Source organism: Sphingomonas sp. (assembly GCF_019746665.1).
GTDB lineage: Bacteria > Pseudomonadota > Alphaproteobacteria > Sphingomonadales > Sphingomonadaceae > Sphingomonas.
Genome location: NZ_JAIERS010000013.1, coordinates 1 through 56490, shown reverse-complemented (window position 1 = coordinate 56490; position 56490 = coordinate 1). Strand labels below are relative to the sequence as shown.

Here is a 56490-nt window from a genome sequence, read left to right as displayed (position 1 = left end):
TCGCTGGGCCTGAATGTGGAGCTGAAGGCCGATGAACCGGGCTTCGACTCGGACGGCGTGCAGATCGCGGCGGAGTAACCTTCTTCCTCCCTCTCCCCTTCAGGGGAGAGGGTCGGGGAGAGGGGACGGTGTGGCAGCCTGGCGCGCGGCATCCCCCTCTCCCAACCCTCTCCCCTGAAGGGGAGAGGGCCTAGCGGAGCCAAGACATGAACGAACTGACCAATTTCGCGAACCCGATGGCGAAGCCCGAAACCTTCGACCAGATCCAGATCGGCATCGCCTCGCCCGACCGCATCCGCAGCTGGTCGTTCGGCGAGATCAAGAAGCCCGAGACGATCAACTATCGCACCTTCAAGCCCGAGCGTGACGGCTTGTTCTGCGCGCGCATCTTCGGTCCGATCAAGGACTATGAGTGCTTGTGCGGCAAGTATAAGCGCATGAAGTATAAGGGCATCGTCTGCGAAAAGTGCGGCGTCGAGGTCACCGTGTCGAAGGTGCGCCGCGAGCGGATGGGCCATATCGAGCTCGCCGCGCCGGTCGCGCATATCTGGTTCCTGAAGTCGCTCCCCAGCCGCATCGGCCTGCTGCTCGACATGCAGCTCAAGCAGCTCGAGCGCGTGCTGTACTTCGAAAATTACATCGTCATCGAGCCGGGCCTGACCCCGCTCGACAAGTATCAGCTGCTCACCGAGGACGAGCTGCTCGATGCGCAGGACCAATATGGCGAGGACGCCTTCTCCGCCGGCATCGGCGCGGAAGCGGTGCGCATCATGCTCGAAAGCCTCGATCTCGAGGGCGAAAAGCGCGCGCTGCTCGAAGAGCTCGCCACCACCAAGTCGGAACTGAAGCCCAAGAAGATCATCAAGCGGCTGAAAGTTGTCGAGAGCTTCCTGGAATCGGGCAACCGGCCGGAATGGATGATCCTGGAAGTCGTGCCGGTGATCCCGCCCGAGCTGCGCCCGCTGGTGCCGCTCGACGGTGGCCGCTTCGCGACCTCCGACCTCAACGACCTGTATCGTCGCGTCATCAACCGCAACAACCGCCTGAAGCGGCTGATGGAGCTGCGCGCGCCGGACATCATCGTGCGCAACGAAAAGCGCATGTTGCAGGAAGCGGTCGACGCGCTGTTCGATAACGGCCGCCGCGGCCGCACGATCACCGGCGCCAACAAGCGTCCGCTCAAGAGCCTGTCCGACATGCTCAAGGGCAAGCAGGGCCGTTTCCGTCAGAACCTGCTCGGCAAGCGCGTCGACTATTCGGGCCGTTCGGTGATCGTGACCGGCCCCGAGCTCAAGCTGCACCAGTGCGGCCTGCCCAAGAAAATGGCGCTCGAGCTGTTCAAGCCGTTCATCTACGCCCGGCTCGACGCCAAGGGTCTCTCGATGACCCTCAAGCAGGCCAAGAAGTGGGTCGAGAAGGAGCGCAAGGAAGTCTGGGACATCCTCGACGAGGTGATCCGCGAGCATCCGGTGATGCTCAACCGCGCGCCGACGCTCCACCGCCTTGGCATCCAGGCGTTCGAGCCGGTGCTGATCGAAGGCAAGGCGATCCAGCTGCACCCGCTCGTCTGCTCGGCGTTCAACGCCGACTTCGACGGCGACCAGATGGCCGTCCACGTGCCGCTTTCGCTGGAAGCCCAGCTCGAAGCGCGCGTGCTGATGATGTCGACCAACAACATCCTGTCGCCCGCGAACGGCAAGCCGATCATCGTGCCGTCGCAGGACATGGTGCTGGGCCTCTACTACATCTCGATGATGAAGGAGGGCGAGCCCGGCGAAAACATGCTGCTGGCCGACATGGCGGAGGTGCATCACGCGCTCGATTCGGGCGCGGTGACGCTTCACACCAAAGTGGTCAGCCGCGTTCCGCAGACCGACGAGCAGGGCAAGACCTATCTGAAGCGCTATGAGACCACCCCGGGCCGGATGCTGCTCGGCGAGTGCCTGCCGAAGAGCCACAAGGTGCCGTTCGACATCGTCAACCGCCTGCTGACCAAGAAGGACGTGGGCGACGTGATCGACGAGGTCTATCGCCACACCGGCCAGAAGGAGACGGTGCTGTTCGCCGATGCGATCATGTCGCTCGGCTTCCGCCATGCGTTCAAGGCCGGCATCTCGTTCGGCAAGGACGACATGATCATCGCGCCCGACAAGGAAAAGCTGGTCGACGAGACGCGCGAGCTGGTGAAGGATTACGAGCAGCAATATCAGGACGGCCTGATCACCCAGCAGGAAAAGTATAATAAGGTGATCGACGCCTGGAGCCGCTGCGGTGACCAGGTCGCCAACTCGATGATGAACGAGATCAAGGCGGTGCGGCGCTATGAAGACGGCCCGATGAAGGGCCGCGAAAAGCCGATCAACTCGATCTACATGATGGCCCACTCGGGCGCGCGTGGCTCGCAGGCGCAGATCAAGCAGCTCGCGGGGATGCGCGGCCTTATGGCCAAGCCGTCGGGCGAGATCATCGAAACGCCGATCATCTCGAACTTCAAGGAAGGCCTGACCGTCCTTGAATATTTCAACTCGACCCACGGCGCCCGCAAGGGTCTGGCCGACACCGCGCTCAAGACGGCGAACTCGGGCTATCTCACCCGCCGTCTGGTCGACGTGTCGCAGGACTGTGTCGTCACCGAGATCGATTGCGGCACCAGCCGCGCGTTGGAGATGAAGGCGATCGTCCAGGGCGGCTCGACCATCGCCTCGCTCGGCGAGCGTATCCTGGGCCGCACCACGGCCGAGGATCTGGTCGACAGCAAGACCGGCGAGATCGCGATCGCCGCCGGCACGCTGCTCGACGAGCCGATGGTCGCGCGGATCGAGAAGATGGGCATCCAGGCGGTGAAAATTCGCTCGCCGCTGATCTGCGAGACCAAGGTCGGGGTCTGCGCGAAATGCTATGGGCGTGACCTCGCGCGCGGCACGCCGGTGAACATCGGCGAGGCGGTGGGTGTGATCGCCGCGCAGTCGATCGGCGAGCCGGGCACGCAGCTGACGATGCGGACGTTCCACATCGGCGGCGCGGCGCAGCTCAACGAGCAGTCGAACCTGGAGGCGAACAGCGACGGCACGATCGAATATCGTGACCTGCGCATCATCCGCGACCAGCGCGGCCGCCGCGTGGTGCTCAGCCGCTCGGGCGAACTCGCGATCATCGACATCGAGGGCCGCGAGCGCGCGGTGCACCGTATCCCCTACGGCGCCTATGTCGCGTTCGATGACGGCGCGGTCGTCAACAAGGGCGATCGCCTCGCCGAGTGGGACCCCTTCACCATGCCGGTGATCACCGAAAACCCGGGGGTGGTGAAGTATCAGGACCTGATCGACGGCAAGACCATGGCCGAGCAGGCCGACGAAGCGACCGGCATCACCCAGCGCGTGGTGATCGAATATCGTGCCTCGTCCAAGTCGAAGGAGGATCTGCGTCCGCGCCTGACCCTGCTCGACGAAGCTTCGGGCGAGGCCGGCCGCTATATGCTCGCGCCGGGGGCGACGCTCTCGGTCGAGGATGGCGCGACGGTCGCGGCGGGTGACGTGCTCGCGCGTGTCAGCCGCGAAGCCGCCAAGACCCGCGACATCACCGGCGGTCTGCCGCGTGTCGCCGAGCTGTTCGAAGCGCGCAAGCCCAAGGAAAATGCGATCATCGCCAAGGTCAGCGGCCGGGTGGTGTTCGGCAAGGACTATAAGGCCAAGCGCAAGATCGGCATCCAGCCCGAGGACGGCGGCGAGGTGGTCGAGTATCTGATCCCCAAGTCGAAGGTGATCGACGTTCAGGAAGGCGACTATGTCAAGCGTGGCGACAATCTGATCGGCGGCTCGCCCGATCCGCATGACATTCTGGAAGTGCTCGGCATCGAGCCGCTGGCTGAATATCTCGTCAGCGAAATCCAGGAAGTTTACCGGTTGCAGGGCGTGAAGATCAACGACAAGCACATCGAGGTGATTGTTCGCCAGATGCTGCAAAAGGTCGAGATCACCGACGGCGGCGACACGACCTTGCTTGCCGGCGAGCAGGTCGATCGCGAGGAGATGGACGAGATCAACGCCAAGCTCGAACCGGGCCAGACCCCGGCGCAGGGCAAGCCAGTGCTGCTCGGCATCACCAAGGCCTCGCTGCAGACCCGCTCGTTCATCTCGGCGGCGTCGTTCCAGGAGACCACCCGCGTGCTCACCGAGGCCGCGGTGCAGGGCAAGAAGGACACGCTGATCGGCCTGAAGGAGAACGTCATCGTCGGCCGCCTGATCCCGGCGGGCACCGGCGCAGGGATGAACCGCATCCGCGTGGCGGCCTCGTCGCGTGACGCCGCTCTCCGGGTCGCGCAGCGGCGGATGAACGAGGCCGCGATCATCGCGCCCAACTCGGCCGCCGAGGAGCACGCCGCCGAACTGGCGCGCGGCCCCCGCGACGCGGTCGGCACCGGCGATGACGCGCTGGCGAAGGTCGCGCCCTCGGGCCACGGCACCGACGCCGACGCGGGCGATTATCTGAACGACTGAGCCACGCGTCGCTGACACGATAAGCGCCGCCCGGGAGCGATCCCGGGCGGCGTTTGTGTTTTCGTCATCATGCGCACTGTGTGCAACGCTCCCTCCGCTTGCCGCATTGAACCGCGCGACAACGCGGCCGCGGAGGAAGCCCAATGGGATCCCCTTATCTCAGCCTGTTGCACGATCTGTTCCCGCGCCGCCTGCAGCAATGGCTGGGGCCGATCGCCGCGGCGGCACTGCTCGGCATCGTGATCGCGCTGGCGGTGGTGTGGACGGGGCTGCTCAACCTCGCCGCCTCGGTGCCCCATCCAGCCGGCTGGTCGACCCTGCTGCACTACACTTTCAAGCGCTCGGCGGCGTTTCACGCCGGAGGCCTACAGCCGCCGCCCGACATTAACAGCGCGGCGCTGATCCAGAAGGGCGCGATCTATTATGATCGCGTCTGTTCGCACTGCCACAGCGTCCCCGGACGCGGCCAGAACGTCGTCGCGCTCGCGATGCGGCCGCAACCGCAATATCTGCCGAGCGTCGCGCAGGATTTCACCGTGCCCGAGCTGTTCTGGATCATCAAGCACGGGATCAAATATTCGGCGATGCCCGCCTGGCCGGTGCAGGATCGCGATGACGAAGTGTGGGCGCTCGCCGCCTTCGTGAAGCAAGTGCCGAAGATGCGCGGCGACGCCTACCGCCGGCTGATCGGCGCGGACCTGCCCGATGCGATGCCACCTTTCGCGCCCGGCACGGTGAAGCCAGTGCCCTATCAGCCCGGCATCCTTACCCCCGATGCCTCCGAACAGCGGATCGAGCGGCCGAGCTATGGCTTTGGCGATGCCGAGGTGAGCGACGCGGTCGGCGGCAGCTGCGTCGCCTGCCACGGGCGCGATGGCGCGGGGCGGCCGGGCGGCGCCTTCCCCAATATCGCGCTGCTGACCGACGAGCAGATCGCGACCGCGCTCAACCGCTATGCGAGTGGCGCGCGACCGAGTGGCTTCATGCAGACCGTGGCGCTCAACCTGACGCCGGAACAGATCGCCGGGCTGGCGCGCTATTATGCCGGCCAACCCAAGCGCCAGGCGGACCAGCTGCACCCCGATCCCGCGCTGCTCCAGCTCGGCGAGCGAATCGCGACGCATGGCGACCCCGCCCGAAGGGTCGGCGCCTGCGCCAGCTGCCATGATTACACCCGGGCGGTGGCCAAGGCCTATCCCAAGATCGATGGGCAGAATCGCTATTATCTGCGCGATCAGCTCAAGCTGTTCCGCACGGGCCTGCGCGGCGGCACCGGGCGGGGCAATCCCATGTACGCCGCAGCCCGCCACCTGTCCGACCGGGAGATTGACGGCGTGGCGCTCTATTATGCCGCGCGTTCGCCGGCGGCGCCACGGCCGCCCGTGGTCGGCGGCGCGGGCGGTTAGGCTTCCAGGTCGCGCATCAAGCGGCGCACCGCTTGGTCGATCTCACCGTCCTGCCCGCGCAGTTCCTCGATCCGGCGGACCGCATGGATCACGGTCGAATGGTCGCGCCCGCCGAACTTCCGCCCGATCTCGGGCAATGAGCGCGTCGTCAGCCGCTTGGCGAGATACATCGCGATCTGGCGCGGCCGCGCGACCACGCGCGCGCGGCGCGCGCTCACCAGATCGAGCGGCTTCAGATCGAAATAAGCGGAGACCGCGCGCTGAATCTCATCGATCGTCACCCGCTTCTGCGCGCCGCGCAACACCTCGCCCAGCGTCTCCAGCGCGAAATCCATGTCGATCCGCGCGTCCGTCAGCTGCGCATAGGCCACGAGGCGGTTAAGCGCCCCCTCCAGCTCGCGCACGCTGCTGCTGAGCCGCAGCGCGAGCAGATCGAGCACTTCGGCCGGCACCGCGACCGCCAGTTCGGCCAGGCGGGCGTCGAGGATCGCGCGGCGTAGCTCCGGCTCGGGCGGCTTGATATCGGCGACAAAGCCGCTCGCGAAGCGCGAGAGGATGCGCGCCTCGACGCCTTCCAGCCCCTGCGGCGCGCGATCGGCGGCGACCACCAGCCTTTTGCCGGCGGCCATCACCTCGTTGATCGTGTGAAAGAACTCTTCCTGAGTCGCGTCCTTGCCGGCGATGAACTGGAGATCGTCGATCATCAGCAGATCGGCGGAACGCAGCCGCGCCTTGAACGCGAAGGTGTCACGCGCGCGCATCGCCTGGACGAATTCGAACATGAACCGCTCGGCCGACATATAGATCACGCGCGCGCCGGGCTGGACCGCGAGGAAGGCCTGGCCGATCGCGTGCATCAAATGCGTCTTGCCAAGCCCGGTGCCGCCATGGAGGAACAGCGGGCTGAAGCGCGGTGCGCCCGGCTCCGCGAGCGCGCGCGCGGCGTTGAACGCGACCCGGTTGGATCCGCCCACCACGAACCGTTCGAAGGTCCAGCGCGGATCGAGTGCGGGGCGCGACGCCGGATCGGCGGCGGGAGCGGGCATGGGCTCGGCGGCGCGCGATTCGGCGCGCGCCTGGTCGATCGAGACGATCTCGGCGCTTACCACGGCGAGCGGCGCGGCCGCGCTCGCGGTTTCGATGACGACCGTGTGGACGCCGGGGACGAGCGCGCGAAACTCATGGGTCAGCCGTTCGCCGTAATTATTGCGCACCCAATTGGTCATGAACGCGGACGGCAGCGCCAGGCGAACGATGTCCTGCTCGCCGGTTTCCACCAAGGTCAGCGGCTTCAGCCATTGATCGAACAGCCGCCCGCCCGCCGATTCGCGCAAACCGCTGCGGATTCGGCCCCAGGCGCGGGCGATATCGCTCAACTTGGTCGCGTTCTGAGCCCTAGAACCTTGCACGCAATCGTCTCCCATCCGCGCAAATACGCCCCTGCGCGGCCCGTTTTACCAACGACAAAGCTCCCCCAAGGCGAACACCGTCCGCCCGACGTCCCCATGCTTTCATCAAAAACCGGACGTGACGATCGCACCGGCGAGTTCCAATTATGAAGAGCGGGATGAGTCGATCAAGACCCCAGTTGTAAACATTCTGAAATAATCAGGATTGACATGCGCAACCCCTAGGTTTTCCGAGGGCAGCCCTTTTAAGTATCTATGTTATAATGGCTTTTGTTGAAGGCAGGCCGCCTGCGGCGCGCGAATCGTGGGATAACCTACCGTCCCGTTTTGTGGCGCGTTTGTAAAAGCAAGTGGACGTCGATTCTGCTAGGCGCCGCCCCCGCCCAAACGCAAAAGCCCGCCGACTGGGGCCGGCGGGCTAATCTGTTCGGCACTTGAAACGGTTAGGCGAGCGCCGAGACCGCCTTGGTCAGGCGCGAGAACTTCCGCGCCGCCGTGTTACGATGCAGGACACCCTTGGCGACGCCGCGCGCCAATTCGGGCTGCACCTCGCGAAGCGCGAGTTGGGCGGCACCCTTGTCGCCGGAGGCCAGCGCCGACTCGACCTTCTTCACGAAGGTGCGGATGCGGCTGATTCGATTCTTGTTGACCACCGCACGGCGATCGTTCCGCCGGATCCGCTTTTTCGCTTGTGGCGTATTCGCCATGAAGAACCTCGAGCCTTTGCTTGGATGAAGGGAGCACGCGGCCAAAGCCGCTTGCGAAGGCGCGGCCCTTAACCCCTTCGGACCGCTTGGTCAATCCTTAGCGCTGGCAGCGCGCGCAGAAAAAGGTCGATCGCCCGCCATCGACGCGGCGACGGACCGGCGTGGCGCAGGCGGGGCACGCCTCTCCCTCGCGACCATAGACGCGCCAATCCTTGCTGAAATAGCCCAGCTCGCCATCGGGCCGGGCATAGTCGCGCAGCGACGATCCGCCGGCGGCGATCGCGGCGGTCAACACCGTCCGCACCGCCTCGACCAGCGGCGTCAGGCGCGGCGTCGCTACCCGGCCGGCGGCACGGTTTGGGGCGATGCCGGCGATGTGCAGCGCCTCGCACACATAGATGTTGCCGAGCCCCGCGACGATCCGCTGATCGAGCAGCAGCGCCTTCACCGGCGCGATCCGCCCGGCGAAGCGCGCGGCGAGATGCGCGGGCGTAAAGTCTGGCCCCAAGGGCTCCGGCCCCAGCGCCGCGAACGGCCCCCAGGCGGCGAGCGCCGCGCTTTCCACGAGATCAACCGAGCCGAAGCGGCGCGGATCGTTGAGTGCCACGCGCCGCCCGCTGTCGGTTTCGATCAGCAAATGGTCGTGCGGCAGCGCCTCGCTCGGATCGAGCCGCCAGCGCCCGGACATGCCCAGGTGGAACACCATCGTGTCGCCGCGGTCGGTTTCGACCAGCCCATATTTGGCGCGACGGCCGAGTGTCATCACCCGCGCGCCAGTCAGCCGCTGCGCCAGGTCCGGCGGAAAGGGCCGCCGCAGATCGGCGCGGTGGGTGACGACGCGGGTGAGCCGCGCGCCCTCCAATACCGGGGCCAGGCCGCGGACGGTCGTTTCAACCTCGGGAAGTTCGGGCAAGGTGGCGCCGCTTCTGGATCAGCGCCGCCCGTCGCGCGCATTGCGCCGCGCTTCGAGCTCGGCGACCTTGTTGCGCTGGGCCAGCTTGCGCGCTTTCTCACGATTCATCCTGCCGACCATTTCGATCGCGCCGAACAATGCGATCGGCATCGCGACAAGCAGCACGATCAGGCCGACTTCCCAACTATCGAGGTGACTGAACATCAAAACCTTCTGGTGTCCTTGCGTGCCCCACCGCAATGGCGGCGCGTTATAAGTATTTACCGAAATTGCAAGTTACGCTTGTGACCGCCCCTCAAAGCCGCCCCTCCCTTTGCCATTTGCTCCCGCCCCCCGGCTTGGCTAGAGCGAGCGGCATGAGCGAGACGGTATCCTTTGGCTATCAGCAAGTAAGCCCGGCGGAAAAGACCGCACGCGTTGGACAGGTCTTTCAAAGCGTTGCACGGCGCTATGACCTGATGAACGACGCGATGTCGGCCGGCATGCACCGACTGTGGAAGGATCGTTTCGTCCGCCGCGTGAAGCCGCGCCTGGGCGAATCGCTCCTCGATATGGCGGGCGGCACGGGTGATATCGCCTTCCGGCTCGCGGCGAGCGGTGCGAGCGTCACCGTGGCCGACATCAACCCGGCGATGCTTGAGGTCGGGATGCAGCGCGCCGCCCGGCGCGGGATCGACGGGCTGGTATGGACCGAGGCCAATGCCGAAACGCTGAGCTTTCCCGAGAAATTCTTCGATGCCTATACGATCGCCTTCGGCATCCGCAACGTGACCGACATCCCCGCCGCTTTGGCCGAGGCGCACCGCGTGTTGCGGCGCGGCGGCCGTTTCTTCTGCCTGGAATTCTCGCAGACCTTGTGGCCGGGCTTCGCCGAGCTTTATGACGCCTATTCGCATCATCTCGTCCCCCGCCTCGGCCGGGCGCTGGCGCGTGACGAGGACAGCTATCGCTATCTAATCGAATCGATCCGGCGGTTTCCGGATATGGAGCGGTTCGCGGGGATGATCCGCGAGGCGGGCTTCACCCAGGTTTCGGTCGAGCCGGTGCTCGGCGGGCTGGTCGCGATCCACAGCGGCTGGAAAATCTGATCATGGCCATGCTGGTGACGCGCGCGTGACGGCGCCTGCCATTCATCTGTGGCGGCTGCTCAAATGGGGCCGCACGCTCGCTCGCCACGGGGCGTTGCGCGGGATCGAGCGCGATCCCAACACCCCCGCGCCGGTGCGCCGGCTGTGTCGCATCGCCCGGCTCGGCGCGCGGGTGCCGGCGACGCCCGCTTATGCCGACGCGCTCGAGGCGATCGGGCCGCCCGCGATCAAGCTGGGGCAGACGCTGGCGACCCGCCCCGATCTGATCGGCGAGGACGCCGCGCGCGATCTCGAGCGGCTGCAGGACGCGGTGCCGCCCCTGCCCTACGCCGTGATCGAAGCGGCGCTGCGTAACAGCTTCGGTCGCCCGCTCGACCAGATTTTCGCCGAGATCGATCCCAAGCCCGTTGGCGCCGCGTCGATCGCGCAGGTCCACCGCGCGATCACCACCGATGGCCGGCAGGTGGCGGTGAAAGTGCTCCGCCCGGGCGTCGAGGAAGAATTCGCCAAGGCGATCGACACCTATGAATGGGCTGCGGCGCATCTCGAGGCGTTTGGCGGCGAGCTGAGCCGGCTGCGCCTGCGGCTGGTGATCGAGACGTTCAAGCGCTGGACCGCGCGCGAACTCGATCTGCGACGCGAGGCCGCCTCGGCGAGTGAACTCGCCGAATCGATGATCGCCGAGCCCGATTTCGTCGTGCCCAAGATCGATTGGCAGCGAACCACGGGGCGCGTGCTCACGCTCGAATGGATCGAGGGGATCAAGCTTTCCAAGCGCGATCAGTTGCTTGCCGCCGGGCACAACCCGGCACGGCTTGCGCAGACGCTGGTGCAGGCGTTCCTGCGCCAGGCGATCGCGGAAGGGTTCTTCCATGCCGATCTTCATCAGGGCAATTTGTTCGCGCTGCCCGGGGACCGGCTGGCGGCGATCGATTTCGGCATCATGGGCCGCATCGACCGGCGCGCGCGCGTTTGGCTCGCCGAGATTCTCTATGGCCTGATAACCGGCAATTACCGGCGCGTGGCGGAAATCCATTTCGAGGCGGGCTATGTGCCGCCGCATCATAATGTCGGTGAGTTCGCGACGGCGCTCCGTGCGGTCGGCGAGCCGATGCGCGGCATGGCGGTGAAGGACATGTCGGTCGGCCAGATGCTCGACGGGCTGTTCAACATCACCCGCGACTTCGACATGCAGACCCAACCCCATCTGCTGCTGCTGCAGAAGACGATGGTGATGGTGGAGGGGGTCGCGACCGCGCTCGATCCCGAGATCAACATGTGGGAGACGGCCGCTCCCTTCGTGCGCGAATGGATTCGCACCGAATTGGGGCCGGAGACGGCGATCGCCGATCGGTTGATCGAGGATGTCCGCACCCTCGCCCGCCTGCCCGAGCTGGTGCGCAATATCGAGCGTCACTTCCCCAGCCCCGGCGGCGCGCCGCCTGCACCGCCGCTCAAACCCGTCGAGCTGGTACGCATCGGCGCTGGCTGGCGCTATGCCACGGTCGGGCTGCTGAGCGGGTTCACCGGCGCCTTGCTCGCCTGGCTGGTGCTCGGCTGATGAGCGCGCGGGCGTCGCTGTGGCTCGCCGCCCCAAGCGCCTATGCCGGGCTCGACGCTCCCCGCGCTCGCGCGATCGCGCTGATCTGGGCGGTGCTTCTGCTCGCCTGCCTCGCCGCGCTCTCGATCCCGCCGCCGCCCCAGGCGCAAGCCGTGCCCGGCGATCCGGCGAGCAACGTGACCGACATCATGCTGTATGAATCGATCGCGGCCGGGGTGCGGGGGGGCGGCAACTACTACACCGTCGCCGCCGACGCGCTGCGGCGGGGTGAGTTTCCGCTGAAACCCTTCGTCACCTTCCGCCTGCCGACGCTGGCGATGGTGCAGGCCTATCTGCCGCCGGCGCTGGTGATCGCGCTGCTCTATGCGCTCGCGGCGGGGGTGGGCTTTGCCTGGTATCGGGTGCTGCGCCCGGCCTTCGTGCGTCCGCTCGCGCTGGTGCTGGCGCTGGTGCTGCTCGGCGCGGCGATGATCGTGTTCGTCCAGCCGAGCCTGATCCCGCTCCACGAGGTATGGGCCGGGCCGCTGATCGCGCTGTCGCTTGCGCTGTGGCGGCCGGGGGCGGCGCGCGACGCGATCGGGGTGGCGCTGATCGCGATGCTGGTGCGCGAGACGGCGGCGCTCTACGCGCTGGTGATGCTGGGCCTCGCGCTGATCGAGCGGCGGCGGGGCGAGGCGTGGGGCTGGGTCGGCGCGCTGGGCGTGCTGGCGGTCGTCGTCACCTGCCACGCCTGGGCGGTTTCGCGGGTGGTGACGGTGGACGACGCGGTCTCGCCCGGCTGGCATGGGCTGTTGGGCTTTGGCTATTTCGTGAAGGTGATGACGCTGTCGACCGCGCTCGCCGAGCTGCCGCTGCTGATCGCGGCGCCGCTGGTGGGGGCGGCGCTGATCGGCTGGAGCGGCTGGGCCGATCCGCGCGCGCGGCGGGTGCTCGCGACGATCGCCGCTTACGGGGCACTGCTCGCGCTATTCGCGCGGGCGAACAATTTCTACTGGGGGCTGCTCGCCGCGCCTACCCTGTTGATCGGCCTTGCTTTTCTGCCCGATACCGTGCGCGATCTCTGGACCAGCGCCGCCGCCCGGCGCCGCATCACCGTGACGAGGCTGAAGCGATGAAGCGCGTGCTCCTGATCGTCGGTGGCGGGATCGCGGCCTACAAGGCGTGTACCCTGGTGCGGCTGCTGAAGAAAAGCGGCATCGCCGTGCGCTGCGTACTAACCGAGGCGGGCGCGCAGTTCGTGACGCCGATGACGCTCGCCGCCTTGTCTGAAAACCCGGTCCATACCAGCCTTTGGGACTTAAAGGACGAGACCGAAATCGGCCATATCCAGTTGAGCCGCGAGGCTGATCTAGTGGCCGTCGTACCGGCGAGCGCCGATTTACTTGCAAAGATGGCCGCTGGGATCGCGAATGACTTAGCCACCACTTTACTGCTCGCGACCGACAAGCCGGTGCTCGCCGCGCCCGCGATGAACGTACGGATGTGGCACCACCCCGCGACTCAGCGCAATCTCAATCAGTTACGCGCCGATGGTGTCACGCTGCTCGAACCCGATGAAGGGCCGATGGCGTGCGGCGAGTTCGGCCCCGGGCGCCTGCCCGAGCCCGACGCGATCCACGCCGCGATCCTGGCGATGCTGGAAAATGCGCGCCCGCTGCCCCTGCCGGGCACGCCCGCGCCGCTGCCGGGCACTGCCGCGCCCCTCCCGAGCAACGCAACGCCGCCGCCAGCCGCTGCCAAGCCGCTCTCGGGCAGTCACCTGATCGTTACCGCCGGACCGACGCACGAGCCGATCGATCCGGTGCGCTATCTCGCCAATCGATCATCCGGCAAACAGGGTTTCGCGATCGCCGGGGCGCTCGCCACGCTCGGCGCGCGGGTCACGTTGGTCGCGGGGCCGGTGACGCTCGCCACCCCCGCCGGGGTGACGCGGATCAATGTCGAGACCGCGCTCGAGATGGCGGCGGCGGTCGAGGCGGCGCTGCCGGCGGACGGCGCGGTGCTGGTCGCCGCGGTCGCCGACTGGCGGGTCGCGGCGGCGGCGCAGAAGCTGAAGAAGCAAGGCGGCACCCCAGCGCTCCAACTCGTCGAGAATCCCGACATCCTGGCGGGCCTCGCCCGGCACGAGCGCCGGCCCCGGCTGGTGGTGGGGTTCGCGGCGGAGACCGAGCGGGTGATCGAGCACGCCCAGGCCAAGCTCGCGCGCAAGGGGGCGGACTGGATCGTCGCCAACGACGTGTCGGGCACGGTGATGGGGGGCGAGGCGAACGCGGTGCATCTGGTCCGCGCCGACGGGGTGGAAAGCTGGCCCGAGGCTCCCAAGGCCGAGGTCGCGCGGCTGCTCGCGGCGCGGATCGCCGAGGCGCTGACGCACGGCTAGCGCTTAAGCCGCGACCAACTCCCGCGCCACCCTTGCGGCTTCGCGCGCGCCCCGCTTCGCCCCGCGCGGCGATCCCCACACCGCCACCAGCAGCATCAGCAGCGGCGTCATGAACGCGCGGTGGCGCTCGCCAAATTCGAACCAGACGCCGAACAGCAGCAGCTGCGCGAACCCGGCGGCGACCAGCAGCAGCGCGGTGCGCGCGGCGGCATCATCGCGCCAGCGCGCGGCGGCGAGGCTCGCCGCCCACAGCAGCAACTGCGCGCCCTGGAGCAGCGGCAGCCATAAGGCGGCGGCCGCCCCCGTGAGCGGCGGGCGCATCGCCGCCAGCCGCACCAGCGCGAAATCCCCCGCCCCGGTTGCGCGGAGCAATTTGGCGAGGTTCAGCCAGGCGAAGCCCAGCGGATGGGCGATGATCCACGCCTTGGCCTCCGCCGAGGCGCGCGCGCCATAGGCCAGCTCGGGCAGGCCGCGCCAGCCGGGCGGCTCGGGCTCCCACACCCCGCTCGCCCCGGCATGGTTGCCGATCCACAGACTCACCCCGCCCGCGCTGGTGAGCGGCACGAAAGCGCCGAACAGCGCCGCGTTGCGCAGCCACCAGGGCAGCATTACGAGCACGGCGACCGCCGCCGCGATCCCGCCGCACCGCACAAGCTGGGCCACCCCGAGCCGCCAGCCCAAAGCGAGCCCGAACAGCCCCGCGATCGGCGCCCAACCCGGCTGGGTGAGCGCGAGCAACCCCGCCGCCACCCCCAGCGCGACCACCGGCGGGCGCTCGGCGAGCCACAACCGCGCGATCGCCAGCACGAGCAGGATGGCGAGCGACTCCTTCTGGGCGAGCGGCGCGTCGAACCAAGCGGCGGGCCACAACAGCAGCAGCAACCCCGCGCGCCGCCCGGCGAGCGGCGCGCCGATCGCCCGGCCGATGCTGGCGACAAGCGCCACGCTCGCCAGATCGAGCGCGCCGGACAGCGCGAGCAGGCTCGCCGTGCCCGCGCCGAACGCCAGCGTCCACCCGGCGAGCAGCAGCGGATAGGCCGGCGGATAGAGCGCCCATACCCGCAGCCCCATGAACGGCTCGTCGATCCACAGTCCGGTTCCGGCGCGCAGATGCTCGGCGAGGAGCAGATAGCTGTGCGGATCGCCGGGCGAGACCCTGCCGTCGCTCAGCCACCCCGCCACGATCCGCCCGGCGAGCGCGAGCAGCAGCACTGCCGGCACCAGCGCGCGCCGCCCGGCCGCGATCCAGGCCAGCGCGCAAGCACCCAGCCACGCCACCATCAACAGCCCGCCCGCCGGCGCCGCGCCCCAGCGCATCGCCAGCGAAGGCGTCGCGAACAGGCCGTACGCCACGATCAGCGAGAGCAGCGCCCAGCTCGCGCGCGCCCACCAGGGCTGCGGGGAGAACAGGTTTGGCATCATGCGTGCCATAACCGCGCCGATCCTAGCGCGCGGTTAAACATTGCCGCCCACCCCCGCCCCCGGCTAGGCAGGCGCCATGAGCCTTACCCCGCGCATCGAACTCAAGATCCTCGACCCCCGGCTGCACGAATGGGGGCTGCCGCGCTACCAGACGGCGCTTTCGGCGGGGATTGATCTGCACGCCTGTATCGACGCGCCGCTGACGCTGGAGCCGCAGGCGCCCGCCGTGCTGATCCCCTCCGGCATCGCGGTGCTGATGAACGATCCGCATCTGGTCGCCTTCCTGCTCGCGCGCTCCGGGCTGGGGCATCGGCATGGGCTGGTGCTGGGGCAGGCGGTGGGGACGATAGACGCCGACTATACCAACCAGATTTTCATCAGCGCGTGGCTGCGCACCCCGCCGGGCTCGGCGCCGTTCACGATCCAGCCCGGGGACCGCATCGCGCAATTGGTGTTCCTGCCGATCGCGCGCCCCGAATTCGCGATCGTCGAGGATTTCAGCACCCAGACCAAACGCGGCGAAGCGGGCTTTGGATCGACCGGGGTTAACGTGCGTTGACCTCGGCCGGGGGGCCGATGGAGAAACGATGATCCTCGCCCTGTCCCTGCTGATCGACATGCCGCCGATGCCCGCCTGGGACATGATGCCACCGCTGCGCCTGCGCGAGGAACGGCACGTGTCAGCCGAATCGAGCCAGTTCGTCGCGGGGGAATATGCCCAGGGGCACTGCGCCCGGCCCGAGGCCATGCCGCATCTGTCGCTCGATGTCGCGCTACTGATCGACCACGACGGCACGGTGGCGGCGAGCGTGCCGCGCGCGATCGATTGCCCCACGGTCGAACAATTCGCCGCGGGGCTTGCAACCGGCTGGGCGCGGGGCAATCTCGCGCGGCGGGCACGCCGGATCGGCTGGTATCGCCTGCGGCTGGACTTTGATTGGACCGGATGAGCCTTACCGACGCGCAGCTCGATCGTTATGCCCGGCAGTTGATCCTGAAGGAAATCGGCGGCGCCGGCCAGGCGGCGCTGCTGGGCGCTCATGTCGCGCTGGTCGGCGCGGGCGGGATCGGGGCGCCGGCGATCCAATATCTGGCGGGCGCGGGCGTCGGCACGCTGACGCTGATCGACGATGATGTGGTGGCGCTCAGCAACCTTCAGCGCCAGACGCTCTATGGCATGGCCGATCTGGGCGAGCCGAAGGTGGCGGCGGCGGCGGCGGCGGTCGCGCGGCTGAACCCGGAGGTGCGGGTGATCGCCCAGCGGGCGCGGATCGACGGCGACAATGCGGCTGAACTGCTCGGCGCCGCGGACGTGGTGATCGACGGGTGCGACAATTTCGCGACCCGGCTGGCGGTCGCCGACGCCGCGCTCGCGTCACGCAAGCCGCTGGTCTCCGCCGCGGTCGGCCAGTTCGAGGGGCAGCTCGGCGTGTTCCGCGGCTGGGACGCGGACAAGCCCTGCTATCGCTGCTTCGTCGGCAACGATCCCGAGCGCGCGGGCACCAGTTGCGCCGAGGATGGCGTGCTCGGCGCGCTTACCGGGCTGCTCGGCAGCCTCGCAGCGCTCGAGGCGATCCGGCTGATCGCCGGCTTCGGGGCGGAGAGCGCCGGGCGACTGCTGCTGATCGACGCGCTCGACCTGCGCTTCCGCACCCTCGCGCTGCCCAAGGACCCGGGGTGCCCGGCATGTCGCTGACGGTGATGCTGATCGCGACCGACGCCACGCGCGCCCGCGCCGCGCTCAGCCTCGCGCTCGCCGCCGCCGCGTTGGGCGAGCCGGCGCGGGTGTACGCGCACGAAGGCGCGGTCGCGCTGCTCGCCGCCGCGCCGCGCGCGGATGACGGGGGCGAGGCGCTCGCCGCCGCCGGCTTGCCCGATCGGCTGGCGCTGCTGGCGATGGCGCATGAGGCGGGCGTGGCGCTGATCGCGTGCCAGACCGGGCTGGCGCTTGCCGGGCTCGGCCTGCCCGATCTGGTCGCCGGGGTCGAGGCCGGGGGGCTGGTGAGCCTGCTCCAGGCCGGCGGGCGGCTGGTGTGCGTTTGAGCCGCGCGCGACCCAAGGTTCCCCCCCGCCCCAAGCTCCGCTAAAGCCCCCGCATGACCGATCCCTTCGCCCTGTTCGATGCCTGGTTCGCCGAAGCGACCACCAGCGAGCCCAACGATCCCAACGCGATGGCGCTCGCCACCGCCGATGCGGACGGGCGGCTGGGGCTGCGCACGGTGCTGCTGAAGGGCCATGATGCGCGCGGCTTCGTGTTCTACACCAACCAGCAGAGCCGCAAGGGCGCCGATCTGGCGGCGCACGCGCGGGCCGCGCTGCTGTTCCACTGGAAATCGCTGCGCCGGCAGGTGCGGATCGAAGGCCCGGTGAGCCCGGTGAGCGATGCCGAGGCCGATGCCTATTTCGCCACCCGCCCGCGCGACTCGCAGCTCGGCGCCTGGGCGAGCGACCAGTCGCGCCCGCTCGCCAGCCGCGCGCTGTTCGAGGAACGCTTCGCCGAGGTGAAGGCGCGTTTCGAAGGCGGCGCCGTGCCGCGTCCCCCGCATTGGTCGGGCTACCGCGTTGCCCCCGAACGGATCGAATTCTGGCAGGACCGCGCTTTCCGCCTGCACGAACGCCGGCTGTTTACCCGCGCGGACGACGGCTGGGCCGAGGGATTGCTGTACCCATGACCGACAATCACCACCAGGCCGCGGCCGATCACCGCGCGTCGGTTGGCCGGCTCACCCAACGCGCCGCGATCGCGAGCGTGTGTACCGCCGCGCTGCTGATCGGGATCAAGGCCTATGCGGCGTGGCGCACGGGATCGGTCGCGATGCTGGCGTCGCTCGCCGATACCGGGCTCGATTTCGGCGCCTCGCTGATGACGTTGTTCGGCGTGCGGCTCGCCGCGCAGCCCGCCGATCACGATCACCGCTTCGGCCATGGCAAGGCGGAGGCACTGGTCGCGCTGTTCCAGGTCGCGCTGATCGCGGCCTCGGCGCTCGCCATTTTCGCGCGCGCGGTGCAGCGGCTGGTGGCGAGCGCGCCGACCACCGATGCCGAGTTCGGCATCATCGCCTCGCTGATCGCGGTCGGGCTCACGCTTGGCCTGCTCGCCTATCAGCGCCATGTGATCGCCAAGACGGGCTCGGTCGCGATCCGCGCCGATCATGTCCACTACCAGTCGGACCTCGCGCTCAACATCGCGGTGATCGTGGCGCTCGCGCTCGATCATTTCCTCGGCTGGGCGGGGGCGGACCCGGTGTTCGGCCTCGCCATCGCGCTATGGCTGCTGTGGGGCGCGTGGCGCTCGTCGAACGCGGCGATCGACCAGCTGATGGACAAGGAATGGCCCGAGGAACGCCGCCGCGCCTTCGTCGAGGTCGCCAGCCGCCACCCGGCGGTGCGCGGCCTGCACGATCTGCGCACCCGCACCAGCGGCTCACATGATTTCGTGCAGTTCCACGTCTGGGTCGATCCCCAAATGTCGGTGGCGGCGGCGCATGACGTGGTCGAGCGGATCGAGCGCGACCTGGGCGCCGAATTTCCGGGCACCGAGGTGTTCATCCACCTCGATCCCGAAGGCCATATCGATCACCCCGGCAATGATCTGGTCGAGGCCGATCTGGTCGCCAAATTGAAGGAGTTGAAACCGCTGTGACCCGCCTGCCCTTCGCCCAGATCGACGCTTTCGCCAGCCGCCCCTTCACCGGCAACCAGGCGGCGGTGGTGCCGCTCGAAGCGTGGCTCGACGACGCGGTGCTGCTCGCGATCGCGGCCGAGAACAACCTCAGCGAAACCGCCTTCTTCCTGCCCGACGCGAGCGGCGCGGCGGATTATGAGCTGCGCTGGTTCACCCCCGCCACCGAAGTGGTGCTGTGCGGCCATGCGACGCTCGCCAGCGGCCATTATCTGCTGAGCGCCGATCCTTCGCGCGACCGCGTCACGTTCCGCACCCGCCGCGCCGGGCAACTCGAAGTCGCGCGCGACGGCGATGCCTATCGCATGGCACTCCCCGCGTGGAAACCCGAACCCAAGCCGCTCCCCGCGATTCTCGCCGGCCTCGGCCTGAGCGCGGCGGTCGAGACCTTGTGGCACCCGCACCGCTACGGCGTGGTGGTGCTGGCGGAGGAGGACCAGATCCACGCGCTCGCCCCCAACTTCCGCGCGCTCGCCGCCGAGGGCGATGTGCTGACGATCGTCACCGCGCCGGGCCGCGACACCGATGTCGTAAGCCGCGTCTTCGCCGCCGGTGCAGGGATCGACGAAGACCCGGTGACCGGCTCGGCCCACGCGGTGCTGACGCCTTATTGGGCGCAGCGGCTGGGGCGGCCGAGCTTCACCGCCTTCCAGGCCTCCAAGCGCGGCGGGCATCTCGGCTGCACGCTGGAGGGCGACCGCGCGGTACTCAGCGGCAAGGCGGTGACGGTGATCGAGGGGACGCTGTTGCTTTGAGCGCCGCCAGCTCCTCCCCTGCAAGGGGAGGTGGCAGGCGCGCTAGCGCCTGACGGAGGGGTGTTCCCGGCAGTTCGATGGCGATACCCCTCCACCACGCTTCGCGCGGTCCCCCTCCCCTTGCAGGGGAGGAGCTGGAGCTACTCCGAACCCTACCCCGTCACCGCCTTCACCACTTTCCCCACCGCCACCTCGACCTCGTGCAGCCGGTCCTCGCGGCTGTTCCCCAGCCGCACCAGCACATAGCCATGCTCTTGCCCGTCACGGCCCTTGGCGCGGAAGGTGACGACATATTGCCCCAGATGCCCGTTCATCGAGGCGATCGGTGGCTGGCCCACCGCCTCGTCCGGGAAATGGTTGAGCCAGGTCTGGCCGCCATAGACCGCCTTCCTAGGCGAGGGCGTCTTCATGAAGGCGAGCCAGTCGGGCGCCACGACCTGCACGCCCCCCGCCCCACGCCCGTCGAGCAGCACCTGCCCCAGCGCCACAAAGTCGCTCAGGTGCAGATGGATCAGCGAGCCGCCGATCTGCGTCCCGGCGCCGTCGAACTCCAGGAACGCGCCGGTCGCGCCGGCGGGGCGATAGAGCCGCTCGAACGCGAAATCGCGATAGGCCGCGGCCCGCACGCGCGGATCGCGGCTGGGGGTGAGCGTGCGGGTGACGATCTCCGCCAGGATGATCGTCGTCAGCGAACTATATTCGAACTTCGCCCCCGGCGCCGCCTCCAGCGGCACGTTGATCGCGCGCGCCGCCATGCCCGCAGTCCCCGAGACGAACAGCACCTGATTGGTGTCTGACCTTTCCACCGGATCGCCGACTTCGCTATGCCGCAGCCCCGATGCCATGTTGAGCAACTGGCGCAGCGTGATTTTTGCGCGGGGATCACCGGGCCTGCGCCATTCGGCGACGGGCGCCGGCGCGTCGAGCTGGAGCTTGCCGTCGCTCACCAGTTCGCCGACCAGCATCGCCGTCATCGTCTTGGCGGTGGACCAGCTGATGAAGCGGTTGGCGTCCGAATAGCCCGGCGCATAGCGCTTGGCGATCACCCGCCCATCCTCGACCAATATCGCCGCGCGCGCGTCGCCCTGATCGGCGGCGAACAGGGGGCTGAGGATATCGGGCGTCTGGCTCGGCGCTGCGCTCCCCAGCGCGAGCGCGGCCAAGGGGGCGAGCAGGATCGGCTTGCGCGTCATCCCCCCGACGATAGAGTGGCCCCCGATGATGGCAAGACGGCTTGGCTTCGGCCTGATCCTGATCGTGATCGCAGCGCTCGTCGCCGGCTGGCTCTATATCGAGCAGCGCCGCGCGCAGCTGGAGCTGGGGGTCGGCTATGCCGCGCGCGTCGCCTGCGCGTGCCGCTATATCGGTAACCGCCCGATCGGCCAGTGCTACAAGGATTTCGAGCTGGGGATGGAAGTGATCCGCCTCGCCGACGATCCGGCGACCAAGAGCGTCACCGCCTCTGTGCCGCTGATCGCCAGCCGCCGCGCGACGTTCGACCCGCTGCTCGGCTGCCAGGCGGAGCCGTTCAAGGGCAAACCGCTCAAGGTGCATTGAGGGAATAAGCGGCGCACGACAACCTTCGCCCTTCCCCGGCGAAGGCCGGGGCCCAGTATCCCGCGGTGCCCAAGTGCGCCCCCCACCCCCCACGCACCGATGCTGGCCCCCGGCCTACGCCGGGGAAGACGGTGGGTTGAACGCCGCTTCCCCGCACAACCAACCAACGGACGGCGCCGCCGCGAGTCAATCGCGCATCGCCACCACATCGCCCGCGCCCGCTTGCCTGAACGATCTTGCCCGTCCCCGGCGAAGGCCGGGGTCCAGTGTCCCGTGGTGCCCATGTTGCGCGCAGCATCCCTCACGCACCGATGCTGGGCCCCGGCCTTCGCCGGGGAAGGAGGTCGGTTACGGGCAGCTCCCCGCCGATCTAGGTGCGACGCACACCAGCCGCTGGCGCCAGGCGGTTGTCGAACCGCCCGCGCGGCGGCTAAGAGCGTTGCCGGACCATGCAACCTTTTCCCTGGATCGATCTCGCGATCATCATCGCGCTGGTGCTGCTGAATGGCGTGTTCGCGGCGTCCGAACTGGCGATCGTCTCGGCGCGCCGGGCGCGGCTGGAGGCGATGGTGCGCGCCAAGCGGCGCGGTGCCGCCTCCGCGCTGCGCCTGGCCGGCGATCCGGGCAAGCTGCTGTCCACGGTGCAGATCGGCATCACCCTGATCGCGGTGATCTCCGGCGCCTATTCGGGGGCGAGCCTGGGCGGGCCGGTGACCGACCGGCTGCGCTGGCTCGGGATGAGCGCCGGCATCGCCGAGACGCTGGCGATCGTGCTGGTGATCGGGCTCACCACCTTCCTGTCGCTGGTGATCGGCGAGCTGGTGCCCAAGCGGCTCGCCTTGCGCCGGCCGGAGCCGATCGCGGTGGTGGTCGCCGCGCCGATGATCTGGCTGTCGCGCGCCGCCGCGCCGCTCGTCTGGCTGCTCGACGGGGCGAGCGGCGCGCTGTTCTGGCTGCTGCGCCTGCCCGGCCATGCCGAGGATCACGTCACCGCCGAGGAGCTGCAGCTGATCGTCGCCGAAGCCAGCAAATCGGGGGTGATCGAGGAGCATGAGCGCACGATCATCTCGGGCGTCGTCCGCCTCGCCGATCGCCCGGTGCGCGAGGTGATGACGCCGCGCACCGATGTCGAATGGCTCGACGCCGATCTCGACGAGGCGGGCGTGCGCCAGGCGCTGATGGCGAGCGGGCACAGCCGGCTGCCGGTGGCCGAGGGCTCGGTCGACGCGGTGATCGGCGTGGTGCAGGCGCGCGACGTGGCGCAGGCGCTGTTCCGGGGCGAAGCGCTCAACCTGCGCGCGCTGATGCGCCCGGCGCCGGTGGTGCTGGATCAGATCGACGCGATGGACGCGCTCGATACGATGCGCGCCGCCGAAGTGCCGATGGCGCTGATCCATGACGAGTATGGCCATTTCGAAGGCATCGTGACGCCGGCCAACCTGCTCGCCGCGATCGCCGGCGAGTTCGCCTCCGATGCCGACCCCGATGACGCGCCGGCGATCGTCGAGCGCGACGATGGCTCGCTGCTGGTCGCGGGGCAGACCGCCGCCGATCTGCTCGCCGAGCGGCTGGGGATCAATCTGCCCGAAAACCGCGACTATGCGACCGTCGCGGGGCTGGCGCTCGCGGTGTTCCGCCATCTGCCCGGCGAAGGCGAGAGCTTCACCCTCCAGGGCTGGCGGTTCGAGGTGGTCGATCTCGACGGGCGGCGGATCGACAAGCTGCTGGTGAGCGCGGCGTGACGGTCGGCGGGAGGGGGAGCGCGCGATGACCTATGACGAGGTGGTGCTGGGGCGGCGGAGCATCCGGGGGTTCCTGCCCAAGCCCGTGCCGCGCGGGCTGATCGAGGAGATCCTGGCGCTCGCGATGCGCGCCCCCTCCAGCATGAACACCCAGCCGTGGAACTTCACCATCGTCTCGGGCGCACCGCTCGAGGCGATCCGCGCGGGCAACAGCGCGCGGATGCTGGAAGGCGTGCCGCAATCGCGCGAGTTCCGCACCGGCCAGCCCTTCGCCGGAATCCACCGCGAGCGCCAGATCGCCGTCGCCAAGCAGCTGTTCGCCGCGATGGGCATCGCCCGCGATGATGCCGGGCGCCGCCAGGATTGGGTGATGCGCGGCTTTCGCCAGTTCGGCGCGCCGGTGTGCATCATCATCACTTATGATCGCACGCTCGCCGACAGCGACGACACCGCGTTCGATTGCGGCGCGGTGAGTAACGCCATCGTCAACGCCGCTTGGTCGCGCGGGCTGGGCGCGGTGATCAACAGCCAGGGCATCATGCAATCGCCGGTGGTGCGCGAGCACGCCCGCATTCCCGATCACCAGGTAATCCTGAAAGCGATCGCGCTCGGCTGGCCGGACGAGCAATTCCCGGCCAATGCGGTGGTCTCCGAGCGCAAGCCGGTGGCGGAGGCGGCGACCTTTCTGGGGTTTGCGGACTGACGCGATGCGCACTGCACCGGGCACGCCCGGTGTGGCGTGATTCCTGCCGTTCTCACCTTCCCCGGCGAAGGCAGGGGGTCCAGCGGCGCGCGGCTTGATGTGGCGCACTGACCTCGCGCGAGCGGGATACTAGGCCCCGGCCTGTGCCGGGGAAGAGGTTCATCGCAACCGGCAGTGGCAATCAGGGCTTACGCCAACGCCGCCGATTTGACGCGAGACGCGCCGAATCTGGCTGTGACCGATGCGAAATGCCTTCAGCCCTTACCGACCTCCCCGGCGCAGGCCGGGGCCCAGCGGCGCGCGGCTTCAGGGCGCGCGCTGACCTTGCTCGGACGGGATACTGGGCCCCGGCCTGCGCCGGGGAAGTGGTTCTCATCTCATGAGCGGAGCCCCGGTCGGCGCTTCCGCCTACGCTCCGGGTTGAGCGCGGGCAGCGCGGCGGCAGACCGCGGCCATCCCCTACCAGCCCGATGACAGGGCGGCGCTCCATCGCGCCGCCCCTTTGGCTTACTGGTTGTTCTGCCGGTGCAGGAAGCGCGGGATGTCGAGCCCGCCTTCGCGCTCACCCTCGTCGCGCTGGGTGCCGCGTGTCACGTTGCTCATCCGCTCGAACAGCGTGCCGCCCAGCTTGGGCTTGGGCGCCGGCGCCTCGGGTTCGGGCGCCGCGACCTCGGGCTCGGGCGCGGCGGCGGGGGCGCCGGCGGCGAGCCAGCGGCGACGGCTCGCCGGCGTCTCCTCGGCCGCGGGTTCCGGCGCGGCGGGCGTGAAGACGGGCGTGATCGGCACCGCATTCTCTTCGCCCAGCACCAGTTCGTCCTCGGCGGGCGCCGCGATCGGCGGCGGGGCGTCCTCGAACGTGCTCACCGGCGCGGGTGCGGCATCGGCGGACGCCACCGCTTCGGGCTCCTCCTCGGCGCGGCGCGGGGGCGCGAAGCTGAAGCCGCGCGCGGGCTCGGCCGCCATCGGCGCCGGCTCGGTACGCGCCTGCGCCTCGATCCCGGTCGCGACCACCGAGACGCGGATCTTGCCCTCAAGGCCCGGATTGAACGCCGAACCCCAGATGATGTTGGCTTCGGGATCGACCAGCTCGCGAATATGGTTCGCGGCCTCGTCCACCTCGAGCAGGCGCATGTCCTCGCCGCCGGTGATCGAGATGATCACGCCCTTGGCGCCCTGCATCGACACGCCATCGAGCAGCGGGTTGTTGATCGCCTGTTGCGCGGCGATCAGGGCGCGGTCGTCGCCTTCGGCTTCGCCCGTGCCCATCATCGCCTTGCCCATTTCCTGCATCACCGAACGCACGTCGGCGAAGTCCAGGTTGATGAGGCCGGGCATCACCATCAGATCGGTGATACCGCGCACGCCCTGCTGCAGCACCTCGTCGGCCATTTCGAAGGCCTGTTTGAAGGTGGTGTTGGCGTTCGCGATCAGGAACAGATTCTGGTTGGGGATCACGATCAGGGTATCGACGTACTTCTGCAGTTCCTCGATCCCGGCGTCCGCCGCCTTCGATCGGCGCGCGCCTTCGAACGCGAACGGTTTGGTGACGACGCCCACCGTCAGGATGCCCATGTCGCGCGCCGCCTTGGCGATCACCGGCGCCGCCCCCGTGCCGGTGCCGCCGCCCATGCCGGCGGCGATGAAGCACATATGCACCCCGTCGAGCAGCTGCGCGATCGAGTCGATCGTCTCCTCGGCCGCCGCGCGCCCGATCTCGGGCCGGGCGCCCGCGCCGAGCCCTTGCGTGATCTTGGCGCCCAGCTGCACGCGCTGGCTCGCCGCCGATTGCTTCAGCGCCTGCGCGTCGGTGTTGGCGACGAGGAAGTCGACCCCCTGCACGCCCGCGCGCATCATGTTGGCGATCGCGTTGCCGCCCGCGCCGCCCACGCCGATCACCGCGATCCGCGGCGTCAGTTCATCGACATCGGGTGGAAGAAAATCGATGCTCATTGCCCCTACTCCGTCTCGCCCCCGCAACCACCGGGTTGATGGAGGTTACCATGCACAAAGCCCCGGTCGTTAACTAGCGCAAATTCGCGGGGCTGCCACATTTGCTTAATAATTCGTCCGGAACGCGCGGATCATGCGCGCGAGCCATCCGCCCTGCGGCCGGTGGACCAATTGTCCGGCGGGTACGATCGCCCGCAAATCCACCGGGTTGGCGGCGGCATAATGGGTGAGCCCGGCGAGCGTCGCGAAGGCCGGGCCGCTATGCGCCTCGGGCAGCGCGGTCAGCCCGCGCGGGCGGCCGACGCGCACCGAGCGGCCAAGCGCGACCTGCGCGTAATCGGCGATCCCCTTCAGCTCCGCGCCGCCGCCGGTGAGCACCACCTGGCGCCCGACCGGCCCCTCGAACCCCAGTTCGGTCAGCGCCTTGCGGATCTCCGCCATCAGATGGTCGAGCCGCTGGCGGATCACCGCGATCAGTTGCGCCTTGGTAATGCGCGAGCCCTCGCCGCCTTCCTCCTCGGCGGAGATCGGCGCGACGTCGATCATGTCGTGATTGTCGCGCGGGCTGGCATTGGCGGAGCCGTGGAAGCACTTCATCCGCTCCGCCTGCGCCCGGCGCGTGCCGAAGCTGGAGGCGATGTCGTCGGTGATGTCCGCCGCGCCCATCGGGATCGAGGCGAGGCCGACCAGCATCCCGCCCGCGAACAGCGAGACGTTGGTGATGCCCGCGCCCAGCTCGACCAGCGCGACGCCCAGCTCGCGCTCCTCGTCGGACAGGCACGCCATGCCGGTCGCGATCGGTGCGCCGATGATCGATTTCACGTTCAGATGCGCCGAGCGCACGCACAGATCGAGATTGCGCACCGGCGAGCCATCGGCGGCGACGACATGGATATGCACGCCCAGCGTTTCGGCATGGAGCCCGAGCGGGTTCTTCACCTCGGTCCGGCGATCGAGCATGTAGAGCGTCGGCTGCGCGTGGAGCACCATCCGCCCCGCCGGATCGATCGACTCGCGCCCGGCCTGGAGCAGCGCGTCGATGTCGCCCTGCTCGACCCGGTGCCCGCCCAGCTCGACCTCGACCGAGGCGACATCGGACACCAGCCCGCCGGCGGAGAAGGCGACCCACACATTCTCGATGTTCATCCCGGCGATGCGCTCGGCCTGCTCCACCGCCTCGCGCACCGCCGCCTCGGTCGCGCCCATATCGGCGATATAGCCGCGCTTCACCCCCCGGCTCTCGCGCTGGCCGGTGCCGAGCACGATCAGCTCACCGCCATCGGCCTTTTGCGCGATCATCGCCGAGACTTTCGACGAGCCGATGTCGAGCGCGGTGATCAAGCCTTCCGGTGCTACTTTCGCCATATGCCCCTATCCCGTTTCGCCCGACCATGACGCGGTTTCGATCGCCGAGGTATCCGTCATCGCCCGAGGTGCCGCCTCGCTCGATTTGCGCGCGACGAACTTGTTGGGGTCGCGCAGGTCGAACCGCGCCCAACCCCGGCCGAGCAGCCGATCCTTGCCCTCGATCTCGGCGAATTTCACCAGCGCCTGCGCCGCGCCCTCCTCGGGCAGTTGCAGCGTCTCGCCGGTGTCGAACAGCAAGTCCCAGCGGCGATTGCCCACCCAGGTCGCGGCCTTGACGACGGGCTTCATCGCCGGCGCGCTATCGAGCAGGCGGCGATAGAGCGCGATCTGCTCGTTCGCGCCGGGGCCGATCAGCAGCGGCAAGGCCGGCGCCTTTTCCGGGGCGACCGCCTCCAGCGGCACGCCGTCCGCGTCGATCAGCATGACGCGCCCCTGATATTGCCACAGCGCCGCCTCGCGCCGTTCAATCAGGTTGATCACCAGCCGGTCGGGCAGCCGGCGCGAGACCTGCGCGTCGGCGATCCAGCCATAGCGCAGCAGCTTGGCGCGCACCGCGCCCAGATCGACCAGCGGCATCGCCCGCGATTTCTGATCGAGCACCGCGGCGTACACGGTCATCGCGTTCATCCGCGCCGCGCCCTTCACCTCGATCGAGCGGACGCGGAAGCCCGCATCGCCCAGCGCCTCGGCGGCCGCCAACCCCGCCGCCTGCGGCACGCCGAACAGCGTCGAGAGCGCGAACAGCCCGGCGAGCACCGCGCCGGTGAACATCAGCGTCACGCCGCGCTTCAGCGTCGCTTCGGAGACGGGCAGCATCAGCAGCGCGCGGTCGATCACCGATTGCTTGCGCACCACCGGCAGCTTGCGGTTGCCGCTGGCGACGACTTTACGGGGGGGCGTGCCCCGGCGGATCGTCTTGCTCATTTCAGCGCCTCATCGACGATGCGCTGGCACAGCTCGGGATAGCCGATGCCCCGGTGGCGCGCCTGTTCGGGCACCAGGCTCAAGGGCGTCATGCCGGGCTGGGTGTTCACCTCGAGCAGGAACAGCCCTTCCTCGCCCTGGCTGTCGTCCCAGCGGAAATCGGCGCGGCTGCAGCCCTTGCACCCCAGCAGCCGGTGCGCCTGCAGCGCGATCCGCTCGCACGCCTGGGCGATCGCGTCGGGCACCGGCGCGGGGTAGAGATGGTCGGTCAGGCCGTCGGTATATTTGGCGTCATAATCGTAGAAGCCGGACTTGGGGCGCAGTTCGGTGACGCCGAGGGCCTGATCGCCGAGCACCGCCGTCGTCAGCTCGCGCCCGCGGATGAAGGGTTCGGCGAGCAGTTCGTCGAACTCGGCCCACGGCCCGCGCGTGTCGCGGCCGATCGGCTGGCCGTAATTGCCCTCATTGGTCACGATCGCGACGCCGACCGAGGAGCCTTCGTTGATCGGCTTCACCACATAGGGGCGCGGCAGCGGATCGCGCTCGAACAATTCGGCCGATTTCACGATCCGCCCGCCCGGCATCGGCACGCCGTGCGGGATCAGCAGCAGCTTGGTGAGCTGCTTGTCGATCGCGATCACCGAGGCGACGCGGCCCGAATGGGTGTATTTGAGCCCCATCAGGTCGAGCATCCCCTGCACCGTGCCGTCCTCGCCCGGCGAGCCGTGGAGCGCGTTGAAGACGACATCCGGCGCGGCCTCGGCGAGGCGCGCGGCGACATCATGGTCCATGTCGATGCGGGTGACGCGGTGGCCGAGGCTTGCGAGCGCCTCGGCGACGCCCGCGCCCGATTTGAGCGACACCGCGCGCTCGGCCGACCAGCCGCCCATCAGAACGGCGATGTGGAGGGGGGCAGTCACCTAAAATCCTCCCCATTTCATGGGGAGGGGGACCATTTGCGCAGCAAATGGTGGAGGGGCGGCTGCTGGGCGCGACCGTTGGCGCTCGGCGCCGCCCCTCCACCGCCTGCGGCGGTCCCCCTCCCCAAGCAAGCTTGGGGAGGTTTTTTGCGGATAAGTCACGCCACCACCCCCACGCGCTTGATCTCCCATTCCAGCTCGATCCCCGTCGCCGCTTTCACCCGCGTCCGTACTTCCTCGCCCAATCCCTCGATCTCGGCGCTGGTCGCGGCGCCCAGGTTGAGCAGGAAGTTGCAATGTTTTTCGCTCACCTGCGCGTCGCCCAGCCGCAGGCCCCGGCAACCGGCGCGGTCGATCAGCGCCCAGGCCTTGTCGCCCGGCGGGTTCTTGAAGGTCGAGCCGCCGGTCTTGCTGCGCAGCGGCTGGCTCGCCTCGCGCGCGGCGGCGATGCGGTCCATCTCGGCCTGGATCGTGGCCGGGTCGCCCGGCGTGCCCGCGAACACCGCCTCGATCACCACCGCCCCTTCGGACAAAGCGGAGTGGCGATAGCTGTAGCCGAGCGCTTCCACCGGCAGCGTTTCGACCAGCCCGTCGCGCTGGACGATCGTGGCGGCGGCGAGGACGTCCGCCGTCTCGCGCCCATAAGCGCCGCCGTTCATCCGCACGAACCCGCCGACGGTCCCGGGGATCGAGCGCAGAAACTCAAGTCCCCCGAGCCCCGCGTCGCGCGCGGCGGAGGAGACCAGGATCCCGCTCGCCCCACCGCCGCAGACGAGCCTGTCGCCCTCGGCCCGCGCATAAGCGAAGGGCTTGCCCAGCCGCACCACCACTCCCGGCACCCCGCCATCGCGCACGATCAGGTTCGAGCCGAGCCCGAGCGCCATCACCGGTACCGCCGGGTCGAGCGCCGCCAGGAACGCGCACAGATCGTCGCGGTCGGCGGGCTCGAACAGCCACGCCGCCGCCCCGCCCGCCTTGAACCAGACGAGCGGCGCGAGCGGCGCGTTGGTGGTGAGCGAACCGCGCACCTTGGGGAGGGTGAGGGTAGCCACTACCCCCCTCCCCTCAAGGGGAGGGGCTTCATGTTACGCTTGAAGCTCACCGCCCGCCCCACAGCCTTGCCCAGCTCGCCATCGCGGCGACATTGGCCTCGGTCGCGCGGCGGCTGGCTTCCTGCCAGGCGACGGTCGCCTCGCCCGCCGAGAGGAAAGCGCGCTGCACGTCGAGCAGCTGGCGCTGCCAGGCGAGCGAAAGATCGAAAATGCTGGTCATAACGCCCCTATCCTTCCGCTACCCCCGCGCCGCCGTGATCGCGTCGGCCAGGCCCGCCGCCCATTTGGTGATGTCGCCCGCGCCCAGGCAGATGATCTGGTCGCCCGGCTGCACCGCCTCGGCGAGCGCGCGCGCCAGTTCCTCGGCGTCCGCCACCGCCTGCGCCGAACGGTGCCCGCGATGCTTGATGCCAGCGACGAGCGCCTCCGCCGAAACCCCCTCGATCGGCGCCTCGCCGGCGGCATAGACCGGGGTGACGAACACCATATCGGCATCGTTGAACGCCTGCTGGAACTCCTCCATCAGGCTCCCCAGCCGCGAATAGCGGTGCGGCTGGCACACCGCGAGCACCCGCCCCTGCGCCGCCTCGCGCGCGGCGGAGAGCACCGCGCGGATTTCGACCGGGTGGTGGCCATAATCGTCGATCACGGTCGCGCCCGCCACCTCGCCCACCTTGGTGAAGCGCCGCTTGACCCCGCCGAACGCCGCGAAGCCGCGCTGGATCGTCTCGTCCGGGATGCCGAGTTCGAGCGCGACCCCGATGGCCGCCAGCGCGTTCTGCACGTTATGCCGGCCCGGCATCGGCAGATCGATATGCTCGATCGAGCGATAGCTGCCGTCGCGGTGGCGCACGATCGCCTCGAACTTGTTGCCGCCGGGATACGGCGTCACGTTCACGCCGCGCACGTCCGCTTGCGCGGAAAAGCCATAGGTCACGATCCGCCGGTCGCGCACGCGCGGCAGGATGCCCTGCACTTCGGGGTGATCGAGGCAGAGCAAGGCGGCGCCGTAAAAGGGCACATTCTCGATGAACTGGACGAAGGCGTCCTTCACCCGATCGAACGCGCCATAATGATCGAGATGTTCGGGATCGATATTGGTGACGACCGCGATCGTGCCGTCGAGCCGCAGGAAGCTGCCGTCGCTCTCATCCGCCTCCACGACCATCCAGTCGCTCGCGCCCAGCCGCGCGTTCGAGCCATAGCTGTTGATGATGCCGCCGTTGATCACGGTCGGGTCCACCCCGCCCGCGTCGAGGATCGCGGCGACCATCGAGGTCGTCGTGGTCTTGCCGTGGGTGCCCGCCACCGCGACCGTCTGCTTCAGCCGCATAAGCTCGGCGAGCATTTCCGCGCGGCGGACGACCGGGATGCGGCGTTCATAAGCCGCCTCGACCTCGGGATTGCCGCGCTTGATCGCGGTGGAGGTGACGATCACCGCCGCCTCGCCCAGATTTTCCGCATCATGGCCGATGAACACCGGGATACCGCGGTCGCGCAGGCCCTGCACCACATAGCCCTCGGCCACGTCCGATCCCTGCACGCGGTAGCCGAGATTGTGCATCACCTCGGCGATGCCCGACATGCCGATGCCGCCGATCCCGATGAAATGGATGGTGCCGATGTCGCGCAGGCCCTTCATGCGAACGCCGCCTTGGGTTGCGCGGGGGCGACGCGGCCAACGGGCAGGCCGCTATAGGGCGCGTCGAGCATCTCGACCAGATCGGCGAGATCGCGCGCGGCATCGGGCCGGCCCAGCGTCCGCGCGCGGCCGGCGGCATTTTCCAGCGCTTGCGGGTCGAGGCCCAGCTTCTGCATTTGCTTGGCAAGCTCCACGGGGGTGAAGGCGCGCTGCGCGATGGTGCGCGCGCCGCCCACGTCGGTCATCTCGCGCGCGTTCGCGGTCTGGTGATCGTCGGTCGCGGCGGGCAGCGGCACCAGGATCGCCGGGCGCCCGGCGCAGGTAAGCTCCGCGATGGTCGAGGCGCCCGCGCGCGCGATCACCAGATGCGCCCAGGCGAGCTGTTCGGGCATATCGGGCAGATAGGTCGCGAGTTCGGCCGCGATCTGGAGGTCGGCATATTTGGCGCGCACCGCTTCAATGTCCTCGGGCCGCGCCTGGTGCGTCACCTGCATCCGCCGGCGGAAGCTTATGGGCAACAGCGCGAGGCCATCGGGCACCACCTGGCTCAGCACGCTCGCGCCCTGGCTGCCGCCCGTCACCAGGATGCGGAAGATGCCGTCCTCCTCCAGAAGCGGATAGGGCTGCTCGCGCAGCCGCGCGATCGCCTCGCGCACCGGATTGCCGACGAGCCGCGTCTTGCCCTCCAGCGCGCGGGAAAGACGCTCGACCCTGGCATAGCTGGTCGCGATCGCCGTCACCCGCGTCGCGACGAGGCGGTTGACGCGGCCGAGCACCGCGTTCTGCTCATGCACCGCCGTTGGCACCCGCAACGCGAACGCGCCGAGCAACGCCGGCAGCGCGGGATAGCCGCCAAAGCCCACCACCGCCGCCGGGCGCCGTTCCTTGAACAGCCGGATCGCCATGCGTCGCCCGGCGAGCATCGAGCGGCCCGCGCGCGCCCAGCCGAGCGGACCGCCCTTCAGCGGCGCCGCCGGGACGATATGCGTCTCGATCCCTTCGAACAGCCCGGGAAAGCGCACCCCGCGCGCGTCGCTCACCAGCGCGACCGAATGCCCCCGCCGGATCAGCTCGGCGGCGAGCGCGGCGGCGGGCACCATATGCCCGCCGGTGCCGCCCGCCGCCAAAACGAAATGTCGCGCCTCACTCATTGCTGCCACCGAACGATATAGGGGGACTGAACGAGGAACGGATTGCGCCGAGTGAAAGCGAGCAGCAAGCCCATTCCCGCCGACAGCGCGATCATCGATGACCCACCATAGGAAATGAAGGGCAAGGTCATCCCCTTCGACGGCGCGATGCCGGTGTTGACCGCCATCGAGACGAGCGCCTGCGCGCCGAACTGGGTCGCGAGGCCGGCGGCGGCGAGCAGGCGGAAAGCGTCGGTCTCGTCGAGCAGTTTCACCACCACCCGCACGACCAGCGCCAGGAACAGCAGCGCGATCACCGCGCAGGCGATGAGGCCAAATTCCTCGCCGATCACCGAGAAGATGTAATCGGTATGCGCCTCGGGCAGCTTGAACTTCATCGTGCCGCCGCCGGGGCCGGTGCCGAGCCAGCCGCCGCCGGTGATCGTCGCGTGCGCCATGTCGGTCTGATAATGGTCGATCGCCTTGTCCTCGTCGCCCCGGAACAGGAAAGCGTCGATACGGATGCGCGCGGTGTCGTAGAACAGATAAGCGGCGACGATCCCGGCGAGCCCCATCCCGCCGAGCATCCCCAGCACGCGCAGCGGCACGCCCGAGACCATCAGCAGCGTCACCCAGATCACGCTGAAGATCACCGTCTGCCCGAAATCGGGCTGCAGCATCAGCAGCGCGCCGATCAGCGCCATCAGCGCGAAGCTGATCGGCACCACCGGCAAATCGGGCTCCTTCTCGCGCAGCGACAGCAGCCAGGCGACGAGCACGACGAAACAGGGCTTCAGGAACTCGCTCGGCTGGAACTGCGCGATCCCCGCGCCGATCCAGCGCCGCGCGCCGTTCACCTCGACGCCGACGAACGGCACCAGCGCGAGGCAGGCGAGGAAGAACCCCGCGCCCAGCAGCGCGCCGCGCCGCGCGGTTTCGATCGGCAGCATCGAGACGACCAGCATCAGCGGCACCGACAAGGTGACCCACATCAGCTGGCGCCAGAAATAATAGAGCGGCGGAAAATGCACCTTGTCGCCCGAATAGCGCGCCGCCGAAGCCGGCGATCCCGCGGCGACCGCCAGCAGCCCGATCGCGATCAGCAACAAGGCGAGCAGCAGCAGCACCCGGTCGATATCGAAGAACCACATCGCCAGCGGGTGGCGCGAGCCGCGCCCGGTGCGCGGCTTCATCTTCGCCCACAGCTCGCGGCGGCGGGTGGCGCGGCTGTCGTTCATAGCGCCGTCACCAGCCGGCGGAATGTCTCTCCCCGATCCTCGAAATCGCGGAACTGATCGAACGAGGCGGCGGCGGGGGAGAGCAGCACGGTATCGCCCGGCTCGGCGTTGCCGACCGCCGCCCGGAGCGCCGCGTCGAGCGTGCCACTCACCGTCACCGGCACTTGCCCCGCGAGCGCGGCGGCGAACGTCTCGGCGGCGTCCCCGATCGTGTAAGCGTGGACGACATTGCCGAAATTCTTGGCGGCGGCCGCCAGCGAGGCGCTTTTCGCCTGCCCGCCCAGGATCCAGTGGATGCGATCGAACGCGGCGAGCGCGGGGGCGGCGCTCTCCGCATTCGTCGCCTTGCTGTCATTGACGAAGCGCACCCCGTTCCGCTCGCCGACCAGCTCCATCCGGTGCGGCAGGCCCGCGAAGCTCTCCAGCGCGCGGTCGATCGCCGGGTTGGGCACACCGAGCGCCTCCGCAACATTGATCGCGGCGAGCGCGTTCTGGGCGTTGTGCGGGCCTTGCAGGCGCGGCCAGCGCGATTGATCCATGCAGAAGCCCGGCGCGATCTTGATCAGCTGTTCGCCCTTGGCCGACAGCGCACGCGCGATGAGCGCGGACGGGGTATCGGCGATCGAAATGATCGCGCGGTGCTCGCGCGCCTGCATCGTGAACAGCCGCGCCTTGGCGGCGGCATAATCCTCGAAATCGCGGTAGCGATCGAGGTGATCGGGGGTGATGTTGAGCAGCACCGCGACATTGCAATCGAGGCTTTGCGTCAGGTCGATCTGGTAGCTGCTGAGCTCGAGCACATAGACGCCGCCCGCGGGCAGCGGATCGCGCGACAGGATCGGCAGGCCGATATTGCCCGCCATCAGGCTCGGCACGCCCGCCGTTTGCAGCATGTGGTGGACGAGCGCGGTGGTCGTCGACTTGCCGTTGGTGCCGGTGATGCCAACCACCTTGTGCGGCGGCAGCTCGGCGCGCGCCTGGGCGAAAAGTTCGATGTCGCCGATGACGGGCACGCCCGCCGCGCGCGCCTTGGCGGCGAGCGGGTGGCGGTTGAGCGGCACGCCAGGGGAGACGACAAGGGCGTCGAAGGTCGAGAGATCAAGCGTGTCGAGGTCGGCCACCACCAAATCCTCCCCATTCATGGGGAGGGGGACCGCCGGCCGCAGGCCGGTGGTGGAGGGGGTGGGCAGCGACGAGCCGGCGGCGGTTCCAGGCTCGCCACCCCCTCCACCAGCCTGCGGCTGGTCCCCCTCCCCGTGAACGGGGAGGATTTGGGTGCGCTTCGTGGCGTCGCTATCCCACGCCACGACCCGCGCCCCGCCCGCGAGCAGCGCGGCGACCGTCGCCGCGCCCGATCGCGCGAGGCCGAGCACGGCATAGCGCTTGCCCGCCCAGGCGCGGCTCGTGATCATCTGAGCTTCAGCGTCGACAGCCCGGCGAGCGCCAGCACCAGCGAAATGATCCAGAAGCGGATCACGACCGTGCTTTCGGCCCAGCCAAGCTGCTCGAAATGATGGTGAATCGGCGCCATGCGGAAAACGCGCTTGCCGAAACGCTTATAGCTGAACACCTGGATGATCACCGACAGCGCTTCCATCACGAACAGCCCGCCGATGATCCCGAGCACGATCTCGTGATGGGCTACCACCGCGATCGCCCCGAGCGCGCCGCCGAGCGCGAGGCTGCCGGTGTCCCCCATGAACACCGCCGCCGGCGGCGCGTTGAACCACAGGAACGCGAGTCCCGCGCCCACGATCGCGCCGCAGAAGATCGCCAAATCGCCCGCGCCGCGCACATGCGGAATGCCGAGATAACCCGCGAACTTCACATTGCCGGCCAGATAGACGATCAGCATGAACGCGACCGCGGCGATGATCACCGGCATCGTCGCCAGGCCATCGAGCCCGTCCGTCAAGTTCACGGCGTTGCCGAACGCGACGATCGTGAAGGCAGCGAACAGGATGTAGAAATAACCGAGGTCGATCGACACCTCGCTGAAGAACGGCAGGTACAGATGCGTACCGTTCTGCTGGGTGATCACCCAGCTGGCGAGCCCCGCGATCAGGAACTCGCCCGCCAGCCGCGCGCGGCTGCTGATCCCGGCGGTCTTCTGCTTGCGCACCTTGTCGTAATCATCGAGGAAACCGATCATCCCGAAGCCAAGCGTCACGAACAGGCACGCCCAGACATAAGGGTTGCTCAAGTCCATCCAGATCAGCACCGCGAGCACCAGCGCGGTCAGGATCATCAGCCCGCCCATCGTTGGCGTGCCGCGCTTGGCGAGGTGCGATTGCGGGCCGTCGGTGCGGATCGGCTGCCCCTTGCCCTGGCGCACGCGCAGCCAGCCGATGAAGCGCGGGCCGATCACCAGCCCGATCAGCAGCGCGGTCGCCACCGCCATGCCCGAGCGGAAGCTCAGATAGCGGATCAGGTTCAAAACGCCCGGAAAACCCAGTTGCTGGGCGATGAAATACAGCATTATGCCTGTTCCCCGAGCCGCGCGACCAAGCGCGACAGCCCCACGCCATTCGATCCCTTGACGAGCACGGCATCGCCAGCGGCGAGCACCGCGCGCAGCGCGCCTTCCGCCTCGCTCGCGCCCGGCACATGGACGAAATCGAGCCGTCCCTCAAGCGCGCGCGCGAGCGGGGCCATGCCCTCCCCCACCAGAATTGCGTGGATAACCCCGGCCTCGATCAGCGGCGCGGCGAGACCGGCGTGATAATCGGCGCTCGCCGCCCCCAATTCGCGCATCTCGCCCAGCACCGCGAGCTTGCGCGCGGCGCTTTCGGCGCCCAGCACCGCGAGCGTCGCGCGCATCGAGCTGGGGTTAGCGTTATAGCTCTCGTCGATCACCAGGGCCGTGCCGCCCCCCGGCAGCGCGACGTTCAGCCGCGCGCCGCGCCCCGGCAGCCCGCCCAGCTCGGCGAGCGCGAGGCCGGCGAGCGCGACATCGGCGCCCACCGCCTCGACCGCGGCCAGCACCGCGAGCGCGTTCGACACCCAATGCTCGCCCGGCTGGTTGATGGTGAAGCCCAGTTCCCGCTTTTGCAGCCGGGCGGTGACGAAAGTGCCGTTCGGGGTCCGCATCGTCTCCAGCGCACGGACATCGGCGCCCTCGCCCAGCCCGAAGCTGACGACGTTGGCGGTGTGCCGCGCCGCCGCCGTCGCCAGCCGCTCGCCATAGGGGCTGTCGAACGGCACGATCGCGGTGCCGCCGGGCTCGAGCCCTTCGAAAATCTCCGCCTTGGCGTCGGCGATCGCCTCCACGCTATCGAAGAACTGGGTGTGCGCCGGCGCGATCGCGGTGATGAGCGCGACATGCGGGCGCACCAGCCGGGTGAGCGCCGCGAGTTCGCCCGCGTGATTCATGCCCATCTCGAACACATTGTACCGCTGGCACGACGACATCCGCGCGAGGCTGAGCGGTACGCCGGTATGATTGTTATAGCTCTTCACCGAGCGATGGACATGGCCCGGCATCGAGCGCTCCAGCGCGGCGTAGAGCGCTTCCTTGGTGCCGGTCTTGCCGACCGAGCCGGTAACGCCGATCACTTTGCCCACCACCCGCTGCCGCGCCGCGACCGCGAGCGCCTGCAGCGCCGCCATCGTGTCCGCCACCAGCACGTGCGGCCCGTCGACCGGGTGCGACACCAGCACGCCCGACACGCCCTTGGCCAGCACTTCCGGCACATAGCGATGCCCGTCGGTGCTCGCGCCCTTCAGCGCGACGAACAGGTCGCCCGGCCCCGCCTCGCGCGAATCGAACGTCACCCCGGTCGCGACCCATTCGCCGATCGCGACGCCGCCGGTGGCGGTCGCGATCTCGGCGGCGGTCCACAGAATAACGCTCATCCCGCCACCTCGCGCGCGACCTGAACGTCGTCGAACGGCAGCACCAGATCGCCGACGATCTGGCCCTGCTCATGCCCCTTGCCGGCGATCAGGACGATATCGCTGGGGCCGGCTTCGGATATGGCGGCGGCGATCGCCTCGCGCCGGTCGGCGATCTCGCGCGCGCCCGGCGCGCCTTCGAGCACGGCGCGGCGGATGGTGGCGGGGTCTTCGCCGCGCGGATTGTCGTCGGTCACGATCACCAGCTCGGCGCCCCTCGCCGCGACCGCGCCCATCGGGCCGCGCTTGCCGGGATCGCGCTCCCCGCCCGCGCCGAGCACGACGATCAGGCGCCCTTCCGCATGGGGCTTGAGCGCGGCGATCGCGGCCTCGATCGCATCGGGGGTGTGCGCGTAATCGACATAGACCGGCGCTCCGGCGCGGGCGATCGCGGCGCGCTCCAGCCGCCCGCGCACCGGCTGCAGCCGCGCGAGCCGGGCGAGCACCGCGCTCGCCTCGCCGCCGGTCGCGATCGCCAGCGCGGCGGCGGTCAGCGCGTTCGCCGCCTGATAGGCGCCGATCAGCGGCAGGTTGACCTTGTGGCGCTTGCCGCCATGCTCGATCTCCAGCGCCTGGCCAAGCAGGGTCGGTGCGCGCGAGACGAGGCGCAGATCGGCGCCACCTTCGCCGATGGTCACGACCCGGAGCCCCCGCGCCCGCGCGATCGCGGCGGCCTGTTTGGCGCGCGGATCGTCGGCCCAGATCACCGCGCTGCCGCCATCCGCCACCACTTCGGCGAACAGGCGCATCTTGGCGGCGAAATAATCGTCCATGTCGCGGTGGTAATCGAGATGATCGCGGCTGAGATTGGTGAACGCCGCCGCCGCGACCGGCACGCCCTCGGTCCGGTGCTGCGACAGGCCGTGTGAGGAGGCCTCGAACGCCAGATGCGTCACCCCTTCGCGCGCGAGCCCGGCGACGTTCGACAGGAAGGTGACGACATCGGGGGTGGTGAGCCCGGTCGTCACCCGGTCATCGGCGGTCGTCACCCCCAACGTCCCGATCGAGGCGGCGTGGTGGCCGGCCATGCGCCACAATTGGCGCGTCATCTCGACGGTGGAGGTCTTGCCGTTGGTGCCCGTCACCGCGACGCAGGTCTCGGGGAACGGCGCGAAGAAGCGCGCGGCGAGCCGGGCGAAGGCGGCGCGCGGGTTGGTATCGGCGATGTGGACCGCGCCCTCGACACGCGCCTCGGGCCGCGCGACCACGGCGACCGCGCCGCTCGCGACCGCCTGGGGGATGAAATCCTCGCCGTTCACGCTCAGCCCCTGGAAGGCGCCGAACACGGTGCCGGGGGCAACCTTGCGATGATCAATGGCAAAGCCCGTCACCAGCGCCGGCTCGTCGCCGCCGGTGAGCGTGCCGAGCCTCATTCGGGAACCGCCTGATTCTCGCCCGGCGCGTGCCAGATCAGCGGGGTGATGTCCGACAGGTCGACGTCGCGCCGCGTGTCGGGCATCACACCCAGCAGTGGCGCGGTGCGCAGGATCACCCGGCTGACGACCGGCGCGACCGTCCAGGCGGCGGTGGTCTGGCCGGCGGAGCTGGCATTGGCGATCGGCGAATCGAGCATGGCAACCACCACATAGCGCGGTGCGTCCATCGGGAAAGCCGCCGCGAAGGTGCTGACGTTGCGCTTCTTGGAATAGCCCGTCTTCATCGCGACTTCGGCGGTGCCGGTCTTGCCGCCGACGCGGTAGCCCGGCGCCTCGCCCTTCTTGCCGGTGCCCTGCAGCACGACGAGGCGGAGCAATTGCCGCATCCGCGCGCTCGTCTCGGCGCTGATCACCCGCCGACCGGCGGCGGCCTGGCCGGGGGCGACCTTCAGCAGCGTCGCCGGCCGCCAGACGCCGCCATTCACCAGCGCCGCATAAGCGCTCGCCAGATGGAGCGGGGTGACGGCGATGCCGTGGCCGTACGCCGTCGTCATCGTCGTGACGCGCGCCCAATAGAGCGGCCAGATCGGGCGCTGACGCTCATGCAGCTCGACATCGGGGCGGGTGTCGAACCCCAGCTGCTTGAACATCGCCTGCAATCGCGCCGGCCCCATCGCGTCGGCGATGCGCGCGGTGGCGATGTTCGACGAGTGGATCAGCGTCTCCGCCGCGTTCAGATAACGGCGCTGAGGATGATCGTCACGAATGTGGAAGCGGCCGATCGCGAGCGGCTGGGTCGCGTCGAAGCGCTGCGCCATCGAGGTGACGACCCCGCCATCGATCGCCGCGGCGATGCTGATCGGCTTGAAGGTCGAGCCCAGCTCATAGACCGATTGCGTCACGTTGTTGCGCAGTTGCAGTGCCGCCGGATCATCGGGGTTGCGCGCATCCTGCACGCGCGGCACGCGGTTCGCGTCGAAATTGGGGAGCGAGGCCATCGACACGATCTCGCCGGTGTCCACGTCCAGGATCACCCCCGCCGCGCCCTTGGCCTGGAAGCTCGCCATCGCCTGGCCAAGCTCGGCCTCGAGCGCGCCCTGCACCCGCGCGTCGATCGAGAGCGCGACCGGCTTGGCGCGGGCGTTCTTGTCGCTCAGCGGCGTATCGAGCCAGCGCTCCATGCCGCGCATCCCGTGGCCGTCATAATTCAGGAAGCCGAGCGTGTGGGCCGCGAGCGCGCCTTGCGGATAGAGCCGTTCGGGCTCGCGCGCGAAGGCCATCGCCGGCTCGCCGAGCGCGTTCACCGCGCGCACCGTCTCGGGCATCGCGCGGCGCTGAAGATAAGTGAAGTTCGCGCCCGATCGCAGCACGCGCAGATACCAGGCCTCGTCATGGTCGGGGATCAGTTCGGCGAGCTTTGGCGCCAGTTCCTCGGGGGTGTTGACCAGCTTGTTGGGGTGAATGCCGATCGACCAGGCGTCGATCGTGCGGGCAAGCGGCGCGCCGTTGCGATCGACCAGATCACCGCGCAGCGGCACCAGGGCGGCGGCGGCGTCCGCCCCGGTCTGCGGCGCGGCGAACGCGCCGAGCCACACCAGCCGCAACAGCACAATGCCGACGCCGCCCGCGACCAGCAGCATCAGCATCACCAGCCGGACCGACGCGAGCTGGGCGATCGGATGGCGCGCGCCCGCCAGGCGCGGCCGCGGCGGGCGGGCGACGAGGACGGTCACCGCGTGCCCCGCGGCGCGTCGAGCAGCGCGCCGATGCTAGGATCGGCGAGCAGCTTGCGGCTGATCATCGCGACCGTTCGGTTGGGCGCCGGCGCGTTGGTAGCGGCGGCGAGCACCGGCGCGGCGGGCTTGGGCGCCGGCTGCGCCGCCGCCTGAGGCGCTGGGGTCGGCGCGGGGGTCGGGGCGGCCTGGGCGAAGGCGGGCGGCACCGCCGGCGCGTCGAGCTTCGCCAGCACCGGCTGCGGCGTGCCGAGCGTCGCCGGATCGAGCGCGGCGAGCACCGTCTCATCCGCCACGAACTGCTCGGCGCGCGGCGCGTCGAGCATCATGTCCTCGCGGTTCCAGCGTTCGAGCTGGGCGAGGCTGGCGCGGGTGTTGAACTCGGTTTCCAGCTGGCGGATGTCGCGCGTCGCCCGGGCGATGGCGCGATCCATGTCCGCCACCTTCTTGCGCTCCGCCGCGACCTGCAGCGACACGAGATAGCAGCCCAGCACAACCACCACGCAGCCGAGGAACCACCCCAACCCTCGGAACCGATACGATGCCGCCATCCTCTACGCTCCCTGGTGCCATGCGGGCGCCGCCGTGCGCCGCGCGGTTCTGAGTGTCGCCGAGCGCGCGCGCGGATTGCGCGCGATCTCGTCGTCCGAAGGACGCTGCCCCCGCCCGACCTGATCGAAGGTCGGCGCGGGCCCCTGCGGCGCCTGCGGTAAGTGGCGCGATCCGGCGGGCAGATTGCCCGATCGTTCGCGCAGGAAATTCTTGACCAGCCGGTCCTCGAGGCTGTGGAAGGTGACCACCGCGAGCCGCCCGCCGGGCTTCAACACCCGTTCCGCCGCGTCGAGCGCCGCGCGCAGCTCGTCCAGTTCCTGGTTCAGATGGATGCGGATCGCCTGGAAGCTCCGCGTCGCCGGGTCTTTCTTGTCGTGCGGCTTGTGACCGAGCGCGCGGCGGACGACCTCGGCGAGCTCGCCGGTGCGCCCGAGCGGCCGCGCCGCCACGATCGCGCGGGCGACGCGGCGGGCGCGCGGCTCCTCGCCATAGGTATGGAGCACGTCGGCGATCTCGGCCTCGTCGGCGCCGTTCAGCCATTCGGCGGCGGTGGTGCCGGCCTGCGCCATCCGCATGTCGAGCGGACCATCGCCCTGGAAGCTGAACCCGCGCTCGGCCTGGTCGAGCTGCATCGACGAAACGCCGATGTCCATCACCAGCCCATCCACGGGCACGAGGCCGCGCGCGGCGAGTTCGGCGGCGAGGGTGGAGAAGGGCGCCTCGATCAGCATCAGCCGTGGCCGCTCGGCGGCGAGCGCGCGGCCGAGCGCGGCGGCATCGGGATCGCGATCGAACGCGATCACCTCGCCCCCTGCGTCGAGCATCGCCCGGCTATAGCCACCCGCGCCGAAGGTCGCGTCGACATGGCGCTCGCCGGGGACAATGGCGAGCGCGTCGATCACTTCGGTGAGCAGCACCGGGATGTGGGGGGTGGCGGCGGTCACAACGCCTCTCCCCGCTCTTCCATGAAGAAGCGCGCGGCGTCCTTCATCCAGTCGGCGGCGGTGTCGCAGCCGATGAGCGTCGCCGGGTCCCAGATTTCAAAATGGTCGCCCATGCCGGCGAAGAAGGCGAACTTGCCGATCTTCATCCGCCGGCGCGGGAAGGGCGGCAGGATGAACCGGCCCGAAGCATCGAACGGCACCGGATCGGCGGCCATGCCGGCGCGCAGGATCTGGGCGCGCGGCGCGCCATTCTCGCCGGCATGGGCGCGGGCGCGCTCGGCGAGATCGGCGTGGAGGCGTTCGGCGTGGCCGGCGTCATAGCCGATCAGGCATGGATCGCTTTCATGCAGGCCGACGATGACGGTGGCGGCATCCTTGGGGTCGATGCCGGCGGGGTTGCGGGCGATCAGGGTCGCGCGCAGCGTCGAGGGGATCGCGACGCGACCCTTCTCGTCCACCTGCTGCAGAGCATAGCCCTGATAGATACCCCTGACTGACACGCACGCCCCTGCCCAGGCGGCACGCGACTCCCCTGCCCCGCAAAACGGCCTGCCCGCCGCCTAGCGAAGTACGCTGCGCTTTACGCAAGGGAGCCCGCCCCTGTTAACCAAAGCTATACATGGGGCCTGTTGGGGACACAACGGGTGAAATGGGGATTTACGGGGAAATGCTGGGTTCAAACGCCAAGCTGAGGGGATTGTAAAAAGCGGTTCCCGCTTCGTTCTTTACGGAAAAACCACAGTGCGCGGGCGGGTTGGTTAACAACGTCATCTGCCCGCGCGCGCCGGCGCTCGCGTGTCGATTAGGCGGCCACGACGAAACGTTGGTTTTTGAAGGAGATATGCCGCAGACACTCTCGTCCGCGCGGCGTCGGGCCGGCCATCGGAGCCCGGCCGGCTATTGACGCGGCTTGGCGGCGGGCGGCGGGGTATCCGGGTTCGGGGTGCTGGTGCTGGGGGCGACCCCCAGTTCGGCGAGCGGCTCTTTCTGCGCGCTGGCCAGCGGATCGGTGATGTTGGCGTTGGTGAGATTGGCGACGACATCGGGCTTGGCCGCGCCGATCGCCGCCACCGGCCGCTCGCGGTTGACCGCGCTGAAAATGGCGCTCGCCAGGCCGATGAGCAGCAGCACGAACGCCAGGCCGGTCATCCCAACCTTGACGCGCTGGATCGCCTGCGCGGGTTCGATCGCCTTCTTCATGCCCCGTTACGCCGTTACCAGAAACGTAGGCTATTGTCGAACCAACCTTAACGGGGGGTGAGCTGCCGCGGGATCGGCAGGCCTTTCGCCGCCAGCCAGTCGCGATTGTAGAGCGTCGAGAGATAGCGGAACCCCGTGTCGCACAGAATCGTCGCGACTCGACTGCCGCGCCCCAAGCGCCGCGCCAGCGCGACCGCGCCGGCGACGTTGATGCCCGACGACAAGCCCAGGCACAGCCCTTCCTCGACCAGCAGCCGCTCAACCCAATAGAGTCCCTCGGCATCGCTGATGCGGAACTGGGTGTCGACCGGCGCGCCTTCCAGATTGCCGGTGATCCGCCCCTGCCCGATCCCTTCCGCGACCGATGAGCCTTCCGATTTCAGCTCGCCATGCGCGTAATAATTGTAAAGCGCGGCGCCGTGCGGGTCGCTGAGCGCGATCGTGACCGCCTCGTCCTTTTCCTTCAGCCCTAGTCCGACGCCCGCGAGCGTGCCGCCGGTGCCGACCGCGCAGGTGAACCCGTCGATCCGCCCTTCGAGCTGCTCCCAAATCTCAGCGGCGGTGCCGTTGATGTGCGCGCGGCGGTTGGCGACATTGTCGAACTGGTTCGCCCAGATCGCGTTGGGCGTCTCCTCGGCGATGCGGCGCGACTGGTGGACGAAATGGCACGGCGAGGCATAGGGCGCGGCGGGCACCGTGATCAGCTCGGCGCCAAGCGCGCGCAGCGTGTCCATCTTCTCGCGGCTCTGCGTCTCGGGCATCACGATGATCGTGCGATAGCCCTTGGCGTTGGCGACGAGCGCGAGGCCGATGCCGGTATTGCCCGCGGTCCCCTCGACGATCGTGCCGCCGGTATGGATCAGCCCACGCTCCTCCGCATCCTCGACGATCGCGAGCGCGGCGCGGTCCTTCACCGATCCGCCGGGGTTGGTGAACTCGCACTTGGCGAAAATCTCGCCGCCGCTTTCGTCGCTGGGGCCTTTCAGGCGGACGAGCGGGGTGTTGCCGATCAGGGCAAGGGTGTTGGGCGCGCTGGGCATGGCGCTTCAATGGCCGGGGCGACGATCGGCTGCAAGAAAGAGAAGCTTTGCGCGGGCGAGGCGTTTGGCGGGGGCGCGCGCTGTGATAAGCTAGGCCACGAGGAGTTGAGCGATGGGCGCCGAACTGAAGATCACCGACGCGGAGACACTGCGGCTCGCCGAAACGCTTGCCGCCGCGCGCGGGGAGAGCGTGGAGGCGGCGATCCGCGGGGCGTTGGAACGCGAAATGGCGGTTCGCGAGCTCGATCTCGCGAAAACGATCGCCGCCGTGAGAGAAATTTCGAGGCGCTTCCGCGAGAAAATGCCCGCCGAATGGCATCATATGACGTCAAAGGAAATCATGGATTCAATCTATGATGAGGACGGATTGCCCGTCTGATGGTCATCGATACGTCGGCAGTAATGGCAATGCTGCTATGCGAGCCCGAAGTTGATCAGTTCAGTGCGCTGATCAAAAGCGCGAGGAATCGTCGCCTTTCGACCGGAAGCTGGATCGAACTTGGCGCGGTCCTTACCCGCCGCGCCGACGATTTACGCACCGAACTCGTAACGCTGATGTCTTTGCTCAATATCGATCTGGAACCAGTCACCGTCGAACAAGCGCGGATCGGCCACGACGCCTATCGCCGCTTCGGCATCGGCTCCGGCCACCCCGCCCGGCTCAATTTCGGCGACTGCTTCGCCTATGCGCTCGCCAAATCCCTCGACGAGCCGCTGCTGTTCAAGGGCGAGGATTTCGCCCAGACCGACGTCACGCCCGCGCGCTGACCCCGGCGCGCGCCAGATGCGGGCCGAGCCGCCCGGCGAGCGCCAGGAAGAACATGCGATAGTCGCTCACCAGCGACCAGAGCGGATAAGTGAAGGTCGCCGGCCGGTTTCGCTCCACCGCGAAATGCGCGCCCCAGGCGAAGCCATAGCCCGCGAGCGGCACCGCGAGCCACCACCAGCCGTTCTGCGTCAGCGCCAGCGCCGCCGCCAGGAAGGTGAGCGCCGTGCCCGCATAATGCAGCGCGCGGGTCTCGGCGCGGGCGTGCTCCCGCAGATAATGCGGCCAGAAATCGGCATAGCGGGTGATCGGCTTCATGCCGCGATAGGAGCCGCCACGGCGCCGCGCGTCAAGCCTTTCGCGACGCGCCGGCCTGGCCTATGTTCCCGCCATGTTCCAAGACTCGGCCCCGCTCGACGCGCTCGCCCTGCCGCCGCGACCGTTGCGCTGGCTGTTTCTGGACCTGAACAGCTATTTCGCGAGCGTCGAGCAGCAGCTTCAGCCCCATTTGCGCGGCAGGCCGATCCTGGTCGCCCCGGTCGATAGCGACACGACGGTCGCGATCGCCGCCTCGGTCGAGGCCAAGCGCTACGGCATCCGCACCGGCACGCCGGTGTGGGAAGCAAAGCAGAAATGCCGCGACCTCATCATCACCCCGGCGCGCCACGATCGCTATGTCGCCTTCCACGAGGCGATCCTCGCCGAGGTGTGGCGGCACATCCCGGTGACGCATGTCTGCTCGATCGACGAAGTCGCCTGCCGGCTGCTCGATAACGAGAACAGCGTCGCGGCCGCGACCGCGCTCGCCCGGCGGATCAAGGCGGGCATCCGGGCGAATGTCGGCGAATGCCTCACCTGCTCGGTCGGCATCGCGCCCAACCGGCTGCTCGCGAAGCTCGCCTCGGACATGCAGAAGCCCGACGGCCTGGTGATCCTGAGCGCCGATCAGCTGCCGCACCGGCTGTACGACATGCCGCTCACCGACATCGCCGGCATCGGCGCGAAAATGGCGCGGCGGCTGGCGCAGGACGGCATCAACGACATCCGTCAGCTGCTCGCGCGCCGGCCGCGTGACGCGGGGAGCGCCTGGGGCGGCACAAATGGCGACCGGCTCTGGTATCTGCTTCACGGCGTCGACCTGCCCGAAAAGCCGACGCAGAGCCGCACGATCGGCCACAGCCAGGTGCTTTCCCCCGGCAAGCGCGGCTTCGTCCCCGCCCGGCTCACCGCGCGGCGACTGGCGCTGAAGGCCGCGAGCCGGCTCCGCCGCAAGGGGTATCGCGCGCGGCTGCTGGTGCTCCACGCCAAGTTCGAGGACGACAAGAGCAACTGGCGCGCCGCCGCCAAATTGCCCGCGACCGAGGACAGCTTCGTGATCCTGGCCGCGCTCGATCCGCTGATCGAACGGCTGCGCGCGGCGGGGCGGGCGCATCGCGGCGGCGGGCAGGTGCGGCTGATCGGGGTGACCCTTTCCGAGATCGCCCCGGCGGCGGGCGAGCAGCACAGCCTGTTCGCGCACCTCGCCCCCGACGAGCCGCTGGCGCGCGAAACGCGCGGCGTCGCGCTCAGCCGGGCGATGGACCGGCTCAACGAAAAGTTCGGGCGCAACGCGGTGTCGGTGGGCGTGCTGACGGGCGGGCGGATCGACCGGGTCGGCGCCAAGATCGCCTTCGGCCGCATCCCCGAAGCGAGCGAGTTCCACGAATAATATTCATGCGTTGTTCAACCCGCCGCGCTATGGCTGGTGGTTCGCATGACCCGCTGGCTCGCCCTTCCATTGCTGACGCTCGCCCCGGAGCCGGCGACGGCGCAAATCACGGGCTTTTCGATCCACCAGCGGGTGGTGATCCGCGTGCCGCGCTCCGAGCCGCCCGGCGCCGTGGTCGTGCCCACCCGTTGGCGCGAGGCCAAGGGGCCGCGCTGCGTGCCGCTCGACGGGATTGTCGGCGCGGCGATGATCGAGCCCGAGCGGATGGATTTGCTGCTGGCCGATGGCGGCCGGCTGCGCGCGCGCTTCGACGATGCCTGCCCTGCGCTCGATTTCTACCGCGGGCTCTATGTGAAGGCCAATTCCGACGGCCAACTCTGCGCCAAGCGCGACGCGGTGCGATCGCGCTCGGGCGACGCCTGCCGCATCACGGGCTTTCGCAAGCTGATGCGGCGAAAGTAACGGCACGGCGCCAGCCCGCTTTTCCTTGACATTCGCGCGTAAATCCGCAAGCGCGCAACCAGTGCCCCTAGGCCTGTGCCGGGGCTTTTCCCGGACCCCTAAATGACCTTTGCCGATCTCGGCCTATCCGAAGAACTTCTCCGCGCCGTAACGGAAGCCGGCTATAACGAGCCGACACCGATCCAGGCCAGCGCCATCCCGTCGGTGCTGATGATGCGCGACATGATCGGCATCGCCCAAACCGGCACCGGCAAGACGGCGAGCTTCGTGCTGCCGATGATCGACATTCTGGCGCATGGCCGCAGCCGCGCGCGGATGCCGCGCTCGCTGATCCTGGAGCCGACGCGCGAACTCGCCGCGCAGGTGGCGGAGAATTTCGAGAAATACGGCAAATACCACAAGCTCTCGATGGCGCTGCTGATCGGCGGCGTGCAGATGGGCGATCAGGTGAAGGCGCTGGAAAAGGGCGTGGACGTGCTGATCGCCACCCCTGGCCGGCTGATGGACCTGTTCGAGCGCGGCAAGATATTGCTCACCGGCTGCGAATTGCTGGTGATCGACGAGGCCGACCGGATGCTCGACATGGGGTTCATTCCCGATATCGAACAGATTTGCAGCAAGCTGCCGGCGCAGCGCCAGACCTTGCTGTTCTCGGCGACAATGCCGCCGCCGATCAAGAAGCTGGCCGACAAGTTCCTGTCGAACCCCAAGACGATCGAGGTCGCGCGGCCGGCGACGACCAACACCAACATCACCCAGTGGCTGGTGCCGGTATCGAGCGCCAAGAAGCGTGACCGGCTGGGCGACCTGCTCGAAGACCCGCAAGTCAAGACCGCGATCATCTTCTGCAACCGCAAGACGACCGTCCGCGATCTGAACCGCGCGCTGAAGCGCGACGGCCACCGTTCGGGCGAAATTCATGGCGACATGGAGCAGCCGCAGCGCATCGCCGAGCTCGATCGCTTCAAGGCGGGCGAGATCAACATTCTCGTCGCTTCCGATGTCGCCGCGCGCGGGCTCGACATCAAGGGCGTGAGCCATGTGTTCAACTTCGACGCGCCCTGGCACCCGGACGATTATGTCCACCGCATCGGCCGCACCGGCCGCGCGGGGGCGACCGGGGTTGCCTATACCTTCGTCACCGCCGAGGACGCCGAGAATATCGCCAATATCGAGAAGCTGACCGGCCAGGCGATCCCGCGGCTGGAAGGCGCCGCCGACTTGGCGCCGGCGGAGGGCGCGCCGAGCCGATCGCGCGGCCGCAAGCGCCCGGCGAGAGGCGCGGCCAAGGCGGAGGCGCCTGTAAAGGCCGAAGCGCCCGCCAAGGCCGATTCGCGTCCCAAGCGGGGAGACGCGCGCCCGGCGCCCGAGCCCGCGAGGGAGCCAGCACGTGAGCGCGGCCCGCGCGGCTTCACCGCCGAGCCGCTGATCGAGGATGCGAGCCCCGTCGGCGAAGACGGCTGGCACGGCCCCTTCCCCGAATTCCTGCGCGCTTCGCTGGCGGCGTGATCGAACGGATCGCGCCGGTGCGGGTCGAAAGCCCGTGCGTCAACGTCTGCCGGATCGACGACGCGACCGGCCGCTGCGTGGGCTGCGCCCGCACGTTAGACGAGATCGCCCGCTGGACCCGCGAGTCGAGCGCCTGGCGCGCGGCGGTGATGGCCGAATTGCCGGGGCGGCGGGGTTAACCCCCAAAAAGCGCTGATAAATTTGCCGAACCACCGCGAGTTGGCCTACAAAGGTTTGCAGGCAATGAGGACGGCACGATGCGCGACAGCGAACGACCGGGCAGATTGCGGCGTGTCGTTATCCTGGGCGGCGGCACCGCCGGGTGGATGACCGCCACCGCGCTCGCCAAGAGCTTCGGGCCGCGCCTGTCGATCACGCTGCTCGAATCCGCCGAGATCGGCACCGTCGGCGTCGGCGAGGCGACGATCCCGACCATCCACTGGTTCAACGAGCTGATCGGGCTCGATGAGGCTGAATTCCTCCGCGCGACCAAGGCTAGCTTCAAGCTGGGGATCGAGTTCGTCGATTGGACGCGGCCCGGCCACCGCTATTTCCACCCCTTCGGCACTTATGGCGTGCAGCTTCCCGGCGTCGCCTTCCACCATCGCTGGCTGAAAGCGCGGGCCGAGGGGCTCGATCTGCCGCTCAGTGCCTTTTCGCTCGCGACGCGGCTCGCCGCCGAGAATCGCTTCGCCAAGCCGCAGGGCGATGCGCGCTCGATCCTGTCGACGCTCGGCTATGCCTATCATTTCGACGCGGCGCTCTATGCGCAGCATCTGCGCGGAATCGCCGAGGCGGCGGGCGTCACCCGCGTCGAGGGCAAGCTGCGCGACATCGAGCGCGATGGTGCGAGTGGTCAACTGACCGCGCTCACCACCGAGCGCGGCGAGCGGCTGGCGGGCGAGCTGTTCATCGATTGCTCGGGGTTTCGCGCGCTGCTGATCGAAGGCGCGATGGGCGCGGGGTTCGACGATTGGTCGCACTGGCTGCCGTGCGACCGCGCGGTGGCGGTGCCGTGCGCGCGGGTCGCCGAAACCACGCCCTACACCCGTTCGACCGCGCGCGCGGCGGGCTGGCAGTGGCGCATCCCGCTCCAGCACCGCACCGGCAATGGCTATGTCTATGCGAGCGCCCTATTGTCGGACGACGAGGCGGCGGCGACCTTGCTCGCCAATCTCGACGGCGCGCCGCTCGCCGAGCCGCGTTTCCTGCGCTTCACCGCCGGGATGCGGCGGCGCTGCTGGGTGGGCAATGTCGTCGCGATCGGGCTGTCCTCGGGCTTTCTCGAACCGCTCGAATCGACCAGCATCCACCTGATCCAGTCGGGCATCGCCAAGCTGCTGACCCTGTTCCCCGATGCCGACATGGACCCTGCCCTCGCCGCCCGTTTCGACCGGGTGTTCGCCGCAGACATGGACGACATCAAGGACTTCCTGATCCTCCATTACCACGCGACGCACGACAAGCCCGAGCCGCTGTGGGCGCAGTGCCGGCACATGCAACTGCCCGAGACGCTGGTGGAGAAGGAAGCCCAGTATCGCCGATCGGGCCGGGTGATGATCGAGGGCGACGCGCTGTTCCGCGAGGCGAGCTGGCTCGCGGTGCTCAACGGGCAGGAGGTGCTGGCGGGCGATTACAACCCGCTCGCCGATACGCTCGATCCGGCGGTGAACCGCGCGCAGCTGGAGCAGATCGCCGCCGTGGTCGCCCGCGCCGCGCCGACGCTCCCCAAGCATGACGCGGCCATCGCCGCGCTGATCGGCGCCCCCGCCCCGGCGGTCGCGCTGGCGGGATGAACCGGCCCGAGATCGCCGCGCGGCTGATCGGCGCGGAGCGCCAGCCGCTGGTGACGGTCGACGGCTTCGCGCCCGATCCTGACGCGCTGCGGCAAGCGGCGGCGACAGCGCAGTTCACGCCGGCGAGCGACCATTATCCGGGGCTCAGCGCAGCCGTGCCGCGCGACTATCTGGTCGCGGTCCAGCCGGTACTCGCGACCGTGCTGCGCGAGGTGTTCGGCCATCGCCGCGCCTGGCGCGTGCTCGACGCGCGCTTCGCGCTGGTGACGACGCCGCCCGAGCAATTGAGTGTCGCGCAGCGGGTGCCGCATGTCGATGCGCTCGATCCGGGGCGCATCGCGCTGGTGCATTATCTGATGCTTGAGGGGGGCGACGGCACCGCCTTCTTCCGCCACCGCGCGACCGGCTATGAAACGCTCGATGCCGCGCGCGCGCCGGGCTATCAGCGGCAATTGGCGGAGGAGCTGGCGATGACGCCCCCGCCCCAGGCTTACATCACCGGCGACACCCCGCACTTCGCTTGCACCGCGCGGGTGGCGGCGCGCGCCAATCGCGCGGTGATCTACCGCAGCGCCTTGCTCCATAGCGGCGCGATCAGCGCGGGCGCGGTGCTTTCGCCCGATCCCCGCCTTGGCCGGTTGACGGTGACGGCGTTTCTGGCGGCCGAATAGCCGCCGGCGGCCGCACCGCGAGATAGACGGTACTCCACAGCTGCGCCGCGTTCGACTCGTCCACATCCTGCCGCCCCGCGCCGAAGGCGACCACCTGATAGCGGCCCCCGGCATAGCGCCACGACCACAGCTCCGAATTGGCGACCGCGCGCGCGGCCAGGATCACCCGCCACAGCTTGGCCTGGGCATCGCGCAACCGGGCGCGCGTCGCGGGCGGCAAGTCGGTGCGCGCGAGCTGGCGTTCGAGCCCGGCGGCGAGCAGCGCCTGCTGCCAGGACCACACCACCGCGCCATGATAGGCGGCCGGGGTGAATTTCGCCTGCAACGCCGCCGGCGCGAGCACCGGATTGGCGACGAGCAGCCCGGCATCGGTCATCAACCCTGCCGGAAAGGGTCGCATCATCGCCGTGACCGCGCGATCGAGCTCCCCCGCGCTCGGCCGCGCGAACAGCAGCGCGAAGCCCTCGTCCGAATGGAGGATGGGCACTGGCTTGCCATCGGCATCGAGCGCGATCGCATGATAGTCGAGCGGCCCCGCCCCCAAGGCGGCGAGCGCCGGCGCGGCGGGTACGCCCAGCCGCGCGGCATAGCCCCGGATCGCGCTCGCGGCCTCAGCGGCGGGCACGCTTTGCGCGAACAGCGGCGGCGCCGCCTCGCGCCATGCCTTCGCCAACCGCGCCGCCTCGCCCAACGCCTGACGGTCATCGGCCGATAGATACGGATCGAGCAGCCCGGCCGCGTAGAGCCGCGCCGCCGCATCGAGCGCGGCCGGCACCAGCACCGCGTTCACATCATAGGCATAGCGCCCGCCGCCGACGCCATCATTGCTGTCGCGCCACTGCCCCGCCGCGCGGCCGGGCTTGAACGCGATCAGCCGCTCGACTGCCGGCGCCTGCGCGAAGGGCCGCGCCTGGGCGAGGACGAAGCGCAGATTGCGCACCAGCGCGGCGCCAACCTTCTCCTGACGGTCGGGTACCGCGACGCTCGTCAGCCCTCGGGCGAGATAGGCGCGGGCATCCGGCGCACGGTCGAGCAGATAGGCCGCGGCGACCGGGGCGAGCATGTAATCGTCGTCGACCATGAAATAGTCGAGCTCGGCGGCGTTGCCGCGCTCGCTCGCGCGGCGCTTTTCCATGATCGCGAACTCGGCGATGCCCTCCTCATGCGCCACTTCGCCCGTCGGGTTGAGCCGGGCGAGCACCGCGTTCAGCCCCGCCTCGATCGCCGCGGGCTGGAGCGCGGGCATCAACAGCCGCACCGACATCAACGTGTCGCGCCCGAAATAGGTGTTGAACCGCCACGATCCGGCGAGGAATTTCTCGCGGTAGCTGAGGAAGCGCAGCGCGTTGCGCGCGGCCTGGTCCGGCGCGGCGCGGGCGCTCAGCAGTTCGCCCTCGGTCAGCCCGGTAAGCGGCGGATCGCCGGTCGCGCCGATCATCTCGAGCCGGATCGGCTGCCCGGCCTGGGCGGTGATCGCCTGCCCGGCGATCCGCCCGCTCAGCACCCGCACCCGCAGCAGATAGCCCGGCGCGCCATCGAGCCGGTCGCGCGCCCATTCGATCGTATCGCCGCTGATGCGCGGCGCGACGCTTACCTCGGGCGGGAATTTGGCGATCGCCTGATAGTCGCGCAGATAGCGGACGTTCGTCACAAGGCCCTGCTTCACCGCCAGCCGCGCCGCATCGACGCTCGCCACCGCGCGCACCCCGTGGAGCGACCGCCCCCGCGCATCGTTCACGGCGAGCGGCAGCGGCGGCTGCTCGAGCCGCCAGGTCACCGGCGCGGCGACGCGATCGAACCACAGCGCCACCCCGCTATTCCCCGCCGGGAACGCGATCAGGATGCGCGGGTCGAGCCCCGAGCGCAGCAGCAGATGCGCCGCCACCGGCCCATCGCGGACGAAGGCGTTGATGTTGCGCCCCTCGACCAGCTGATAAGCGAGCTCGGGCGTGGCGGGCGGAGGCGCCGCGCCGAGCAATACGCCGCCCAGCAACGCCCCCGCGGCGCGCGGCACCTCCCAACCCATCAACCGCACGCTCCTAGAACCGCATCGTCACGCTGCCGCCAAAGGTCGGCCCGACGATACCCCGCGCGTAGAAGAAGCCCGAGGCCGCGTTCTGGCGCTGGCCCTGGCGGGGATTGCCCTCGGTCAGGCCGATTTCGTCGAACACATTGTCGACGTTGAAGCTGGCTTGGAGCCGTTCGCTGAGGTTCACGCTCACGCCGAAGCTCGTCACGCCATAGGCCGGCAACGCGATGCCGTTGCCCGAGTCCGCGAAAATTCTCCCGATATATTTGTACCGCCCGTAAAACTCGCCGAGCTTGCGCGGCAGCTGGAAGGTGGAGGTGACGGTGAACAACGTCGAGGGGGTACGCTCGGGCCGGTTGCCGTCGAACCCCTGCTGGCGCTGGCCGTTCAGCCGCAGATTGTTGAGCGTCGGGTCCTGGAACACCCCGAAGAAATCGACCGACCACCAGCGCACCGGCCGGATCAGTGCATCGACCTCGACGCCGAAGGTGCTCAGGTCCGCCTGGAAAGCGGTCTGGATCGTCGGGTTGGTGGGATCGATGAAATTGTAGAACTGGTTACGGAAATTGGTCTGGAACACCGTGACCGAGGCGCTGAGCAAGCGGCGATATTCATAGCGCACGCCGCCTTCGTACAGCTCGATGCCGGTGATCGGATCGGTATTGTTGGTCTGGAAGCCATCGGCATAGCGGGCATAGACTGACAGGTTCGGGCGGATCAGATAGTTGACGCCCACCGTCCAGGCGATGCGATCCTGGGTGCGGCGCGTGTCGGCGAAGGTGCCGCCAAAGGTGGAGCCCACCGTCGGCACGACCCGGGCATTGGCGACGCCAGGTTGGACGAGCTGCTGGAACTCGGTCGGCTGGCCTTGCGCGTTGAACGCGGTCGCGACCAGGCGATTGGCGGGGTTCGCGGCCTGCGCGGCGGTCGGCGGTTGGCCGTCGAGGAAGCGCGCATCGTCGCTTTCCCAGCGGATACCGCCGTCGATCCGCAGGTCGCCGATCTGGAACTCGTCATTGGCATAGACCGAGACCGAGCTGTCGGTCCGCCGGCGGATGCCCGCGCCCCAATTGCCGTACGAAATCTGGCCGTTATCGGTCAGTGTGCCGATGACGTTGTTGTTCGCATCGAGCGCGACGACATCATAGATATCGCTGTTGTTCTTGACATCGTTGACGACCGCCGACGTTGCCGACTGATTTTGATAGCGGCCCACATTGTAATAGAGCACGCCAAGCGTGAGCGAGTTCTTGAAGCCCGATCCCTGATATTCCCAGCGCCCGCCAAAATTCGATCCGAAATCGAACCCGGTCTGATAATCATGGTTGAGCGTCGTCTGCTGGAGGAAGCCATTGCCGTTGAGCGCGTTGAGCGCCGCGACCTGGTTCGATCCCAGCACGACATTGGTACGCAGGTTGCGGATGCCGAAACGCGCCGTGTTCGGGAACACGGCCGCGCCGCGCGCCAGCAGATCGTTGATCGGCGAAGCGGCGCCCGGCGTAAGATACGTGACCGCGCTCGCGAGCCCGGCATTGCCGGTGCCCGATCCCGGAAACAGCCCATTGAAATCGGTCTTCAGCCCCAGATAGCGGGCGTGGGCGAACAATTCGATCGAGTCGGTGAGCGGCTTTTGCACATCGATCCGCAATTGCTGCGTCTTGACCCGCACCCCTTGCGAATAGTTGAAATCGCGAAAGCCGCTGGGGTCGACAAAGGTCGAAACCGGCACTGAAATCCGTGAAAAGGCAGTGCCGCCGATATTGCCGAATTGGGTATCCAGCCCCGGGATGCCGCCCGGCTGCCCGTTGTTATTGGCGTAAGGCTGGGTAGCGTAATAGGCCGCCTTGAAGTCGCCGATCCGGCCGGTGAGCCGCACGAACCCGCCATCGTCGAACCGATATTCGAGCGAACCCTTCAACCGATAGCCATCATAGTTGAACGGGTTGCTGCGCACCCCCGGGCTGGTTTGAAAGAAGCCGCCGATCGTGAAGGCCAGCTTGTCCTTGATGATCGGCGCCGAGACATAGGCATCACCGCGCCGCAGCCCGTAATCATAAGCGGTGAAGCGCGCGATCGCCTCGGGCCGCTCGAAATTCGCCGCGCGCGAAATGAAGTTGATCGTCGCGCCCGCGCCGTTCACCGTCAGCACGCCCGACGAACCGCCCTTCACCGCTTCCAGCCGGTCGATCGACAAGTCCTGCGTGAAGAAGAAGTCCGCGCCGCCGCCCTGATAGATGATCGGCAGGCCGTCTTCCTCCAGCTGGACGAAGCGCTGGCCGCCGCCTTGCAGACCGCGGACCGAATAATTGTTCGACAGCTCGCCCGCCGTGCCTTCGACGAAAATGCCCGGCACGAGTTCGAGCAGATCGGCGGTCGAGCGCGGCGCCTTGCGGTCGATCGCCTCGCGCGTCGCATAAGTGATGTCGGCCGAGGACGTGATCAGCGGCCGGTTGCGCGAGGTGGTGCCGGTAACGACGACGTCTTGCAGCCCGTTCGACGGATCAGCTTCCCCGGTATTTGTACCGGGTGGCGCGTCGGTGGGTTGCGGCGCTTGTTGCGGGGCCGTCGGCGTCGGTTGATCTTGCGCCTGGCCGTGAGGATCGGCGCTTCGCGCAAGTGCCGGCGTTAGCGGCGCCGCTGCCACGCCCAACAACAACACCGCCCGCGCGCTCAGCCGCTTGCCGTTTTTTGAGTTGGCCCCCGAAATGACCTGACAGGGTCTCGCTCTTAGATAAGAGTGAGCCATATGACTGAGCATACGACTA

General features: G+C 68.8%; 53 protein-coding genes (1 of these 53 only partly in view). 25 read left to right on the top strand and 28 right to left on the bottom strand.

All coding sequences use genetic code 11. The features are described from left to right. The 3 genes from K2X73_RS10030 to K2X73_RS10020 form a co-directional block, all read left to right on the top strand. The coding region annotated (locus tag K2X73_RS10030; protein WP_294110471.1) for a hypothetical protein crosses the window boundary (this coding region is incomplete at its 5' end): on the top strand, nucleotides 1-78 show 78 of its 210 nt. The annotated region extends 132 nt beyond the left edge of the window. Nucleotides 79-206: 128 nt separating this feature from the next. Continuing rightward, nucleotides 207-4496 carry a DNA-directed RNA polymerase subunit beta' gene (gene rpoC / locus K2X73_RS10025; RefSeq protein WP_294110469.1) on the top strand — a complete coding sequence of 1430 codons (4290 nt, stop codon included), beginning with the start codon at nucleotides 207-209 and terminating at the stop codon, nucleotides 4494-4496. 143 nt (nucleotides 4497-4639) lie between these two features. Next, nucleotides 4640-5902 carry a c-type cytochrome gene (locus K2X73_RS10020; protein WP_294110467.1) on the top strand — a complete coding sequence of 421 codons (1263 nt, stop codon included), beginning with the start codon at nucleotides 4640-4642 and terminating at the stop codon, nucleotides 5900-5902. Here K2X73_RS10020 and dnaA read toward each other — a convergent pair. The 4 genes from dnaA to K2X73_RS10000 form a co-directional block, all read right to left on the bottom strand. Then, the gene (gene dnaA, locus K2X73_RS10015) at nucleotides 5899-7326 is read right to left on the bottom strand and encodes a chromosomal replication initiator protein DnaA (RefSeq protein ID WP_294110465.1); all 1428 of its coding nucleotides are present in this window, start codon (nucleotides 7324-7326) and stop codon (nucleotides 5899-5901) included. The genes K2X73_RS10020 and dnaA overlap by 4 nt on opposite strands. Nucleotides 7327-7754: 428 nt before the next feature. Further along, nucleotides 7755-8018 carry a 30S ribosomal protein S20 gene (rpsT, locus tag K2X73_RS10010; RefSeq protein ID WP_294110463.1) on the bottom strand — a complete coding sequence of 88 codons (264 nt, stop codon included), beginning with the start codon at nucleotides 8016-8018 and terminating at the stop codon, nucleotides 7755-7757. A 97-nt stretch (nucleotides 8019-8115) separates the two neighbouring features. Continuing rightward, complete coding sequence (gene mutM / locus K2X73_RS10005; RefSeq protein ID WP_294110459.1) at nucleotides 8116-8931, bottom strand: bifunctional DNA-formamidopyrimidine glycosylase/DNA-(apurinic or apyrimidinic site) lyase; 816 nt, start codon at nucleotides 8929-8931, stop codon at nucleotides 8116-8118. A gap of 18 nt (nucleotides 8932-8949) precedes the next feature. After that, nucleotides 8950-9135, bottom strand: coding sequence for a hypothetical protein (locus K2X73_RS10000; RefSeq protein WP_294110457.1), 186 nt, complete (start codon nucleotides 9133-9135; stop codon nucleotides 8950-8952). 152 nt (nucleotides 9136-9287) lie between these two features. On the opposite strand from K2X73_RS10000, the gene K2X73_RS09995 reads away from it, so the two are divergent. From K2X73_RS09995 to K2X73_RS09980, 4 genes are read left to right on the top strand one after another with little or no spacing between them, the layout of a single operon-like run. After that, nucleotides 9288-10019 (top strand): class I SAM-dependent methyltransferase, encoded by a 732-nt coding sequence (locus K2X73_RS09995; RefSeq protein WP_294110454.1) that lies wholly within the window; start codon nucleotides 9288-9290, stop codon nucleotides 10017-10019. Between the two features lie 25 nt (nucleotides 10020-10044). Continuing rightward, the gene (ubiB, locus tag K2X73_RS09990; protein WP_294110452.1) at nucleotides 10045-11580 is read left to right on the top strand and encodes a 2-polyprenylphenol 6-hydroxylase; all 1536 of its coding nucleotides are present in this window, start codon (nucleotides 10045-10047) and stop codon (nucleotides 11578-11580) included. Then, on the top strand, nucleotides 11580-12695 hold the full coding sequence (locus K2X73_RS09985; RefSeq protein ID WP_294110451.1) for a hypothetical protein: 1116 nt from the start codon (nucleotides 11580-11582) through the stop codon (nucleotides 12693-12695). Before ubiB ends, K2X73_RS09985 begins: the two co-directional genes overlap by 1 nt. Beyond that, nucleotides 12692-13960, top strand: coding sequence for a bifunctional phosphopantothenoylcysteine decarboxylase/phosphopantothenate synthase (locus K2X73_RS09980; RefSeq protein ID WP_294110450.1), 1269 nt, complete (start codon nucleotides 12692-12694; stop codon nucleotides 13958-13960). Before K2X73_RS09985 ends, K2X73_RS09980 begins: the two co-directional genes overlap by 4 nt. 3 nt (nucleotides 13961-13963) lie before the next feature. On the opposite strand, the gene K2X73_RS09975 is transcribed toward K2X73_RS09980, so the two are convergent. After that, the gene (locus K2X73_RS09975; RefSeq protein WP_294110448.1) at nucleotides 13964-15382 is read right to left on the bottom strand and encodes a glycosyltransferase; all 1419 of its coding nucleotides are present in this window, start codon (nucleotides 15380-15382) and stop codon (nucleotides 13964-13966) included. 76 nt (nucleotides 15383-15458) lie between these two features. Between K2X73_RS09975 and dut the strand changes: the two genes are divergently transcribed. Genes dut through K2X73_RS09940 form a run of 7 tightly spaced genes read left to right on the top strand, consistent with a single transcriptional unit; the run spans nucleotide 15459 to nucleotide 19819 of the window. After that, the gene (gene dut / locus K2X73_RS09970; protein ID WP_294110446.1) at nucleotides 15459-15941 is read left to right on the top strand and encodes a dUTP diphosphatase; all 483 of its coding nucleotides are present in this window, start codon (nucleotides 15459-15461) and stop codon (nucleotides 15939-15941) included. A gap of 28 nt (nucleotides 15942-15969) precedes the next feature. Further along, on the top strand, nucleotides 15970-16332 hold the full coding sequence (locus K2X73_RS09965) for a hypothetical protein (RefSeq protein WP_294110443.1): 363 nt from the start codon (nucleotides 15970-15972) through the stop codon (nucleotides 16330-16332). Then, on the top strand, nucleotides 16329-17078 hold the full coding sequence (gene moeB / locus K2X73_RS09960) for a molybdopterin-synthase adenylyltransferase MoeB (protein ID WP_294110441.1): 750 nt from the start codon (nucleotides 16329-16331) through the stop codon (nucleotides 17076-17078). The genes K2X73_RS09965 and moeB overlap by 4 nt, the downstream gene beginning before the upstream one ends. After that, on the top strand, nucleotides 17069-17425 hold the full coding sequence (locus K2X73_RS09955; protein ID WP_294110440.1) for a DsrE family protein: 357 nt from the start codon (nucleotides 17069-17071) through the stop codon (nucleotides 17423-17425). The genes moeB and K2X73_RS09955 overlap by 10 nt, the downstream gene beginning before the upstream one ends. A 53-nt stretch (nucleotides 17426-17478) precedes the next feature. Further along, on the top strand, nucleotides 17479-18054 hold the full coding sequence (pdxH, locus tag K2X73_RS09950; RefSeq protein ID WP_294110438.1) for a pyridoxamine 5'-phosphate oxidase: 576 nt from the start codon (nucleotides 17479-17481) through the stop codon (nucleotides 18052-18054). Then, nucleotides 18051-19025 (top strand): cation diffusion facilitator family transporter, encoded by a 975-nt coding sequence (locus K2X73_RS09945; protein WP_294110436.1) that lies wholly within the window; start codon nucleotides 18051-18053, stop codon nucleotides 19023-19025. The genes pdxH and K2X73_RS09945 overlap by 4 nt, the downstream gene beginning before the upstream one ends. After that, nucleotides 19022-19819: a PhzF family phenazine biosynthesis protein gene (locus tag K2X73_RS09940; protein ID WP_294110432.1), complete on the top strand. Its 798-nt coding sequence runs from the start codon at nucleotides 19022-19024 to the stop codon at nucleotides 19817-19819. The genes K2X73_RS09945 and K2X73_RS09940 overlap by 4 nt, the downstream gene beginning before the upstream one ends. Before the next feature lie 152 nt (nucleotides 19820-19971). Here the strand turns inward: K2X73_RS09940 and K2X73_RS09935 are convergent, their stop codons facing one another. Further along, entirely contained in the window at nucleotides 19972-21012 is a 1041-nt protein-coding gene (locus K2X73_RS09935; protein WP_294110430.1) for a serine hydrolase, read from the bottom strand. 25 nt (nucleotides 21013-21037) lie between these two features. Here K2X73_RS09935 and K2X73_RS09930 point away from each other — a divergent pair, with 25 nt between their 5' ends. The 3 genes from K2X73_RS09930 to K2X73_RS09920 all read left to right on the top strand — a co-directional run bounded on the left by K2X73_RS09930 (nucleotide 21038) and on the right by K2X73_RS09920 (nucleotide 23821). Continuing rightward, complete coding sequence (locus K2X73_RS09930; RefSeq protein WP_294110428.1) at nucleotides 21038-21376, top strand: hypothetical protein; 339 nt, start codon at nucleotides 21038-21040, stop codon at nucleotides 21374-21376. Between the two features lie 449 nt (nucleotides 21377-21825). Continuing rightward, entirely contained in the window at nucleotides 21826-23118 is a 1293-nt protein-coding gene (locus tag K2X73_RS09925; protein ID WP_294110426.1) for a hemolysin family protein, read from the top strand. Nucleotides 23119-23143: 25 nt separating this feature from the next. Continuing rightward, the gene (locus tag K2X73_RS09920; protein WP_294110425.1) at nucleotides 23144-23821 is read left to right on the top strand and encodes a nitroreductase; all 678 of its coding nucleotides are present in this window, start codon (nucleotides 23144-23146) and stop codon (nucleotides 23819-23821) included. A 507-nt stretch (nucleotides 23822-24328) separates the two neighbouring features. Here K2X73_RS09920 and ftsZ read toward each other — a convergent pair. The 19 genes from ftsZ to K2X73_RS09825 form a co-directional block, all read right to left on the bottom strand. Continuing rightward, nucleotides 24329-25771 (bottom strand): cell division protein FtsZ, encoded by a 1443-nt coding sequence (ftsZ, locus tag K2X73_RS09915; RefSeq protein WP_294110423.1) that lies wholly within the window; start codon nucleotides 25769-25771, stop codon nucleotides 24329-24331. A gap of 105 nt (nucleotides 25772-25876) precedes the next feature. Beyond that, nucleotides 25877-27136 carry a cell division protein FtsA gene (ftsA, locus tag K2X73_RS09910; protein WP_294110421.1) on the bottom strand — a complete coding sequence of 420 codons (1260 nt, stop codon included), beginning with the start codon at nucleotides 27134-27136 and terminating at the stop codon, nucleotides 25877-25879. Nucleotides 27137-27142: 6 nt separating this feature from the next. Next, nucleotides 27143-28063 (bottom strand): cell division protein FtsQ/DivIB, encoded by a 921-nt coding sequence (locus K2X73_RS09905; protein WP_294110419.1) that lies wholly within the window; start codon nucleotides 28061-28063, stop codon nucleotides 27143-27145. Next, nucleotides 28060-28983 (bottom strand): D-alanine--D-alanine ligase, encoded by a 924-nt coding sequence (locus K2X73_RS09900; protein ID WP_294110417.1) that lies wholly within the window; start codon nucleotides 28981-28983, stop codon nucleotides 28060-28062. The genes K2X73_RS09905 and K2X73_RS09900 overlap by 4 nt, the downstream gene beginning before the upstream one ends. Nucleotides 28984-29141: 158 nt before the next feature. Further along, nucleotides 29142-30035 (bottom strand): UDP-N-acetylmuramate dehydrogenase, encoded by an 894-nt coding sequence (gene murB, locus K2X73_RS09895; protein ID WP_294110416.1) that lies wholly within the window; start codon nucleotides 30033-30035, stop codon nucleotides 29142-29144. A 46-nt stretch (nucleotides 30036-30081) separates the two neighbouring features. After that, on the bottom strand, nucleotides 30082-30255 hold the full coding sequence (locus K2X73_RS09890) for a hypothetical protein (RefSeq protein ID WP_294110415.1): 174 nt from the start codon (nucleotides 30253-30255) through the stop codon (nucleotides 30082-30084). Nucleotides 30256-30273: 18 nt separating this feature from the next. Next, entirely contained in the window at nucleotides 30274-31677 is a 1404-nt protein-coding gene (murC, locus tag K2X73_RS09885; protein ID WP_294110413.1) for a UDP-N-acetylmuramate--L-alanine ligase, read from the bottom strand. After that, nucleotides 31674-32828 carry an undecaprenyldiphospho-muramoylpentapeptide beta-N-acetylglucosaminyltransferase gene (gene murG / locus K2X73_RS09880; protein ID WP_294110412.1) on the bottom strand — a complete coding sequence of 385 codons (1155 nt, stop codon included), beginning with the start codon at nucleotides 32826-32828 and terminating at the stop codon, nucleotides 31674-31676. The genes murC and murG overlap by 4 nt, the downstream gene beginning before the upstream one ends. Further along, entirely contained in the window at nucleotides 32825-34045 is a 1221-nt protein-coding gene (locus K2X73_RS09875; protein WP_294110410.1) for a putative peptidoglycan glycosyltransferase FtsW, read from the bottom strand. Before K2X73_RS09875 ends, murG begins: the two co-directional genes overlap by 4 nt. After that, nucleotides 34042-35457 carry a UDP-N-acetylmuramoyl-L-alanine--D-glutamate ligase gene (gene murD / locus K2X73_RS09870; protein ID WP_294110408.1) on the bottom strand — a complete coding sequence of 472 codons (1416 nt, stop codon included), beginning with the start codon at nucleotides 35455-35457 and terminating at the stop codon, nucleotides 34042-34044. Before murD ends, K2X73_RS09875 begins: the two co-directional genes overlap by 4 nt. Then, nucleotides 35454-36524, bottom strand: a complete 1071-nt coding sequence (gene mraY, locus K2X73_RS09865) for a phospho-N-acetylmuramoyl-pentapeptide-transferase (protein WP_294110406.1) — start codon at nucleotides 36522-36524, stop codon at nucleotides 35454-35456. The genes murD and mraY overlap by 4 nt, the downstream gene beginning before the upstream one ends. Next, nucleotides 36524-37900: a UDP-N-acetylmuramoyl-tripeptide--D-alanyl-D-alanine ligase gene (murF, locus tag K2X73_RS09860; RefSeq protein WP_294110404.1), complete on the bottom strand. Its 1377-nt coding sequence runs from the start codon at nucleotides 37898-37900 to the stop codon at nucleotides 36524-36526. The genes mraY and murF overlap by 1 nt, the downstream gene beginning before the upstream one ends. Continuing rightward, entirely contained in the window at nucleotides 37897-39312 is a 1416-nt protein-coding gene (locus K2X73_RS09855) for a UDP-N-acetylmuramoyl-L-alanyl-D-glutamate--2,6-diaminopimelate ligase (protein ID WP_294110402.1), read from the bottom strand. The genes murF and K2X73_RS09855 overlap by 4 nt, the downstream gene beginning before the upstream one ends. Continuing rightward, entirely contained in the window at nucleotides 39309-41048 is a 1740-nt protein-coding gene (locus tag K2X73_RS09850; protein WP_294110399.1) for a penicillin-binding protein 2, read from the bottom strand. Before K2X73_RS09850 ends, K2X73_RS09855 begins: the two co-directional genes overlap by 4 nt. Further along, nucleotides 41045-41599: a hypothetical protein gene (locus K2X73_RS09845; protein WP_294110397.1), complete on the bottom strand. Its 555-nt coding sequence runs from the start codon at nucleotides 41597-41599 to the stop codon at nucleotides 41045-41047. Before K2X73_RS09845 ends, K2X73_RS09850 begins: the two co-directional genes overlap by 4 nt. A gap of 3 nt (nucleotides 41600-41602) precedes the next feature. Next, on the bottom strand, nucleotides 41603-42544 hold the full coding sequence (rsmH, locus tag K2X73_RS09840; RefSeq protein ID WP_294110395.1) for a 16S rRNA (cytosine(1402)-N(4))-methyltransferase RsmH: 942 nt from the start codon (nucleotides 42542-42544) through the stop codon (nucleotides 41603-41605). Further along, nucleotides 42541-43044: a division/cell wall cluster transcriptional repressor MraZ gene (locus K2X73_RS09835; RefSeq protein WP_294110394.1), complete on the bottom strand. Its 504-nt coding sequence runs from the start codon at nucleotides 43042-43044 to the stop codon at nucleotides 42541-42543. Before K2X73_RS09835 ends, rsmH begins: the two co-directional genes overlap by 4 nt. Nucleotides 43045-43441: 397 nt before the next feature. Then, complete coding sequence (locus K2X73_RS09830) at nucleotides 43442-43744, bottom strand: hypothetical protein (RefSeq protein WP_294110392.1); 303 nt, start codon at nucleotides 43742-43744, stop codon at nucleotides 43442-43444. Between the two features lie 47 nt (nucleotides 43745-43791). Continuing rightward, complete coding sequence (locus K2X73_RS09825; protein WP_294110390.1) at nucleotides 43792-44784, bottom strand: cysteine synthase A; 993 nt, start codon at nucleotides 44782-44784, stop codon at nucleotides 43792-43794. Nucleotides 44785-44896: 112 nt separating this feature from the next. On the opposite strand from K2X73_RS09825, the gene K2X73_RS09820 reads away from it, so the two are divergent. Together K2X73_RS09820 and K2X73_RS09815 are read left to right on the top strand one after the other, a co-directional pair. Then, nucleotides 44897-45163 (top strand): type II toxin-antitoxin system VapB family antitoxin, encoded by a 267-nt coding sequence (locus K2X73_RS09820; RefSeq protein WP_294110389.1) that lies wholly within the window; start codon nucleotides 44897-44899, stop codon nucleotides 45161-45163. Further along, complete coding sequence (locus tag K2X73_RS09815) at nucleotides 45163-45552, top strand: type II toxin-antitoxin system VapC family toxin (RefSeq protein WP_294110387.1); 390 nt, start codon at nucleotides 45163-45165, stop codon at nucleotides 45550-45552. Before K2X73_RS09820 ends, K2X73_RS09815 begins: the two co-directional genes overlap by 1 nt. Here the strand turns inward: K2X73_RS09815 and K2X73_RS09810 are convergent. Continuing rightward, a complete protein-coding gene (locus tag K2X73_RS09810; protein ID WP_294110385.1) occupies nucleotides 45536-45868 on the bottom strand; it encodes a DUF962 domain-containing protein in 333 nt (110 codons plus the stop codon). The two genes, K2X73_RS09815 and K2X73_RS09810, sit on opposite strands and share 17 nt — an antisense overlap. A 73-nt stretch (nucleotides 45869-45941) precedes the next feature. Between K2X73_RS09810 and K2X73_RS09805 the strand changes: the two genes are divergently transcribed. From K2X73_RS09805 to K2X73_RS09780, 6 genes are all read left to right on the top strand, one after another. Continuing rightward, the gene (locus K2X73_RS09805; protein ID WP_294110383.1) at nucleotides 45942-47258 is read left to right on the top strand and encodes a type VI secretion protein ImpB; all 1317 of its coding nucleotides are present in this window, start codon (nucleotides 45942-45944) and stop codon (nucleotides 47256-47258) included. A gap of 45 nt (nucleotides 47259-47303) precedes the next feature. Then, nucleotides 47304-47720 carry a hypothetical protein gene (locus K2X73_RS09800; protein ID WP_294110381.1) on the top strand — a complete coding sequence of 139 codons (417 nt, stop codon included), beginning with the start codon at nucleotides 47304-47306 and terminating at the stop codon, nucleotides 47718-47720. A 102-nt stretch (nucleotides 47721-47822) separates the two neighbouring features. Then, nucleotides 47823-49229, top strand: coding sequence for a DEAD/DEAH box helicase (locus K2X73_RS09795; protein WP_294110379.1), 1407 nt, complete (start codon nucleotides 47823-47825; stop codon nucleotides 49227-49229). Continuing rightward, complete coding sequence (locus K2X73_RS09790) at nucleotides 49226-49408, top strand: DUF1289 domain-containing protein (protein ID WP_294110377.1); 183 nt, start codon at nucleotides 49226-49228, stop codon at nucleotides 49406-49408. The genes K2X73_RS09795 and K2X73_RS09790 overlap by 4 nt, the downstream gene beginning before the upstream one ends. A gap of 78 nt (nucleotides 49409-49486) precedes the next feature. After that, nucleotides 49487-51025 carry a tryptophan halogenase family protein gene (locus K2X73_RS09785; RefSeq protein WP_294110374.1) on the top strand — a complete coding sequence of 513 codons (1539 nt, stop codon included), beginning with the start codon at nucleotides 49487-49489 and terminating at the stop codon, nucleotides 51023-51025. Further along, nucleotides 51022-51696: a DUF6445 family protein gene (locus tag K2X73_RS09780; RefSeq protein WP_294110373.1), complete on the top strand. Its 675-nt coding sequence runs from the start codon at nucleotides 51022-51024 to the stop codon at nucleotides 51694-51696. Before K2X73_RS09785 ends, K2X73_RS09780 begins: the two co-directional genes overlap by 4 nt. Here the strand turns inward: K2X73_RS09780 and K2X73_RS09775 are convergent. Next, nucleotides 51620-53722, bottom strand: a complete 2103-nt coding sequence (locus K2X73_RS09775; protein ID WP_294110370.1) for a hypothetical protein — start codon at nucleotides 53720-53722, stop codon at nucleotides 51620-51622. The two genes, K2X73_RS09780 and K2X73_RS09775, sit on opposite strands and share 77 nt — an antisense overlap. A 13-nt stretch (nucleotides 53723-53735) precedes the next feature. Next, nucleotides 53736-56369: a TonB-dependent receptor gene (locus K2X73_RS09770; RefSeq protein WP_294110368.1), complete on the bottom strand. Its 2634-nt coding sequence runs from the start codon at nucleotides 56367-56369 to the stop codon at nucleotides 53736-53738. Nucleotides 56370-56490 lie beyond the last annotated feature (121 nt).

Coding starts and splice junctions, on each gene's coding strand:
- K2X73_RS09795 (WP_294110379.1), top strand. CDS start 47,823: ATGACCTTTGCCGATCTCGGCCTATCCGAAGAACTTCTCCGCGCCGTA.
- ftsZ (WP_294110423.1), bottom strand. CDS start 25,771: ATGAGCATCGATTTTCTTCCACCCGATGTCGATGAACTGACGCCGCGG.
- K2X73_RS09875 (WP_294110410.1), bottom strand. CDS start 34,045: ATGAACGACAGCCGCGCCACCCGCCGCCGCGAGCTGTGGGCGAAGATG.
- K2X73_RS10020 (WP_294110467.1), top strand. CDS start 4,640: ATGGGATCCCCTTATCTCAGCCTGTTGCACGATCTGTTCCCGCGCCGC.
- rpoC (WP_294110469.1), top strand. CDS start 207: ATGAACGAACTGACCAATTTCGCGAACCCGATGGCGAAGCCCGAAACC.
- K2X73_RS09775 (WP_294110370.1), bottom strand. CDS start 53,722: ATGGGTTGGGAGGTGCCGCGCGCCGCGGGGGCGTTGCTGGGCGGCGTA.
- K2X73_RS09945 (WP_294110436.1), top strand. CDS start 18,051: ATGACCGACAATCACCACCAGGCCGCGGCCGATCACCGCGCGTCGGTT.
- K2X73_RS09995 (WP_294110454.1), top strand. CDS start 9,288: ATGAGCGAGACGGTATCCTTTGGCTATCAGCAAGTAAGCCCGGCGGAA.
- K2X73_RS09920 (WP_294110425.1), top strand. CDS start 23,144: ATGACCTATGACGAGGTGGTGCTGGGGCGGCGGAGCATCCGGGGGTTC.
- dut (WP_294110446.1), top strand. CDS start 15,459: ATGAGCCTTACCCCGCGCATCGAACTCAAGATCCTCGACCCCCGGCTG.
- murD (WP_294110408.1), bottom strand. CDS start 35,457: ATGATCACGAGCCGCGCCTGGGCGGGCAAGCGCTATGCCGTGCTCGGC.
- dnaA (WP_294110465.1), bottom strand. CDS start 7,326: ATGGGAGACGATTGCGTGCAAGGTTCTAGGGCTCAGAACGCGACCAAG.
- K2X73_RS09905 (WP_294110419.1), bottom strand. CDS start 28,063: ATGAGCAAGACGATCCGCCGGGGCACGCCCCCCCGTAAAGTCGTCGCC.
- K2X73_RS09810 (WP_294110385.1), bottom strand. CDS start 45,868: ATGAAGCCGATCACCCGCTATGCCGATTTCTGGCCGCATTATCTGCGG.
- K2X73_RS09820 (WP_294110389.1), top strand. CDS start 44,897: ATGGGCGCCGAACTGAAGATCACCGACGCGGAGACACTGCGGCTCGCC.
- K2X73_RS09985 (WP_294110451.1), top strand. CDS start 11,580: ATGAGCGCGCGGGCGTCGCTGTGGCTCGCCGCCCCAAGCGCCTATGCC.
- K2X73_RS09980 (WP_294110450.1), top strand. CDS start 12,692: ATGAAGCGCGTGCTCCTGATCGTCGGTGGCGGGATCGCGGCCTACAAG.
- K2X73_RS09975 (WP_294110448.1), bottom strand. CDS start 15,382: ATGATGCCAAACCTGTTCTCCCCGCAGCCCTGGTGGGCGCGCGCGAGC.
- murG (WP_294110412.1), bottom strand. CDS start 32,828: ATGAGTGAGGCGCGACATTTCGTTTTGGCGGCGGGCGGCACCGGCGGG.
- K2X73_RS09925 (WP_294110426.1), top strand. CDS start 21,826: ATGCAACCTTTTCCCTGGATCGATCTCGCGATCATCATCGCGCTGGTG.
- murF (WP_294110404.1), bottom strand. CDS start 37,900: ATGAGCGTTATTCTGTGGACCGCCGCCGAGATCGCGACCGCCACCGGC.
- pdxH (WP_294110438.1), top strand. CDS start 17,479: ATGACCGATCCCTTCGCCCTGTTCGATGCCTGGTTCGCCGAAGCGACC.
- K2X73_RS09890 (WP_294110415.1), bottom strand. CDS start 30,255: ATGACCAGCATTTTCGATCTTTCGCTCGCCTGGCAGCGCCAGCTGCTC.
- K2X73_RS09825 (WP_294110390.1), bottom strand. CDS start 44,784: ATGCCCAGCGCGCCCAACACCCTTGCCCTGATCGGCAACACCCCGCTC.
- K2X73_RS09965 (WP_294110443.1), top strand. CDS start 15,970: ATGATCCTCGCCCTGTCCCTGCTGATCGACATGCCGCCGATGCCCGCC.
- K2X73_RS09955 (WP_294110440.1), top strand. CDS start 17,069: ATGTCGCTGACGGTGATGCTGATCGCGACCGACGCCACGCGCGCCCGC.
- K2X73_RS09800 (WP_294110381.1), top strand. CDS start 47,304: ATGACCCGCTGGCTCGCCCTTCCATTGCTGACGCTCGCCCCGGAGCCG.
- K2X73_RS09855 (WP_294110402.1), bottom strand. CDS start 39,312: ATGAGGCTCGGCACGCTCACCGGCGGCGACGAGCCGGCGCTGGTGACG.
- murC (WP_294110413.1), bottom strand. CDS start 31,677: ATGAAGGGCCTGCGCGACATCGGCACCATCCATTTCATCGGGATCGGC.
- rpsT (WP_294110463.1), bottom strand. CDS start 8,018: ATGGCGAATACGCCACAAGCGAAAAAGCGGATCCGGCGGAACGATCGC.
- K2X73_RS09805 (WP_294110383.1), top strand. CDS start 45,942: ATGTTCCAAGACTCGGCCCCGCTCGACGCGCTCGCCCTGCCGCCGCGA.
- K2X73_RS09930 (WP_294110428.1), top strand. CDS start 21,038: ATGATGGCAAGACGGCTTGGCTTCGGCCTGATCCTGATCGTGATCGCA.
- K2X73_RS10000 (WP_294110457.1), bottom strand. CDS start 9,135: ATGTTCAGTCACCTCGATAGTTGGGAAGTCGGCCTGATCGTGCTGCTT.
- K2X73_RS09780 (WP_294110373.1), top strand. CDS start 51,022: ATGAACCGGCCCGAGATCGCCGCGCGGCTGATCGGCGCGGAGCGCCAG.
- K2X73_RS09785 (WP_294110374.1), top strand. CDS start 49,487: ATGCGCGACAGCGAACGACCGGGCAGATTGCGGCGTGTCGTTATCCTG.
- mraY (WP_294110406.1), bottom strand. CDS start 36,524: ATGCTGTATTTCATCGCCCAGCAACTGGGTTTTCCGGGCGTTTTGAAC.
- K2X73_RS09815 (WP_294110387.1), top strand. CDS start 45,163: ATGGTCATCGATACGTCGGCAGTAATGGCAATGCTGCTATGCGAGCCC.
- K2X73_RS09830 (WP_294110392.1), bottom strand. CDS start 43,744: ATGAAGAAGGCGATCGAACCCGCGCAGGCGATCCAGCGCGTCAAGGTT.
- ftsA (WP_294110421.1), bottom strand. CDS start 27,136: ATGGCGAAAGTAGCACCGGAAGGCTTGATCACCGCGCTCGACATCGGC.
- moeB (WP_294110441.1), top strand. CDS start 16,329: ATGAGCCTTACCGACGCGCAGCTCGATCGTTATGCCCGGCAGTTGATC.
- K2X73_RS09845 (WP_294110397.1), bottom strand. CDS start 41,599: ATGGCGGCATCGTATCGGTTCCGAGGGTTGGGGTGGTTCCTCGGCTGC.
- K2X73_RS09935 (WP_294110430.1), bottom strand. CDS start 21,012: ATGACGCGCAAGCCGATCCTGCTCGCCCCCTTGGCCGCGCTCGCGCTG.